Raw genomic sequence first — 57,671 nt, 5'->3', positions numbered from 1 at the left:
TTAGATGGTCCGCGATCTTGTTATCCATCCCCGCATCGGCCCGCCATTTAAGAAATGCAGCGTAAAAGATAGATGTACTTTCAGGTGGTTTTGGTTCCCACTTTATTTTTTCATGGTTATAGTCAACTACTAAAATTTTACCACCGGATTTAGTAGCAGCTACCATGCTCTTTAATGCTTTTATTGGATCGGACAACCATTGCACCACTCTTGCACACGTAACAATATCAAATTGATTATTTAATGTATGATCATAAATACTATCTACCTCAAAAGATAAGTTCGAGATATTTCCATATAATTCATTCGCCTTTTTAATAAGTGAAGGATTATTGTCTATTCCTACAACGTTTCCATTTTCACCAACGATCTTTGCAATATCTTTTGTAATGGCACCAGTTCCACATCCTATATCTAGAACAACCATTCCTTCTTCTAAGACTTCAGCTAACCTTTTATGAGATGAAAACAATGATCGAGCGTCTAGTACATTAATAGCCTCTCCATGAATTTCAGCTCTACGATTAGCTATGTCATTCTTCAAATGATCTCCCCCTTTAACTCCTAATTGAAATTTACCCATATAAAAATATTCATTATATTCGTTTCAATCCCTGCACAAAAAATAAAAAAGCACCAAAGCTTTAACAGCCATGGTACTTCACTACATAAATATACGGCCCGGAGGACGGGTTTAACCTCACTAGGCCCTCATTAGCGAGAATAGGTATAATTTCTAATTAGAAGGATAATTATTTCTAGCGTTGAATATAATTTAATAGAGAGTAAGTTAACCTTTATCTATGTCACTTCTTGAAAATAGAAAAGTATAATTAAGACTTAAACTTACAACTCATTAAAGAGAGGAAAGATTTTAATGATGTTTTTAGGACCATTACTTATTGCACTTATACCTGGTATAGTTATAGTTTTGGTTACGTGGTGGTTTAAGAAGAAGGGCTTTTCCATGTTTATACGTTTAATACCAGGGATTCTGGCAGTTATTTCTGCTTTTGTTCTCTTTTATATTGGCTTCGTAAATATTAGAGGTTTTGAAGGTGCAGCTTATGGGATTTTGGCACTCTTTTTGATTGTTTTTTCTATAGTGTCTCTAGTTATAGCGAGGGATAAGAAAACTGTTACGAACCAATATCATTAATATATTTTCTTTAAGCAAAGATATTCGACCACTAATCATTTTCTCAAAATTATCTTCCTCCTATTTTAAAAACCCAAATTTTTTGTATGATGGGAAGGATAAGTGAAGACTACTTTCGTTTGTCTAAACGGGTTGTTGTACCTTTATGTCTAACGATAAAAACAACAACAACAACAACAACAACAACAACAATAATAATCCAACGTTTCGAAGGAATGATGATGGAAATCTTAGAAATTATTTTTGACGATATTCTTTTTAACAATTTTCTATTTTGGTTTGTATGGTTACCTCTTATATATTCGATTTCCATAATTGTTGTTTTTAAAAAAGATAATAAAAAGTTTATAAGACCTTTGTTAATATTTTTAGCTGCCTATTATACTGCTAGAACAATATTTTATTATATTCTGTAGTATTTATTCCATTTAGAAAAAGACACGAGAGATTATTCTCGTGTCTTTATGAGGACTCTTTTAGTTACGACCTCAAACTGTCTAATATAATAATATTTAAATTCCAAAACATCTTAAATCGCCCCACACACCATATGCGAATATTTATCTTTTTTGAGATCTAAACGTTCGGACGATTAAATTACCAGTAAATTTATAAGGTTTATTCCTCGAAAGCTTTTGAACACTGAACAACTACCTTGCCCATTTTCATGTGCATAATCAGTTAACTCATAGCTTCGGACCCTTCTTTTAATTTTTAAAAAGTACATCGTTGACCATCATTTACGAAGATAAATAATTCTTTAACTGATAACAAGATTTAAAAGCTTTATTATCTACTACTTCATAATGTGTTAAGTCTTGGTCATCTAAGCTAACAAAAATCCCCGTATTAAAATCTGTAGCTATTTGTTTGAAAAAGATACCTTCTATACTGTTTTGTTTATCCCCTTTAGAAAATGTCAGTGCATATTCTTTTTGTGATGTTTTAAATAAATAGCCATGAACAGCGGTATCGTATTCGGTATTCTCTAGTTCAGATTTTTCAACAGTCACAAAGTGTAAATCAACGGAAGGTACTGTTCTTAATAGAAAATTTGATTTTGAGCCGTGTATAATTTCCTCCCATCTACTCATTACATCTTTTGCTAAGACAATTTGAGAAATATCTAAGTTCACACATATTTTTGTTAGTTCTTGAACTAAATCGTTGTCTGTCTGAAAAAACCTCACAAATAAATCATCTACTTCATACGTATTACAGGCTTTTTTACATTCGGATAATACATAATAGAAATCAAGATCCATTTCCAATTTATTACCTTTATTAGCTATCAGCAGAACTGAACACTTGGAATTCATTTGTTTTGCTAATTTCACACCTTTTTTTATTAAGTCCATACTATAGGTGTCAAAATCAATTAGAATCAATACATGTTCTCTTACACTAATTACGTTCATCTAATTTTACCTCAATCTAAAAGTTTTTAAGGTCATACTAAGGCAAATAGACACTATTCTTGCCTTAGTAAGTAGGGTTTACTTTTCAAATCTTATAAAGCGTTTTTTACCAATCTGTAAAACATCGTTGTTCATAATAACACGATCCAAATCATCTTCGGTTAGCTTTGAGCTATTAAAAGAAACTCCATCTTGTTTGACTAATCGTAAAAATTCGCTTTTACTTTTAACAAACTGATTCTTGATTAACAATGGAATAATATCTACAATTTTTTCTTGCCCAATTTCAACTAAGATCGTAGGAATATTCGATGGTATTAGCTTTTTTTGAAATGCAGTTTGAAAGTATTGTTTTGCTTCACCCATTTTCTTTTCTCCACAATATAGAACGGTAATAATCTCTGCTAATTCAAGTTTAATATCACGAGGATTCTCGCCTAGAGCTATCCTGTTTTGTATTTTTTCGATTTCTTTTGGGTGTTCATCCGTTGCTAATTCAAAGTATTTCACGATAAGTTCATCAGGAACTTCCATCACTTTCTTAAACATCACTTCTGCTTCTTCATTCACACCAATATAATTCTTAAGACTCTTACTCATTTTTTCAACACCATCTAAACCCTCTAGTAAAGGCATAAAGATCGCAATTTGTTTTTCAAGTCCTAATTGATTTTGAAGGGTGCGACCCATTAGTACATTAAATGTTTGATCTGTACCACCTAGTTCTATATCTGCTTTTAATTCTACAGAATCATGAGCTTGAATTAACGGGTAGAAAAACTCTTGAATCCCTATTGAAATGTTATTCTTATAGCGTTTTTGAAAATCATCTCTTTCTAACATTCTTGTTACAGAAGACGTTGCTGCTAACTTCATAACATCTTCAAAAGTCATTTTTGATAACCACTCACTATTAAATCGAACAGTTGTTTTTTCTTGATCTAATACTTTAAAGATCTGTTCATAGTATGTCTTTGCATTTTCTTTTACTTGTTCATCACTTAAAGCAGAACGACCCTTAGCTTTTCCTGTAGGATCTCCAATACGTCCTGTGAAGTCACCAATTAGAATAATCGCATGATGCCCTAAATCTTGCATTTGCTTTATTTTACGAAGAACAACCGCGTGTCCTAAGTGAATGTCAGGAGCAGACGGATCAAGACCTAATTTGATAATTAAAGGTTGTTGCTCATTATGTGAACGCTTGAGCTTTTCTAGTAATTCTCCTTCATCAATAATCGAGTGCGTTCCTTTTTTTAACATTTCTAATTGTTCTTTCGGTTCTTTAAACATGAAAACATCTCCATTCGTCTTAATAGGATCAAAGTATTTAAAAAACGCCCAATAGAGATTATCTCTAAAGGACGTGTAATTTCACGTGTTACCACCTTTGTTCAAAAGTTACTCACATAACTTTCCTCAACAAGTATAGCCGAAGCGATACTATGCAATGATAACGGGTGCAACTCCGGTGTAACCTACTATTAGTTCGGCCCACAGCTCCAAGATGTATTCACTATAACAACACTTGCGCCTCTCACCATCCGGCTACTCTCTGTCTGCATTCGTTATAGTTACTTGTTCTCTTCAACGCTTTTATCTTTATACTCATTTATTTTTAGACAATAACTTTTAACCCTACAGCAGAAAATAAAATTAATCCGATGCAGAATAGTCTCTTCCAATCCCTTGATTCATTAAAAATAATCATTCCCAATAGTGCAGATCCTACAGTTCCAATACCTGTCCATGTAGCATAAGCCATTCCCATAGGGATTTCATTCATTGCATATGATAATAAAAAGAAACTTAAACCAAAACTTAAGACCATATAGTAAAGAGCATTCTTTTTATTTTCTCCCAATCTCTTGACATTCAAAACACCAACTACTTCAAGACACCCTGCTATTAACAACGCCATCCATGACATGATTAAATTCCTTCCTTTACGTTCACCTTGGGATTTTTAGAACTACTTATCATCTTCAACCCCATGACTCCACTTAGGAGTATGACAATAAGAAGGATTTTATAAAGATTAAACGGTTCTCCAAAAATAATCATTTCCACAATGACAGTTCCAGCTGTACCGATTCCTGCAAATACAGCATATAAAGTTCCTATAGGTAATGTTTTTGAAGCGTAAGTTAACAAACAAAAGCTAGTAATAATCGCTACTATCGTTAATCCCCAAAGAACATAATTGTCCGCATGCTTTAACCCAGATACCCAAAAAATTTCTAAAAAACCTGCTAAAAAAACAAATAACCAATTTCGATTCATCATTACGCCCTTCTCAACAAGCAAGTATAGTTAACTTCCTACCCTTACGAACATTCGTAAGGCAAAAATCATATAATCATGCTGTGATAAAATTTATTTTTAATTACCTTGCTGTTAGTAACAATCAAAATTTGAATAACTTAATTCTTATTTGATCATCGATATTCCTTGCCAATAGATTTCCCACGAAACACGTAGCCTTGTTTCAAACTTACTACTGTTTGTATAAATCAATTCAACTAAAATTCCATCTAAAAAGTTTAAGAACGAAATCGTTCCTTCTTCAGCCGTAACACGGATATGTTCTGCTTTTGAGAAAGCTTCTTTTACATTGCGTTCTAATTCCTGGTTATATTTTTCAAATTGTTCCATTGCCGTATCCCGTAAATGATATGGTGGCATAAATGCCATACGTAATAAAAATTTGATGTTTTTATCATCTTCAAGCAAATATCTTTCTTTGTACCTTACTAATAATTTAAATAAGACCTCTTGAAGTTCGGCTTGTGAACGACTTTCAAAAAAATGATTAACAAAAGATATTTCCTTGTTCACTGCATCATTCATCACTTGAAGAAAAATGTCTTCTTTATTTTTAAAATGTGAATAGATAGACTGCTTTTTAATACCTATTCCTTCTACAATGTCATCTAAAGACGTTTCTTCATATCCTTTATTCACAAACTGCACTATAGCACTTTTTTTTATTTCATTAGCCTTCATGTAACACTCTCCCTTACGAACGTTCGTAAGTAATACTAAATGTATTTATTAACTTTGTCAACAATCTATATATTCTCTTTGTGTATATAAAATCGTCCATTTTCACGGAAAAGAATTGGTGAACATTAAATACTAATATTACTTAATTATTCTCCTTTTTATAAAAAAAAAGCATCAAAGCTCTAACACTTTGACACTTTTCACATGAGTTAGAAATAGAAATGTTCTCTAGATAAAGTGAATCTAAAACCGTTTTTGCCTAGATTTCTTCTCCGTTTGTATCAATCACATTTCTATACCAATAGAAGGATTTCTTCTTAATTCTTTTCAAAGTTCCTTCGCCATGATCGTCTTTATCTACATAGATAAACCCGTATCTTTTCTTCATAGTGCCACCTGAAAGACTAACTAAGTCTAAAGCACTCCATGGTGTATAAGCAATCACTTCTACGCCATCTTCAAGTGATTCTGAAATCTGTTTAATATGTTTTTGAAGATAATCGATGCGGTAATCATCATTAATTTCGCCATTCTCAACTACATCAGCAGTGCCCATTCCATTTTCTACAATCATTATTGGAAGTTGATATCTATCATATACGTTATTCAAAACCCATCTTAAGCCTAATGGATCAATTTGCCATCCCCACTCTGTAGCTTCTAAGTAGGGATTTTTCATTCCATATACAAGATTACCAGCTGTTTTTTCTTGGGTTTCATCAGTCCCAATGCAGTTTGTCATATAATAGCTTAATGAGTAGAAATCAACGGTTCCTTTTTTGAGAATCTCATCATCCTCAGGTAACATCTCAATTTTAATGTTATTGTCTTTAAAATAACGTTTAGCAAATCGAGGATATGCCCCTCTAACTTGTACATCTCCACTTAGCATATTCTTAATTTGATCTTCTTTTTGAGCCATTAATATATCTTCTGGTCTGCACGTTAGTGGGTAATTACACATATAAGCAATCATACAACCAATTTTATTATCTTTATCAATCTTATGACCTAGTTGTACAGCTAATGCACTTGCCACGAATTGATTATGCAAGGCCTGAAATCTAAGTTGATCTGTATTATCTTCTGATTTCAAATCCATATTCACGGTTCCTGCTGTTAATATACTAAACGGTACCAATAAACAATTAATTTCATTAAAAGTAATCCAGTTCCTTACTTTTCCTTTGTAGCGAGTAAATAGTGTCTCACAATACTTTACGTAAAAATCAATCATTTTGCGATTTGGCCAACCTCCAAACTCATTGGCTAAATTGAGCGGTGCATCATAGTGAAGGATCGTGACAATCGGTTCTATATTGTATTTAGCTAACTCATCAAATACATCGTCATAGAATTTTAGACCTTCTTCATTCGCAGTATGCTCAGTTCCATTAGGGAAAATACGAGTCCATGCGATAGACATTCTATAGGCTTTTAGCCCAAGCTCTGAAAACATTCGAATATCTTCTTTAAAATTATGATAAAAGTCAACGCCTACGTGACTAGGGTAAAAAACATCAGGCATAACTTCTTTCGTTTGGTTTCTAAACACACTACCATTAATGCTCCCGCCTAGTATGTCCATTACGCTGGCACCTTTGCCACCTTCATTCCAACCGCCTTCTATTTGGGCGGAAGATGTTGCAGCTCCCCATAAAAAGTTCTCAGGAAAATTCTTCTCCATCTTTCTATCTCCTATCCGTACTCATTATTTTATAATCGCTTCTCCAAAATCAATTTCTCCATTTTCAATCGTTAAATCACTATATTTATCTGAGTTTAGAATAACGATAGAAGTTGTTGTATCGTAACCAAGCTGCTGAATCTCTTTTAGATTAAAATCTAATAAGACGTCTCCCTTTTTCACATGGTTGCCCACTTCAACTCGAGTTTGAAAATGCTCACCTTTAAGTTCAACAGTATCAATTCCAACGTGGATAAGTAGCTCCATACCACTTTCGCTAACTAATCCTACGGCATGTTTTGTGTTACTAACCACCTGAACAGTTCCTTCAAAAGGAGCCACAACTTTGCCTTCTGACGGCATAATGGCAACACCTTTACCCATAGCACCAGAAGCAAATGTCTCGTCATTTACCTTTTCTAAAGAAACTGCTTCTCCTTTTAAAGGGCTAAATACCTTAATGTCAGACTCATGTACATGATCATTGGTATCCTCTGACTTTTCAGAGTTATTATCATCGATAGGATCTTTGAACCCCATAATCCAAACTAAAATAAAAGTTAAAATAAATGCACATAGCATAGCTACGATAGCCCAAACAAGTGAGATGAAGCCTTCAGGACCAATGAAGATTGGTAAAGTTAGGACACTCGGGCTTACGAAAGAATATGCTGTTACTCCTGCTAAACCTGCTACTACTCCAGCTAAAGCAGACCCAATCAGTACAGCAATAAAAGGACGTTTCAGTCTAAGATTGACTCCATACAAAGCTGGTTCTGTGATTCCAAATAATGCCGAAACCCCAGCAGATATTCCTGTACCACGCATAGCGAGACTTTTTGTTCTCATCGCTACAGAGAAAGCTGCTCCAGCTTGAGCGATGTTAACTAACAACCCACTAACAAGTAGAATAGGATCGTAACCGTTCGTTGCAAACATCGTTATTATTAATGGGATCATTGCATTATGCGTTCCTGTAATAACTAGAAAAGGAAATATAAGAGCATTGATACTTACTGCAATCCATCCCCATGTATTCATAACTTCTACAAATTGACCAAAGTAATCACCTAAAATAGCTCCCAAAGGACCAAATAGAATTAACATAACAGGTGCCACAATTAATATGGTTATCATAGGTCTTAAAAACACTTTAAAAACTGGAGGACTCATACGATTAGCAATCGGATCGACGTATGACATCAACCATATTGCCAAGATAACTGGTATCGCTTGTGCACTATAATTAAATAAATACAAAGGAATTTCTAAGAAACTAGTAAATGTAGCTCCTTCAGCTGATAATGCTACTAAGTTTGGATGAAGTAGTATAGCTGCCATAACCATTGCTGTAAAATGATCTACATTGAATTTCTTTGCTGCTGTAAAAGCTATAAAAAATGGAAGGAAATAAAATACACCATCTCCGAGAATAGCTAAAATACTGATAGTTGGGCTATCTTCTTTAAATACACCTGTAGTCAATAGAATTGTAATTAATACCTTAATCATCCCTGAACCAGCTATTACTGGAATTACAGGTGCAAAGCAACTAATAAGAACGTCTACAACCCGACTAAATATATTTTTCTTTTTTTGATTCCCTTCTTCTGTTTTTTTGCTAGATGAAGTACCCGAATTTCCTTCGTATATTTTTTCAAATTCTTTATATACTTCTTCTACTGCTGGTCCAATAATAATCTGATACTGGCCTCCACTATTCGTTGTACCGCTTACATTTTCCATATTCTTTATAGCTTCATCGTTTACTTTTGTCTTATCTTTTATAGAAAGTCTCAGCCTCGTTACACAATGCGTAGCTGATTCTACATTACTACTTCCACCCAAATTCTTAAGGATGCTTTGTGCTAATTTTTCATGCTGCATTTTTTCTCCCCCTCTTAATACCAATGATGATTACACCCTCATGATAGCGCTTTTATTTAGTGGTAAATACTCATTTTTAATCATAAATTACATTGAAATAATACTATCTTTCATCATAATTTTAGTTTACATTAATAATTCATAATGAATTCATGTTTAATGAACCAAGAAAAGCCTTCAGAGGAAATCTATGTACCCTGAAGGCTGAATCTACTCAGACAGTATTAGTACTGATAAGAAATTCTTACACTTTGAAATTCGTTTCTACCAATCGTTGTTTTAAGATCTAGTATTCCATTTTCGACTTTTATTTGTTTAATTTTAATTCTTGGCACTGTTATGTTTTTCAAGTACTGAATTTCACTATTACTAATATCTGCACCTAAATTCATATTGGTCCATTCTTTTTGCAAGTTTCCTGATTCTTCATTAACCGATTGAATTTTAACCTTATATATTCCATTCTTCACATTACTAATTTTATAACTATAGACTTTTTTCTCTTCTTCTTCAAAGATATCATCATACATTTTCAGATTATCCATTGTGTATTGATCCATAAAGTACTTGTAGTTAAGATGACCACAGTTATGGCAGACAATAAAATAATTATCAGAACCATCTGTTGTGACTAAACTATTATTGTTCCTTCCAAGAAAATATTTCCCCCTCCCAATATTGAGGAATACGTAAGCATGGTAAGAAGGCTTTTTTAAATTTTGCTTATTTAGAAGCCCTGGACTCCCATATAAAAGTTGTGGAGTGTTTGAACTAGGAGATATAGAATCTAATGCATACCAATAACCCATTGCATCAACAAGATCATAACAGTCTATTATATTTTTTATGACATAGGCTCCTTTATAACAACTGTCATTAAGAATGGTGTGATGAGATGGTGTGAAGTTCCAAATAGGGATCTGAATTTCTTCAATAAATAGCTCTTCTTCTTTTAATATACTTTTGGCTATTAATACTTGATTTCTAATATACTGCCCATCGAGAAGTTTTCTAATATCCTTATCATTAGAAAATTCATGGGAAACTTCTGGATTTGAATGAAAGCTTAGAAAATCTGGTTTTTGTTGTTGGCTAAACCAACTTTTCAAAAACATTCTGAGTTCATCGTTTTTAAAATTAATAGGAAGCCCGGATCCCCCTATTTTAAAATGATTTGAAAATTGATTTAGAATTTTTTTTATGCTGCTAAAGAAATAAAAGTAGTCATCACTCTGACCATATTCATTTTCAGACCCATTCGTAATTTCAAAACACCAATTTTCTACTTGTGAAAGTCCATATCGATTAGCAATGTGAGAGATAAATGCTTGGAAAACAGAAAGAAAATCATCTATTGTTTTTTGTTCATTATGATGATCAGTTAACCTCAAAAATTGCGTATCCACCTCAGCGTTTATAACAATATAAGGCTTAATATTTACATTCATAAGGAAATCAAAAATTCTTTCTATATTAAAAAAGTTGATTTCATCCAATCTCCCTGACTTAACAAGCTTCATTTCTTTCGAAAACACACCCCATACTCTTCCGTACTCAAAATCAAGGTCTTTCTTGATCTGAGTGATTTGTTCTTCTGAGTTATAATTCATTAATCTAGATGCTTCACTTAAATTAACTGTCTTACGCCAGTATCGATTAAATGGTTTCTTATTTTCTAGATTCAGATCCATTTTATATTCTTCTTGATCTATATCAAAATTCATTTGTTTTAATCGATTATCCTCAAGCAACTTTTCAATCTCTTCTGTGAAGGTATCTAGTAATACAGATTCTTGTTCATTTTGAGTCACAGTTTCTCTCAATCGATATTCATGTGGAGTTGTCCCAAATTCGTCTTTAAACCCTTTTATAAAGGAGCTTACATTAGGGAATCCAGTATTCATAGCAATTGAAGTAACAGAATAATTTGTGCTAGAAAGCTCATTAATTGCATGATTTAATCGCACTTTATTTAGATATTTTAAGAAGGTCATTCCAAATACTTCTTTAAAGTATTTAGATACGTATGTTGGTGAGAGATAAAAGTAATCGGCCAGATCTTTTAAACTTAATCCATTATAATAATTCGATTTAATATATTCTTCAATCTCCTTTTTTCGATTCTTATTTTTATGATCTAGAGATAACGGTTGATTGTAAGAGACAGAGAAATGTTGAACCAGATATTCTACCAACTGGTAAGATAATTTGTTAAGACTAACATCTTTATAATAACTATTTTCATAAGAGACCCTAAGATAAGAATCAATATAAGATTGAAGAGGGAGATAATTAGGTGTTTTCTCTATCGAAGAATTACATATAAATAAGATCTTTTTCTCATCCAATAACCCTGTAAGCATTTTATAATTTAAATGAAAGACCATATATAGTGTTTCTTCTTCTTTTGGAATTAAAGAATGTACTCCATTTGAATTTATGCTAATAATATCATTCTTCTCGAGTACATATTCTTCTTGATCCATATAGACGCTCATTTGTCCTTTTAATATATATATAATTTCTACGTTCTCATGTGAGTGATTGGGAGTATGACGTTCATTACTAATTTGATGTATAAGCAACTGATTATGACGTAAAAATAAACTTTTCAAAGTTATCTATACCTCCTTTATATTTAATAAAAGTCTACATTTTAAATTATGTATAACATTTTAGTTTAAGTAGAGCTACCTAATCATACATCATAACCATTTTTCATCTATAAAAAACGATGCGTTATTTTATCTTTATCTTATATAACAAACAACAAAAAAGCACTAAAGCTCTAAAAACCTTGGTGCTTCTCATTTATCTATATAAAACCCTTCATCTTTACATCTAATTCAGTTTAAATCGTATGGCTTGTTTAAACCGAATTCTACAAACGTTGTATAAACAATAAAAAGTCATCTCAACATAAATTGAAATGACAGCTCCTGTATAATCGTTAAAAATATTTAATGAAGATTTCAGATCAAGTTTCGAGTATTTAGTTCCACAATCACTTGTTATATAGTGCTTCCCTAATGTAACGATCATCATTAAGAAAACTTACTTACCGACTCTTTAAACTCACTAGTATTCTCTATTTTCCTACGTTGATAATTTTTTTAATCCATTCATCTTCGCTCGAAGCCGCTCTAACTAAACCATCAGCACAATCTGCAAATGGTAATTGTTGGAGTGGCGCGATACGAGCTTTCGGACCTGCAGTATACTTTAAACTTTTCAATCCGTACTTAAGCACAGAAGCACGAACAATCACCCATTGAAGATCAGATTGTATCACGGCCTTTTCAGCTATTTCTTTATCTTTAATTGCATTCGAAAAGATCGTTCTCATTATTTTAACCATGACTCTATTAGCTGCATTCAGTTCTTTTCCATCAGTTAAATTGATTCCACTTTGCATAACAAATCGTTTGACGCCAGCTTGTTTACAAGCTTTCACAATATTAGGTATTCCTTCTGACATAACTGTCCCTGGTGTGAAGTTTGCCCTCATAACCTTCATACCTGCTACGAAATTTTTTAAGCCATGTATAGAACTATTCTGAGAGTTGTTGCTTGGCGGACCTATGCAACTTATAACGGCATCCGCTCCTTCAATAGCATTTTGTATACTTTGCAGATCTAAGACATCTCCTTGTTTTATTGTAAGTCTAGAGTCATTAACAATTTTTTCTGGTCTGCGAGCCACGGCTATAACTTCATGATTTAATTCAAGAGCCCTATTTAACACTGCTTCCCCTGTGGCTCCTGTTGCTCCAATTACTGCTATCTTCAATACAAACTTCCCCCTAATTTTAAAATACCTATTTACTTTATATGTGATTATTCTTAGTAAATTTTATATAACAACCTTGTAAACTGGTCCATAACTGATTGCACTTTTATTTATTGCTCCGGCTGGTATTTTTACTTCTACCGATGATCCGGTTAATGGTATCGTAATATTACTTCTCTTTGTAAATTTCTAAGAAAGCTTCACAGGCATCTTTCAAATATTCCTTTATCTCTTCAGTTTGGAATGCTTCTTCATTCGCGTATAGGACTGCTGCAATGCCTTGCAAATATAAAAGGAGTTGAGTAAACATTTTCTCAGTATTTCTAAAACTTAAACTGTAATGTTCAGCTAGGTTGGTTACAAGATTATAGTTAGCTTTACAAACATCTAGGATGTTAATGTTATTTAAAGCACCTGACATAAAGATAAGTTGATAGAAATTCCTTTCCTTTTGGACAAAATCAATGAAAGCCAAACCAAAACTATATAATTGGTTGTAAGATGAAGTGGCATGTTCAAGGTATTCTAAGAAATAATACCCTGCTTGCTCAAAAACCTCTTGTTTTAGTTCTTCCATATTTTTAAATTCAGAAAAAACTGGCTGCGTAGAACAGCCGAGCCTCTTAGCTAAATTACGAGCATTTAAACTTTCTAATCCTTCACTTTTTATAAGCTGAAAAGCAACAGAAATTATGTCCTCTCTATTAATTCTCTTCTTAGGTGGCATGATTTCACCTCATTTTATATCGAATTTTAAATTTTATATTCATCTACTAACTAAGGTACCATCTTCCCATAATGAAGATGCCTAACTTTCAGCATCCAGTCGATCTGCCCCACGAGCATAACGGTAACAGAGGTCCTGTATTTTTACTTTGCAATAATTCTTTCTAAATCAGAGGGTAGACTTATAACTCCCTCTCCTTAAGTAATTGATTTCATAGTATGAGAATACTTTTGAGCTTCTCAATAGAAACGTCCTCACTCTACTTTTTCATAAAATATAGTAACCAACATATATAACAATTGTTATATAACATACGTTATTTATACTTCATGTATACTTAAAAGTCAATAATCATATATTAATATCTCATTTCATGATCATCTATCTCTAATTCTTTAATGTAATCTATTTCATTTTCTATTTTTAAGTTATTTCCGAACAACATAGTCTTTTGTAAAAAAATAAAAACGAAAAGAACCACACCTAAATCACCTATTAAACTCAAAAAAAAGTACCAAAGCTCTAAAAGCCTTGGTACTACTGGTATGCGGCCTAATGGAGTCGAACCTCCACGAGTTTAACCTCACTAAGCCCTCAATTTTGCGAAACGTTAGAAGTGTCTATGCTAACTAATCACAAATATCTATCTAAAAACCAGCACTCCAACACCTAAAAAATATGGGTTTTAAAAACACTTAATTGACAGCGTTTACTTTATTTGTTTACATTAGATGTGAATGAATAATAGAGAAGACAATGAATATAAATGTTAGTTGAGTTTAGAGGTGAGTAATTTCTTATACTTTTAATGACAGGTACATAAGGTCTATTAAAGAATTCCAAAGGAGTAACTTTAATGAAACACTTAATAAGTATAGTTATCCCAGTATATGATGTTGAAGATTATCTTACTGAATGTGTAAATTCTATTGTAAATCAAAGTTATTCAAATCTAGAAATCATATTGGTGAATGATAAATCAACTGATAATAGTGGAGTCATATGTGATACTCTAGCCAAACAAGATGCACGAATCAAAGTTTATCACAATACAATTAATAGTGGATTATCAGACACACGCAATTTAGGTACAAATAAAGCTAATGGTGATTATATAATTTATATTGATTCTGATGACTATATTTCATCCAATATGGTTGAAGTTCTTTACGATCTTTGTATTAAATATAAATGTTGTATAGCTCAATGTGCTTTTACCAGAGATGGAAATATGACAGAACCAATTGAAGATTTAAGAGATACACAAATTTACAGTGGAAAAGAAATGCACTTAGGCTTAATAGGAAAGGGAACATCCCGAACTATGGCGTGCGGGAAAATTTTTAAGCGATCGCTCTTTAAGGAAGTATCTTTCCCTTCAAAATTAATCCATGAGGATGAAGCTTTTATTCATAAGGTCTTATACCGCGCAGAACAAATGATAGTTACAAACGAGAAACTTTATTTTTATAGAAAAAACCCTGAAAGTATAATGAATAAAAAATTTAGTATTAAAAAATATGATATTTTAATTGCCTTACAAGATAGGATACTTTTCTATCAATCGTTAGATTGGCATGACCTTGCATTTGCTACATCCCAAAGGTATAGCGTTACCATCATTGAATTATATAGGAAAACGAATGAACTTATCACAGATGAGAAAACAGTCCACTTAGAATATCTAAGTAAACTTTACAAAGAAAATCTAGTTGAATTAAAAAAATCACCTTATTTAACAAGCGAAAAAAGAAGATTGCATGATGATTGGAAAGAAAACCCATTAGAAGGTGATACGTATAACTTCTTCGAGTATTTCAGCAATACGAAGATATAATTTTACATTTAACCACAAGTTTTATTTCCACTCGTTATGAATCAATTCATAAAAAAAGTCCCTAAGCTCTAAGGCTTTGGGACCGTCATAACAATTTTAAAACATATGCGGCCCGGAGGAGTCGAACCTCCACGAGTTTTATCTCACTGAGCCCTCAATTTTGCGAATCGTTAGAAATGACTACACTAACCTCATATACTTATATAAAACCCTTCATTTTTACACCTATTTCAGTTTAAATCATATGGCTATGGAAAGATTTTGGAAAGAATCACCCCAAAAAAACACGAACATTTTTAATTAATAATATATATTTATTCGCCTTAGTGTAAACATCAAAAAATATAAGTATTCTGAGAGAAATCTTCAATTACTTCCACTACCTCAATTTCACCATCAACTAGTATCTCAGGTAGCTCACTTTTTATATTCCCTTTCCAATATTCTTTAGCTTGATCAATTTTCCGAGCAAATGGAATTGCATCTTCTCTTGGTAAGAAGCTACTGTCACCCTCAAAATAATTACCTATAACTCGCAATTTAACTATTTGCAAAACCCTTCGATTATATGAATCAAATAACTCTTTCCATTTTAAAGATTCCTCATAACTTTTTGCTGCATATAGACATGATAACCTTGAAGGATATTCAGGATATTCTTGTAACCTCACCAATTCAACTACTACTTCTCTAATTGCTCGAATGGTTTGCCCAACATAATTTATTGCTACCTGTGCATTTTCATTGTTTAAATTTATTTCATTACCTGAGTAATTTTCATGTAGAATCTTAATAAAATCCTCACCATTAGAATTTAAGTTTTCTCTCTCAAAAAAGAAATGATATAATGCATTATAATGTTGCTTCTCAAAAATAAACTTCTGTCCCACTGTCATCCTTTTTCTTGTAACAATATGATAAACAAAATGCTCATTGCCCCCCAAAGAATGACCTCCCTGATTGATAAGTTTATTATTACCTCTTAACCATTCACCAAACTTATTCCATTACCTGCATTAAAGATATTGAATCAGGTTTATTCGCATATAAAAAAAAGGTATAAACTTCTACATTAAACAATTAAAAAAGTACCTAAGCTCTAAGGCTTGGGTACTATCAATTACTACGTTTTATATATTCCTCATCATACATGTATTTTCTTAAAGCTTTTGGAATATATATTGATCCATCTTCTTGTTGGTGATTTTCCATGAGAGGTATTAATATCCTTGGCGTAGCTACAGCCGTGTTATTTAAAGAATAACAATAGTGCGTTTTCCCTTCTTCATCTTTATAACGAATACTTGAACGTCTGGTTTGAAAGTCTAACACATTAGATGACGAATGAGTTTCGTTGTAGCTCTCTCGACTTGGCATCCATGTTTCTATATCATATTGTTTGTAGTTCTTTTGAGACAAATCACCCGTACATACAGATACCACTCTATAAGGCAGTTCTAGCAGATTTAAGATTTCTTTTGCATTATTAGTGATTTCTTCAAGTAAACGGTTTGATAAGTCCAAATCATTCTTACAGAGTATGACCTGTTCAACTTTAGCAAATTGGTGTACTCTGTATAAACCTCTTACATCTCTCCCACCAGAGCCCGCTTCACGCCTAAAGCAATTAGATACCGCTGCTAACTTTATAGGATATTTAACATCTATAACTTCATTACTATAATAACCAATCAAAGGTACTTCTGAAGTCCCCACTAGATATTTATCATCTTTTGTTAGATGATAAGTTTGATCTTCACCTGTAGGAAAAAAACCAGAAGTATACAATACATTTCGATTAGCCATTATAGGAACATCCATAAGAGTAAATCCTTTTGAATGTAAGACATCTAAGGCTAATTGTTGAACTGCTCTATGTAAGGTTAGTCCTTTATTCTTCAGAAAGTAATTTCGAGTCCCTGCAACTTTTACTCCTCTTGGTATATCAAACATATCGTGTATTTCTGCTAATTCCATGTGATCTTTTATTGCAAAATTAAATTCACGAACTTCACCAACTCTTTTTATTTCTACATTATCCTCATCAGACAATCCTATTGGTGTATCTTTAGAAACGATATTTGGAACTAAATTCATAAGACCATTATATGAATTCTGTACCTCATTTAGGTGTTTTTCATCTTCTTTAATTCGCTGATTTAATTCACGGACGTCCTCTTTTTTCGCTTCAATCGCTTTGTTCTTCTCCCTTGCTAAGACCGATATCCCTTTAGTTAAATTATTCCTAGTAGCTCGCATGTTTTCAATTTGTTGTATTAGTGTTCTTCTTTCTTCATATGTTTTAACTAGTGATTCAACAGAAAGCTTAATCCCTTTCTGATCGGCAACCGTCTGTATCTCATCAGTATGTGAAAGAATATATTGAATATCTAACAATGAAATCACTCCCTCTTATTTAAATACATTATTGCCAAATTGGGACAAAAGTTAGTCATTACATAAACATTCTCTAAATTATTTCCGGTACCTGCATAAAAATAAAAAAGCACCAAAGCTCCTATAGCTCTGGTACTAGCTTCATTGTATGCGGTTGAGAGGAGTCGAACCTCCACGAGTTTAACCTCACTAAGCCCTCAATGCCGTGGAAACGTGTTACCTCCTTCAAACACGCACACTACTTGCACTCATTTACACCCATTTCACATAAAATCATCCATTTTTAAATATCGTGGTGAAGAATTGGTGAAGCTAAAAATCCCTTATTTTTTGACACTTGTAGTCCTCGTGTACACCCTATCAAAATTTAAAAAACGAATATTCATTTATAATACTACGAAAACATTCGACTTTATTGTTTAACTTGAATTTATAAAGTTTTTCTTTATATTATGCGAAATTGAATATAAATATAAAATGACTACGTTCAACATAAAATGCATCGATAAAACACAAACGAATCTTTTTGATTCTAAAATTATCTAATAGAGTATAAGACTATATAAATTTTTTTCTGATTTTATTATACACCAACCAAAAAATGTAACCTATGAAAAAACTCACGTTATATAAAAATATATCTGATAAGTCAAAGACACCAACATCCATCTTGTATTGAAGGTATTCAATTATAAAGACGAAAACTTCGAAAAAAATAAAGATAAATAAGAAAGAACCTCTAAAATAATTTAGTTTAGCTAGAAGGAAGAACATAGGTACAAATATAATTAAATTTATCAGCATAATTATTAAAGAAAGCTTATCGCCTTTAATATCATTTAGAAAACCAAAAGGATTCAAGGCAATTGCACTTTCTCCAGAATAAATATTATCTGGCCTTAATAAGCCCAGAACCAATACAACTAAATAGAAAATAAAAATAATATACCGTTCGAGTGTAATCTCTACATTTAAAACCATTCTAATAAAGATAAAGATCGTTGTAATAACAATTACTAATGCCAGAATATTCTTTTCTATATTTTCCATATTAGAAAAAAACATAGGTAGAGTATCATAGAAAAAACTTACATACAAAAAAATCCCAAACACGATACTAAATAACCCCAGAAATGTGTTAAGGATTACTTTTCTATTAAATAGTCTTAAAACTGCGTTTATTATTTTCCACTCCTTAATCAACAAATTAACTAAATATTACCTAAGAAAGATCATACTATTTTTTACATTGTAAGTAAACTAACTGAGCTATTTCTCAGATATAAAAAAGCACCAAAGCTCTAATAGCCTTGATACTAATTGATGCGGTTGAGAGGAGTCGAACCTCCACGAGTTTAACCTCACTAAGCCCTCAATGCCGTGGAAACGTGTTATCTCCTTCAAACACGCACACTGCTTGCACTCATTTGCGCCCATTTCATATAAAACCGTACATTTTCAAATATCGTGGTGAAGATTTGGTGAATATAAATAACCCTCATTTTTCTATTTAGAGCTCCTTTATTAGAGGTACCCCCAAACATAAAAACCGAAAAATGAATGTGATTCAAGTATCAATATTCGTTATTTCATCCCTAGGTTTCACTCGTAAACTAACATGTATTAGCATCATAAGGTAGGATTTGTATTGTATTCTAATATAATAAAAAAGAACACAATTAATATGTGTTCTTTCTTATCTTGAATTAACCTAGATGATTAAGAGAATGACAGAGTATAACTTAAATAACGTTCAAATTAGTTTTTTCATTTTTTTCTTAATTGATAGGCAAGAGTGAAGCAAATAAACGTGAATGAGCCAATAACCCCATATCTAACAATATTCAGAATGACTTTTCCAACAGGATAGTGATCTAAAACACTGATATATGGATCACTTTGAACATTATCAATAAATACAGTTGGTATAAATAAGCTGATACCTACTCCAACAAAAAAACCTAATAAACCAAATTTAAGAATGCTACCCCAGTTCATTTATTTTACCCCGTATCTTATTTATAATTTTGAGACCACTCTACAAATGCTCCATTTTTAGCAGGTTGTGACCAACTACCAGTGTATTTCTTGCTTTTCTTGTTACTTTTATAAGCTGACCATGTGCCAGTGTCACGGAAAGGAGTTATATAGTATATAGTAGTATTATAACTTGATTTTTTATCTGGTCCAGTAAATTTTCTATTAACAGTAATTGTTTTACTTTTTGTACTTTCCATACCTGAAGTAATACTTCCACTAAGCCCTGAAGGCAATGAACCTCCACCAGTTAAAGAAACAGTTCTTTTATTGGTAATAGTATAACTAGAAGACAACGTCGTTGTTGCTCCTCTTGCCACGCTTATAATTTGTTGAGCACGTCCATTAACGTAAGAGCCAGTAACTTTTTTTGAAACATTCCAAGTAGCAGCTGCCATTAAATTAAAAGTATTATCGGTATCAATTTCATCGTTTTCATTTAAATATTCTTCATCGACTTCATTGACTTCATCGCCATCATCAATACTATGAATCGTAACACTATCGCTTTCATCGTTTAAATCCGCACTTTGATCAACGATAGTCTGCAACATTGAATCAGTAATTTGATCAATATCAATATCTTCTTCAAAATTTACTTCAATCTCATTATCATACTTATTAACTATAATTACTGAGTCATTCTCCTCAGCATTAGCATACCCCATAGGTATAGCTGCTACAAGTGCCACCAACAAAGCTCCTAGATACTTTTTCATTATTATCCTCCACAATATTCAATTTTATGTCAAATATTTCAACACATAAAATATATTAATATATAGTTATGTTTTAGTCTATAGTTTCTAGGATTTATTTATAAAAATTTTATAATTGAAACCAGACTGTGTATTAGCACTTATTTTCGATACTATATAACCTAGATCATTAAAAAAGTACCAAAGCCCTGAGAGCCTTGGTACTAATGATATGCGGTTGAGAGGAGTCGAACCTCCACGAGTTTAACCTCACTAAGCCCTCAATTTTGCGAAACGGTAGAAATGACTACATAGACCTCATTTGGCTATATAAAACCCCTCATTCATACACCTAGTTCAGTTTAAATCGTATGGCTATGGAAAGAATTTGGAAAGATTCATGCACAATAAAAACGAACAAAATGTCATTTGAAGTAACTAATGTTCGCTTAAATTCTAAGGTATTGATTCTGTAAAAACGAGTAACTACTTAGCTAACCTCTTGATAACTCTCGATAATGAGAGACCTGTTGAGAGCAACTTCTTAATATGAGAAAATGTACTCCTAACATTAAATTAGGAGGTACAGTATTGAAAAATAAAAGATTAAGCTTGATGATAGTTGTAACCACGATCACATTTTTTTGCTTATCCACATATTTATTTTTAAATGGAAATCCATACATCCATTATCAAATGAAGCAAAGTGTACAAGAACATTTTGATAAGGATGGAGCATCACGTATGCTAAATGTTCATATGAAATCTAAATATAATAGAGATGCCGAAGTTTACCCGTATTTTGTAGAAGTATACTTTGATATGAATGGTATTAAAGGTGACTATCATTATTATGTTTATGAAAATAATAAAGTTAAAGCTACCGTTGCTTTCTCAGAATCACGCGAATCCATTGACGGGCTAGAGCTATTTGCAGATTAAATCCACTCTTAGTCTACGTTATTATTTTCTCTAATACAAACCAAACTTACAATCACCCCAACTGATATAATTTCTTATTTTTTTGAATCTCCTCTTCAAGTAAGAGTTTAATTTTAGGGATATAGTTTGGATAAAATTCAATTCTTTCATCAGTAATACTATCTAGGGCTCTGATAATAATATGCACATGTGGTATAGAATTTTCTTCAATATGAAATATTCCTAACCAATCGTATTTTTCATCATTATGAACCTCTAATGTGTTAATTGCTTTAAGTATATGATTAAACATATGTCGTCTAGAGTATTGTTCATCATAAGTAATAATTAATCTAAAGCCAGGCACATTGCCTTTTGGTTGATGATTTAATTTTTTTATAAATTCCCTTGGATTAATCTCATTTGAATGGTCGTTGAAAAGATACGTTTTATATTTGTTTCTCTTTCCGATCATTTCTATATACTTTAGATGATTCTTTAATGACGTTAAAGGCATAACAGAATCTTGTTTAGCTTCATACATTTGTACTTTAATAATAAGAATCATCCTCTCCACATAAAAAACACAATAAAATTAAATACCTTTGTCCTCAAAACGTTAAGGGATTTCTATAATCACTTTGCTAATAATTAGAAATGTATTGTTGAATAGTATCTTGGACTTCTTCAATACCATCCCCAGTATAATAATCATCTCCTATTAAAAGCTCCTTTGAATTAATAAATCCACTGATTGTTTGGTTACTCTTTTGTTGATTTCTCTTTACAGCAATATCTAAGGAGTAGTCCTCTTTTATATCACCATTACCTATAGATGAGGTTAAAACAATTCCGGATATCTGCTTTTTAAATTGATCAATCGAATCTTCTCCAGTAATAACTACCACACTGTTTGTGGTAGTGTCTTCTAATCGAATGGATTCTATCCCATAATTAATTTCTATTAGATCAAATATCTTGCCTGTTGTTGTACTATTTTTATTTTCATTTATGACATGATGAAAGAAATTAATTCCTAATAGAACGATCAAGGCGACTCCCCAGTAAATCATCTTTTTCATGATATCCTCCGATTGATAAATAGAAGTATTTAGTTTATGTAAATTCAAAGTTAATAATAATGCCCTTTCTAAATGATTAAATTACAAATAAAAAAAGCCCATTACCAAATGGGCATATTTATCCCTTGGTGACAGGCTCCTCCAAAATAACGATTATCAAATTGTTTTCTCTTAAGTAGAGTTTATTATACATGAAAGAACTATTAAATACATCTTAATTTTCCTAAATACCAATAGTAATAAAATCCATCTCTATTTGCTTAACTTTACCCTCAATTTTCATTACTAAACATCATTTGAAAAGCAGAAGTTATAAACTCAGAACTAAAATTCGTATTCTCTAAATTATGTATTTATGCGAAGTTCTGAGGATGAGCCCTTAATTAATTGAGAATAATAAATACAGAATTAAATAATAGAAAAAATTATTGAGGTGATAACTTTTGATGAAATTTCTTATGGAACACCACAGTTTATTTGGAGTAATGACCGTAACTATTTTTTATTTTGCTGTTGGATGGAGTATTTATGCTGTTTCAAGATTAGGAAAAGAAAAAAAGAATGAAGAATAATATGGATTAAAAATAACCATTCTCGTATAGAAATAAATAATTTACTCCAATGAGTTCTCTTTTTATACTTTTCTAATTTATAAGTAAATAAACAAAAAAGCACCCTATTTTCTAGGTGCTAAATATTTTTATTTTAAATGCGGTTGAGAGGAGTCGAACCTCCACGAGTTTAACCTCACTAAGCCCTCAATTTTGCGAAACGTTAGAAATGGCTACACTAACCTCAAATACCTATATAAAACCCTTTATTCTTACACCTATTTCAGTTTAAATCGTATGGCTATGGAAAGAATTTGGAAAGAATTAAAGTTAAAAATAACGAACGATAGTGAATCCAAATCAGTTAACATTCGTTTTTAAAAATTGGATCTATAACACTTTCATTCTTAAGTAAATTAACTTCCTTAAACCTAAAACTTTGATACCACAAGATCAATTAATATATTTGTCATCTCTTCAGATACAGTGTATAAAGTATACGTATCATCGTCCTTCATTAGAGTACTCCTTTTGTTCGGTTCAGTCACCCATAAACATACTTGCTCAGTCTCTTCAGTTGCATAAGTTATATTCAAGCTATAGATAGGCTCTGCTATCTCAGTATTACCATTCATTTTTTCTGTATCATCAAAGACTTTTTGAAATTCTTTGACTAACTCCTGATCATCAACTTTAAAAGTCTCTTTATTTCCAATCAATTGCTGAATTTCAATACTCTCAATATCACCAGTTAAACCAATGTCATTCGCTCCAGAGTTATCATTACAACCAACTAATAATAAACTGACAAGCGCTAAATTCAGCAACACTTTTATTGAGATTCTCATTCTACATAACACCCCAAATACTTTATATTAATGATTTAATTAAATTGTATTTGTGTTTTCGTTTTATTACCCTTCTACCAATGCATAATAATAATGTGTTTCTCCATTATCTTCTACAATTAAAACATCATCTCTTTCTTTTGCTTCAAAGATTATAGAACCTACTGATAACTTATTTGCCATTTCATTTGAATAATCATAATTTCCTTCCGTAGCTTGTTCTTTTATTTCTCCCACTTGTTCGCCTTTCGTTAATGTTAATTCGTCTACCCAATCAAGGTTCGTTTTATATATAATTCCGTGGTACATCAAAATATCAGCTTCTGAATTCCCTTTAAGAATTTCTTCTGCTGTCAGATTTTTCTTCACTGTTAGAAACGGACGTTGGATCGTTATCATTAGAACATCCTACAAATGTTAGTACTAATCCAATACAAAAGATATACAATATTTTTTTCATGGAGCACCTCTCATAATTTTATTAACTACTCTGACTTTTTAAAATGAGTTTTGCAACATAATTAGCATCCTTATCTACACCATAAATCAAAGCAGAACTTCTTCGACTTTGCCAGCTTAGACCTATAAAGTAGAGTCCATTAACCACTGACTCACCGTATGAATGAACAGGCTTTCCTTCTGAATCAACGACTCCATCGATATGAATCCAATCATATCGGTTTCTAAAACCCGTTGCCCATATTATAGAGTTTATCTCTATTGGATGATCTTTTTGAAAATAGCTTTTCCCTCGTTCAATTTTTAATACTCTACTTACCCTCTTCACTTCTTTCTTTACACGTTTATAATCATTACTGATGATAGGGTCTCTTCTCTGTAGGTACTTTCCAATTAATGAATTGGGTTTCGCTTTGGATATGCCAAGTACGTCAAGCCACCAAAATAAACTCTTACCTACTATATGATTAGGAATGTTTTTAATCTTTTTACTACTAGACAGAATGACATCATGGGAATGGCTTAACTCTGCTGCAATTTGTACTCCTGTATTTCCAGCGCCTACAACTAATACCTTTCCCTCTGGGACTTGGTTAGAATTTTTATATTCTGATGAATGAATCATATAAGGAATTGTCTGGTCATGGATGTTAGGAATAAAAGGATCATGAAATGCTCCTGTAGCTACGACTACTTGATTAGTAATATAAGTATTTGAATTAGTCTCTAAACTGAATGTATTATTCTTGTTCTTTGTAACATTTATCACCTTTTCATTGTGTTTAATAGATAAGCCATTTTCCATCACGAACTTTTGCAAATATGAAGCAATCTCGTCTTTACTAGGGAACCCTTTCAGTTCTCCCTCTATATTATATTCGTACAAAGAGCTATAATTCCTTGGTGTAAATAAGGTTAATGAATCATATCTCTTCTCCCACGAAGTACCTGGTTTTTCATTTTCATCAAGTATAATGTAGTTAGTACTTTGTTGATTTAATGCGTAAGCCATTGCTAAGCCTGCTTGACCTCCACCAATTATAATTACTTCATATGTATCTATCATTTTAAACCTCCTTGTAAATAATATTCAAACATATGTTTTAATGTTAGAATGTATGATATGGATGAAAAAGTCAATATCTTAATATTAGGTTTTGATTTTATAATTATAAATAAAAAAGCACCAAAGCTCTAAAAGCCTTGGTACTAATAGGTATGCGGTTGAGAGGAGTCGAACCTCCACGAGTTTAACCTCACTAAGCCCTCAATGACGTGGAAACGTGTTATCTCCTCCAAACACGCACACCACTTACACGTATTTACGCCCATTTCATATAAAATCGTTCATTTTCAAATAACGTGGTGAAAAATTGGTGAAGCTAAAGAAACACTGATTCTCGCCAATTACAATCCATTTGCAAGTATACTACATTAACAAAAACCGAATATAAAACCTTTTTTTTATTATAAAGTTCGATTTTTAACTTCTAAGCTTTTATCTTTATTTTAATATTTAACAAAATACTAAGTTTCACTACCTTATATTCCTTATGTTAATTCACCTTTTCTTTCTCAGCTATGTACTAGTCTTTATAGATTGTAAGATTTTATCAACAGAAATTATGACCGAAATTATTATTAAATCAATGATTATTAGAAGCTGTAACAGCTTCTTTCCAACGAATACCGATACCTTCAGATAATTTTTCTGTAATTTCTGAATTGTGATTATTTCTTAGATACTTATCAAAGAACATAATATGATAATGAGAAAGGATATCTCGCAACAGTGCCTTTTTCCTTTTCCCCAATACTTTTAGAAATTTTAATTGTCTAGCGTAATAAATAAAATCAGTGAAATCCATATGTGTCGTATGATCAACAGTAATAAGATATGAGTCCGCTGAGTTCTTAAGAAAGGTAGTACGGGCCAGATACTCTATCATCTTACTTCCTATGACCATATAAGGTTTGTTTAAATTTTTATCCCAAAACTCACCATAGGTTGGAGCATCAATATTTATACCGCAAACAAATCTTGAGTCATCCAGGCAGACTTGGCTTGCAGCACATCCCCCGTACGAATGCCCAGTGATCCCAATACCATTACGTATATTTAACTTGCCTTCAAACTGAGAAGGAATAGATCCATCATCTAATTGCTCCATCATATCCGCTATGAAACGATTATCATCCGACCAAATTTTTACATGGTCCCATACTTTCGTATCTTTAAAATAATCAAAAAAATCAGCTGCAATAGGAAGTAGTTCTTCGTCAATGTAGTTATTCTTTTTCATTTCCTTAAATTTCTTATTTACATTGGAATCCATTGTACGTTTGAATTCTTCAATTATTGATTTGTTGGCTTTGACAATTTGACCATCAGTATATTTTAAAATGCTGGTCTCATATGGGTGTCCTACAGAAACAACAATGTACCCTTTACTAGCTAAGTCAGAGCAAAGAACTGAGTTTTGCATCATATGACAATTATAACCATGATTAAAAAAGATAATAGGATACTTGTTTTGTTTTGTTGAAATAGGTATATCACGATAGCAGTTCATTTTTATATATTGACTTTTTGAAGAAACTAAACCACGAGTAGCTTTATTAATGCTTTCGGCCTCTTCTTTAAACGTATAAAGTGCTTTAGTTTTTTCAAAGTTGTGATCAGCCGGATAAAATATAATAATAGGGATCTTTCTATCATTATTTTCTGATGATCCAAATAATTTTTTTCTATTTTTATCAATAAAATCCATCTCAGTTAAACCGACTACATAGTCTCCATATGGTTCGGGAAATTCCTTGTTATTTTGGAACAATATTTTCACCCTTTTCTATGTTAAACGCAAACCGAAGATTTCTTAGAGAGTCTTGTATGCAGACCACTCAAAACACGTTATTACTCATAATGATATCACTAGTAAGGTATTTTTCAAGGAAATGAGGTCATTAGATATAGCGCATTATGTATTTTCAAAGAAAACCCTTCCGCTCTTCGTACTCGCTCCGGCTACACTTAACTTTATGTATCAATATTAATGATTAACTATTGTATACTTGTAACAATCAGACTGAATGATTAGAATTAAGCATGGATAAATTCAGATCTACAGAATGGAAACTATTAAATTGGAGGCAAACACTGTGAATAAAAAAGATGATACGTATAATTTAATTCTCGATCAGTCGCTATTATTATTTAATACAAAAGGAATTCATCAAACATCCATTCAAGATATTATGGATATTACTTCATTACCTAAGGGAGCTATATATCGGAGATTTAAAAATAAAAACGATATTGCTCTAGCTGCTTATGAAAAAGCAGGGATGATTATTTGGTCGCATATGAAAGAAGCGATTAAAGGAAAAAGCACTGCAACGAAAAAGATAATTGCACTATCAGAAATTTACTTAGATGCCGTCCACAACCCCCCAATTGAAGGAGGTTGTCCATTGCTTAATACTGCAGTTGAAAGTGACTCCACTTTTCCTGAATTAAAACAAATCATGTCGATAGCCTTTCAAGAAATGATTCAATTCGTATCAGGAATTATTAGCGATGGAAAAGATAGTGGAGAATTTTCACAGGAAACAGACCCTGATTCACTAGCATCATACATTCTATCTTCAATGGAAGGGTCCATAATGACTAGCAGGTTAACGTTAAACAATGAACATATTTATTCAAACATAAAGTATTTGAAGGTCCTATTAAATGGTTTCACAAAAAAATAAAATGTATAAAAACATTGTATTTCCAGTAGTAGTATTGTTATAATCAAATCGGACCGGACGGTTCGGTCTAAAACTATCTACTAACGAGGTGCCATAATGAATATTCAAATTGTCTTGTTTGAAGGTGTAGATTTATTAGATGCCATTGCTCCCTACGAGGTTTTTAGTGCAGCTTCAATGTATACTTCCGAGGATATCACGGTTGAGTTTGTCGGAGCTGATGATAAAGAACACGTTTTAAGTGGAATTAACGATTATCCTCTCACTGTGAGCCATAAACTAGATTTTTCAAAAAAAGGTATCATTTTAATCCCTGGTGCTTCTGGGAGTGTAAATGAAAATGATCCAGATTCTGTTCCGATGAAATTAAAGAGAGCTTCTGAAACAGGACTGAGAAAACAAATAATCGAAGCCATTAATGATCCCGAAATGTTAGTGACATCTGTTTGTGGCGGTTCATTAATTATGGCTATGTCTGGAGTACTGGAAGGTCGTCATGTCGTTACCCATTATATGGGGATGGACTTATTATCTGCTACTGGAGCCATTCCAATAAATGCAAGAGTAGTAGATGATGGAGATATCATATCAGGAGCTGGGGTAACTTCCGGATTGGATTTAGCGATTTATGTAGTTGAACGAGAACTTGGCCCACGCATTGCACACGAAGTTGAACAGTTCTTTCAATACGAAAAAAGAGGTACTGTATGGAAAAATGAAGGAGTCGAACCAATTTTATCAGACATCGCAAAGGAAGAAAGTGTCTTTCATCAAGAAGAGAAAACCGAAAATCTAGATCAACACGATCTTTTAGGTGATTGGGAAGTGTCCATATCAACACCTGTCGGTAAAATGCAGCTTATCTATACATTTATAAATAAAGACGGAGTATTAACTGGTACAGCCACTGACCGTTCAGATAAAGCGAATGTATCACTTCTCGAAGAAGTTCAAGTAAGTGAAAAAAGTATAACTTGGACACAAAAAGTCAAAAAACCAATGTCGTTAAAACTAAAATTCGAGGTACATAAAGTAGAGAATCAATTAAAAGGAGTAGCGAAAGCCGGACTCATTTCTTCTAAGGTTATCGCAAAACGAGTTTAATGATTTGTTATAGATGGGATTTTCAAATATGAAGAGAAAAACAATCATTATTACCTTATCTGTTATATCTTTTATGTGGATTCTTCATACAGTGTCAAAAAACTTTCTAGTTGACCCAGAATTCACAACCTTTTTAGGAAATAAAGATGCTACATTGTCTAACGTGAACCTTTGGAAGATTATGATACAGATTCATATTATTTTAGCCGTCGTAGCGTTAATGACGGGCCCATTAGGATTATCAAAACGAATAAGAAACAAAAGGCCAACCATTCACCGTTGGAACGGCAGAATATATATTCTTTCTATACTCTTAAACATGATACCTGGATATTATGTATCTTTCTTTGCCAACGGTGGCTTCATAAGCACTATTGGCTTTCTTATCCTAAACACACTTTGGCTGATGACTACAATAAATGGGTATCTCTATATTATAAAGAAGCAAATCAGGCAACATAGAAATTGGATGATACGAAGCTTTATGTTAACTTACGCTAACTTGACAATATATATTGTCGTAGCTATTTGTCATAATGCGTTGGGATTTGATTACGGACATGCGTATACCCTCGCTGTATGGTTAGCATTTACAATTAACTTGATAATTGCAGAAATAATAATCAAAAAGACTAAAATATAAATAAGAATGAGACAATACTCAATGGACTTTTTCAGACCATCTTCATTTAATGTAGGAATTACACGTAAGTTCATAGATACTCATTGTGTTTCATTTCTCAATTCTTATATATTGTACTCCATGTATAAGTCTGTAAATAGATTGTCTAACACCATTTAAATTTTCAGTGTGAAAAACTTATTTTACTATCAAATTTTCTAATTAATAAAGAGTGGGTAAATATATTTTTTCAGACTAGAAAAAAGTACCAAAGCTGATTTAATAGCCTTGGTACTTTCTTAATTAGTTTAACTTAATGCGGTTGAGAGGAGTCGAACCTCCACGAGTTTAACCTCACTAAGCCCTCAACTTTGCGAAACGGTATAAATGACTATATTAACCTCATCCAGCTATATAAAACCCTTCATCCTTACACCTATTTCAGTTTAAATCAAATGGCTATGGAAAGATTTTGGAAAGAATTAACGTAAAAAAAGACGAATGTTATCCTTCTATTTAATGAGAACGTCTGTTTTACTATATTTACTGACTATCCCTGACTATCAAAGAACTCTTATTAGGCAATTGCATATACTGAAAAATAAAACTAAGGAGAGACGCCATGTACTATTATCAGAACAGTTTCTACCCCCGCCTACCTTTTCAACGCGATTTTAGATACTACCCAAATTATCAAACTCACTATATGAACAGAACAGTGCCATACCAACAACCAAAAACTGATTTTGGTAAGGAACCTTTTACTTTAAACATCGCACAAGCATCGAAAAATAACAACACGTATCGCACCGCCATTTGGACGGGCGAACATCTACAAGTAACTTTGATGAATATAAATATAGGTGACGATATTGGCTTAGAAATCCACCCTGACACGGATCAATTCTTACGTATAGAACAAGGTCAAGGGTTACTTCAAATGGGAGATAATCCAAACAATCCGAATAATTTAACGTTCCAAGCAAATGTATTTGAGGATAGTGCAATCATGGTTCCCGCTGGCACGTGGCATAATGTTATTAATACTGGTCCAATCCCTTTAAAAATTTATTCCATTTATGCACCTCCACACCATCCTTATGGAACTGTACAACAAACGAAAGCAGATGCAATGGAGTCTTGAAACCTGAAAATTTATGTTTTTTATCGTATGATCAAGCACCTAACATCCATTGCAAAAATATAATAAATAGTCCGGTTTGCCCTTCTTCCACACTCCTTGATGTTTTACATCAAGGATTTTTTTATCTCAAAATAAGATCGGTAGCCTAACAAAGCTCTTCCTATAATGAGTATATATCTGCAATAAGGGATCTTGCGCTTGCCAATTCAATTCTCACGTTTATGATATCCTCTTCCTTTACTCCTGCAATGATTTTTTGAATGCTTTCATTTAATCCCTCATACTCCCCTTCATCGCCAATTAACTGTAATTTCCATTTGTTAGTTTGATAAAGCTCTTTGAATTCATTCGCATGTATTTCAATTTGATCCCAATCTGATTGGTTTAATGCCTCTTCAAGCTGATTCACTTGCTTAAAGAAGTGACTGCTACCGACTGCATCACTACACCCAGTAAGCACGATCAATAGCATTATATAGAACACAATTGTCTTTATCATAAAAAGACCTCCTAAAAGTATGAATACGTATGAATACGACAATTATTATTACCCAATAATAAAGAAAGATTACATACTAAAAAGCATGAAATGGAGAAAAAAGATGCCTGAATTTGTTTTAATTTTAATCCGCTCGATTATATCGTTTCTTTTGTTAATGATAATGGCAAGAATAATGGGAAAAAAGCAAATCTCACAGCTTACCTTTTTTGATTATTGTGTAGGTATTACAATCGGATCAATAGCTGCAACTATGTCTGTCGACCAGAATGTCAAAATAACCAACGGTTTAATGGCGTTACTTATTTGGGGGATTTTCCCTATCATTTTAGCCTTCTTGAGTTTAAAGTCTATGTGGTTTACAAAAATGATTGATGGTAGCCCAACAATTTTGATTCAGAACGGTAAAGTTCTTGAAAAAAACATGAAAAAAAACATGCTATCCGCAGATGAACTCATGCTGTTACTAAGGGAGAAGGGTACTTTTAAAGTTTCAGATGTGGAGATGGCTATTTTAGAGACAAACGGACAGCTTAGTATTCTGTTGAAGTCTGATCAACAGCCCATTACACCTCATACGTCAGGTATTCCTATTCAACAGGAACATGGTCCGACGATCTTGATTATGGATGGTCAATTACTTAAAAAGGGCTTAAAAGAACGCGGTTATGCAGAAGAGTGGTTACTAAATGAGGTACAGAAGCAAGGGGCTAAAGATTTCAAAGATGTTTTTCTTGCCCAAATAGATTCTAAAGGAAATGTGTATGTGGATGTATACGAAGACAATGAGAAAAAGGAAGAAAGTTGAAATTACGTGACTTCTTCTTTGCCATGTTATCAGCTTCAAATTCATTGTTTATTAACTCTTATCATAATAAACTTTAAAACCCTAAAGATATTGAATAATTAACTGTAAATCCTTCATGTTATAAACAGAACTCGATTTCAGCACTTCTCCAGTAACTCATTATCATTAAGGAGAATATATTATAAGTATCATTTATTTACCTTGGGGGATTTTTCATGAAAAAAAGCAGTCAACCTCAACAATCATCTCCAGAAATCGACGATGATAACTTAGCTATGAGCCTAAGACTTGCGCTAATTGGAGGATTAATAACTACATTAGGTGATGCAATATCTACGTTCGCAGCTAAAACAGCTATTGAAGAGACACTCCAAGATAGCGCAACTCAAAATATGAAAGATTCAGCACAAGAAAAACGATTACAGTCTATGGAAGATCAAATTAAACTATTACACAAAAAACTTGATCAATTATTCTAACTAAATACATCTAGACAAAAAGTACCAACGCTACATAAGCATTGGTACTATAATTTTTATGCGGTTGAGAGGAGTCGAACCTCCACGAGTTTAACCTCACTAAGCCCTCAATGCCGTGGAAACGTGTTATCTCCTTCAAACATGCACACCACTTACATTCATTTGCGCCCATTTCATATAAAACCGTACATTTTCAACTATCGTGGTGAAGATTTGGTGAACCTAAAATACCCTTATTCTTTACCACTTGGAGACCCTTTGTACATTTTTAGAAACACCAATAAACGAACATTATGTATAATAATTATAAGTTCATTCGCTTTTTATTCAATCCCAAATTTTTGGTCTATCGATATTCATCGTACGCATATAATCTAATAATTGTCCTGTATGTACAGATTCATGATAAGCAATTCGTAACAACATATCCCCTAAAGTCCGAATATAACCTGCATCACTTCTGTCTATTTTTACTTCATCCAAATCCTCCTGATTAAGATCCCTTATGTAATTTATAAAATCCTCACGATAAGGTTTTGCAAATTCTAATTCTTCTTTAACGGAATTAAACTGTTTATCAGCAAATGGATTTCTAAATTCTCCAGAAAAATTAGCAGTACCCTTGGCTAGAAGAATCTGATGATATATGTGTTCGCTTTCTAATACATGTAAAATCATTTCTGAACAAGTCATTGCCTCTTCATCAGGTTTCCAATCAATATAATTTAACGGGATTTCATTCCACAATTTGATGCTCCGCCTTCTGACTTCATTAAAATTCATAATTATTAAGTCAATAGTATTCAATATTTCATCCTCCATTACTATATTATTTAGCAAATTATATTATACAATATTTGGTTATTCCCTCCCGTTATAACATCCAAATAAATTTCATGATATTTTTTTATAGGTTTATGAACATAACAAAAAGCACCTAAGCTCTAAAGAGCCTCGGTGCTCAAATGATACGGTAGAGAGGAGTCTAACTCATTGTTAGTAAAACTTAGATTATATTACTGATTTTTCTGATATATAGGCGCTCAATTGATCAAGCGTTTCAGGATTTTTTAGAAACTGCCTAATTTCTATTATAGAAACTCCCGACTCTAAAGCTTCCTTCATTAGGTTAATCCATTCAAGGTCTAATTCTTCTAATTCACCTTTATGTGGAGCCAAATTCATCCCTCCTAAAATATATACTATTTTAGGTAGCTCAGCCATCTTAGTATAAACCTTAGACCTGTAGCTTTGCGTCTCAATCTTTCGACTGATTTGCCTTTTTCTCATTAGTTAATTACCAACTGAATTGTAACCACTATCTTGAACTATTTACTTAATTATATATTTATAAGTTTCTTTTTCAAGATTTTTCATACACCAAAAACCGACAATAATCCAGTTTATTAGGTACTCGAAATCTGGGAGAGTTATAAGTAACTATACTTCTAAGAGAATTAAAAAAGTACCAAAGCTATAATCACCTTGGTACTACTGGTATGCGGTTGAGAGGAGTCGAACCTCCACGAGTTTAACCTCAGAGTAATAGATAGACTTTCTGGAAATAACAAGACCAGAAAGTCTTCAATTTTATTTTTTAACAACAATAACAGGTGTTGAACTATCTGTTATCTCATTTTCATTTACCTCTACAGAGGCGTAATCACTAGTGTTTGTAATAATGACAGGTGTAATTGTTGGATACCCTTCTTTATGAATACCTTCAATATTAAATTCTAAGAGTTTGTCACCCTTTTTTACTTTATCCCCTTTTTCAACAAAGGATTCAAAGTGTTTTCCATCTAATTTCACAGTGTCTAAACCAACATGAATTAAAACCTCTACTCCATTATCACTAGTAATTCCCACTGCATGTTTACTAGGCATAATAACTGTAATTGTTCCATCAACTGGTGATGTTACTTTTCCTTCATGTGGTTCAATGGCTATTCCTTTACCTAACATTTCTTGAGAGAACGTTGGGTCATCCACATTACTTAATGACGTAGTCTTACCAACAATTGGACTAAATATTGTTGTGTCTATCTTTTTATTATCAGTTGAGATATTAGTGGAACTGACATTTTCACTCTTATCTTTAGTAGATTCTTCATCAACTGTAATTCCCATAAAATAAGTTATGAGGATTGTTCCGAATAAAGCAATACCAAAACCAATAATTCCATAAAGAAACGTTTCACCAATTAGCATAGGGATACCTTGTAAACCACTCTTAACATAGGTATAAGCTTTTACATCAAAGAACATCATAAATCCACCGGCTATTCCATTACCTATCATTGCTGCAATAAACGGTTTTCTATATACTAAATTTATTCCGTACATGGCCGGTTCAGCTACACCGAATAAACCAGTGATACCAGAACTAAATGAAGTTGATCTTAAGTCTTTTTGATGTTTTTTCACGAGCAAGAATACGGCTAAAGCAGCAGCTCCTTGAGCTATATTGTTTGTAGCAAACATAGGTAACATATAGTCGCCACCTTCAGTAGCGATAGAATCTAAAATAATAGGTACAAGTGTATGCTGTGCACCGGTAATAACTAAGAATGGAGCTATCATACCAAAAATGATCCCCGCGAAAACGCCACCATAAGTGAATAGAAAATCAATAGCAACTGTAATACCACCACTTAGCATTGTACCAAAAGGACCAATTGCAATCAGAAATAGCGGAACTGTAATTAAAAGTACAATTGTTGGAACTAAAATAACAGCTATAGCTTTTGGTGCAACTTTTTTAATCCATTTTTCTATATACGAAGCTATAAATATCATTATAAACATAGGGATTACTTGAGATGCATATGAAGCTGGAACAACTGGTAAACTCAAGAAACTCACATTAATACCTTGTTCTTGTGCTTCCAACATATAAGTCGTAAAATTTGGGTATAAAACTGAACCAGCAATTGCTGCACCAAGGTATTGATTCAGACCAAATCGATTTGATGCACTTATTGCAATCAATATTGGAAGAAAATAAAACGCACCACTACTAATAGCAACAAATATTTGATAAGTACTACTTTCAAGTGATACCCACCCTCCTACTTCTAACACTGAGAGTAAGCCTTTTAGCATTCCCGCCGCAATAATTGCTGGCATAATTGGAACAAAAACGTCTGAAAAAATATTCATTATTTTTGTGAAAGTATTCTTCTTTTTTTCCTTATTAGATGAGTTTGTATTAGAAGTGATTTCCTCACCAGTAATCTTAATAATTTCTTTATAAACTGTATCAACATCAGTACCAATAATAACTTGAAATTGTTCTCCGTCAAACCTAGTACCAGCAACCCCTGATAATTTTTCGATTTCTTTAGGCTTTGCCAAGTTACTTTCTTTCAGATCGAAACGTAATCTTGTTATACAGTGCCTTAGAAAGCTAATATTTTCACTACCACCAACTAATCTAATGATATCTTGAGCTAATTTTTCCTTAGACATAGTGACCCCCATAATAACATTTAGAATATTCCAAATATTTATTGTTGAGGGATTGTGAGTCAATCCCTCTTTTTATTATTATTTTTTCGTTAACGCTTTATTTTTGTCCAATAAGAAAGGACGCATATAACCATTAATAGTAGATAGAGGCAATAGATCTGGACTAATGTTAATACCAAGATGGTTAATCATATATTCTCTTCGAGCTTGAATTCTATCCCATAGTTCTGGATAAGTAGTTGCGATTTCTTCTTGAAGATTTTTATCTGCAATTGCAACACCATCCTCTGCATTTACACCGTGGTATCCAGGGACGCTTGGAATAATGTCTACTTGAAACAACATCCCACTTCTAATTATTGTTTTACTGTCTTTATGAATAGGAGAGGACATCCACTCATCACTTGACGTGAAATGACCCGGATTTAACTTCCAACCAAATTCTGATTTTGGTAGAACAGAATCAATTAAATCGTACACTTCAGATCCAGTCATCCCTATTTTTACATTCTCATACCATGTAGCGATTGCTCCGAAATAAGGCTTAGCTACCTTATCTAAATAATCTCTTTCATCTGTTGGTAACTCATTTTCTTTTGAAACCACATAACCTGTACGGTTAGTCAAGCCGCCTCTAAAACCTAAAGTAGTTGTAAATTTGTCCCCAATTTTAACTTCTTTATAGCGTGGTGAGACAACTGCATTAGTAAACCTATCTCCTGTTGCACAAATCGTTGTAACGTTGTTAGGTTGTCCATATGCAGATAAAAGGTCGGCTAATTCCATTTCTGTTTTACCTACCTCAATAGTATCTAGTAAAGTTTTTACTTTTGATGAAGCTAACGAAGCTCCAAACTCATAATGAGCAATTTCATTACTATTGTTAATAACTCGTGCACCATATTCTGAGTTAATAAATAATGATGTACCATTAATAACTTTTCCATTCTCTCCAACTATGTTCTTTATAGCTGATACAATGAAATATGGTACTTCTAATAAGCTATCATTGTCATCATAAGACGATGTGAACATTTTCCATCCAGCTAAAGCAACTTTCATTCCCTTATGAATACCAGCTGTTTTAACAATGTCCTCAAAACTTCTGTTATTTTCCATCGGTTGATTTGGTAATGAAAAATGTGGAACATGAACGGTCTCACTCTTGATTCGACTGTATTGATTCATTCGTAGTGATTCATTACCTAAAAGAAGAAAGGAGTTTCCTTCTTTATTTAAAACTAAAGCAGCTTCTTCAAATCTAGGTTCAAAGCCAGTTAAATAGCCAAAATTTGCACCATGTTCTCTATCTGCATAAATAATAAGAATATCAGCTTCACTTGATTTTAACCTATCTAAAACCTTTAACTTATGCTCTTGCAACGTTTCGTCAGTTAGGTCTATTGGCATAATTGATTTCAAGTTAGATGGTTGTTGTACCTCTTTGTAATTAATTTCATCTAATAAATTTGTCATTGTTGATCTCCTTAATTAATACATTTCACAAATTTAATTTATTAATTTATATTTTTCCTTAAACTTATCAATGAATATTTTACTTGATCCAGTAAGTTCAGGAATTTCATTGTAAACAAGAGCAAATCTACTGTAAACCTGTGGTATCTCCAATGCTAGCTCAACTAACTCACCGTTATCTAATTGATCTTTAACAAAATTGCGTATTACAAAACCAATACCTATTCCCATTTTCGCAAAGTCAATTAGTAAATCCATGTTTGATACTTCTAACTTATTATTGATTTTAATTCCTCTTTTGTAGAAGGTATGATCTAAACTCTGTCTTAAAGGGTGGACCTTATTGAGCATCATGATCTTGCCTAATTCAAAATAATCTTCTAGACTTTTTGCATCCTTACCTTCCAAGCTGGCTAAATAGCTCGGTGTAGCTACAAAAATGAATTCGATCGACATAAAGAGATAATGCTTCAAATCTTTTTTTTCAAGTGGAGATGCAGTTACGATCCCAATGTCCAATTCATAACTTTCTAACATTTTATAAGTTTCAAAAGAAGATTGATTCAACAGTGAAATATCTAGATGTGGAAATTCTTCAATGAAATCTTTTAAAAATGGTCTAACAACATGGTGACACATTGTAGTACTTACACCTATACTTAATTTTTTAGAAGTAGATTCTTTCATTACTTCATTTGTTCCTTTTTCAAGGATGTGGAAAGCAGATTTTATATGGTTATAAAATGTTCTACCTTCATTCGTTAATTCAACACCTCTGCTTTTTCTCACAAATAATTTTGTTTTTAAAGTAGCTTCTAAATTATTAATAGCACTACTAACGGCTGGTTGGCTTAAATAGAGTTCTTTAGCTGCGTTAGTGAAGTTGCCAGTTTTAGCTACTTCATTAAATATTCTATATAGATATAAATGATTTCTTTCCATTAGAATCACGCTCTAACTTTTAGAGATTAGAGGGCTAATAGCCCTCTTAACGTTCTACTTATGCATCAAACATATCTTTATCATGCGGATAAATTGGTCTTACTAAGTGTCTAAATTCTAAAAATTCGACGTTCTGGTAGGTCATTCCTGGTGTTAAAGCCATGATATCTCTTCCTGCAACTTCTAATTCTTCTGTGTAAAGGTATCCTTGCTTAACAATAATGACATCAAAGTCTTCATAGTTTAATCCAGCTGCTTCAAATTGCTGAAATTCTCTAAAAGCAGTCAGATGATTTGCTATTACTACATAAACCTCTAAATCCTTAAGTTTAACAGTAACAGTTTCACCAATCTTTTGTGGAAAAGCATAAAAAGTATTTAGAATACCTTTTTTATAAATAGTACCCTCTAATTCGACAGGTGTAGATTCGTCATCAATATCCATTCCGAGAGAGAATTTCACTTCGTCTCCTTCATTGTTCTCTAGTAATTCTTTGCATACTTCCGGATGGTTAATTGAAGCAAACAAATATTTTTTGTTGTTTAGTTTGTCTTGTTCTAAGAATTTCTTAAGAAGGAAAGTGTTATATGCATATGATCCACCTGTAGCATTGTCACCAGCATCTGTAAGAAAAACTGGCCATTTCTCTGTTTCAATGGCTTCTTTAACTGCTTCATCAGTTTCAAGTGCATATCCAGTAAAGTGAAAGCGTTCTTTATTCTTCATAACAAAAACTGCAATCTCTTTTGCTTTTGCTGCTGCTAGAGATTGATACTCTGGTGTCTCTGGTACTACAATCACACCAGCACCACATAAAGCACTATCTGCATGACTGTATCCAATATGGTAAGACGCACTTAGGATACCTTTAATTTCTTCGGTTTCATTAAGCATTTTATTGATTGAAGCCATCGGTTCATCTGCCGAAACACTTCTTTGTCCTCCAACCAAGATAGGTACACGTACGTATTCAGGCTTTGATTCTCTCGGATTTTCTAAGAGATCAACAAATAATTTGGCTACGTGTCTGTGAGATTGCTCTCGATCCCAATGAGGAGACTCTCTGTAACATCTAATAATGTTAGCAAGTTCTGTGTACCTATTAGTTACGTTACCATGAGGATCCATTGTTATTACTATAGGTAGGTCATAACCTAAAATTTCTCTTAATCTCTCGAGAATATAAAGTTCTCCAGCATCTTCTTGGAGGCCTACAACATGACTTGCTCCATGCAGAAACATAAGTGCACCATCAAGTTCATCTTTATGTTTTTTTGCTGTTTCAATGATTTTATCTGCTATAAATAGAAAAGCATCTTTTTCAATATATCCAGCAGCACCACCATTTGCATAAATCGTTGGTATTGCTTCAATATCATTTTCCTCAAAGAGTTCTCTACAAAATACGTTATCAGTTACTTCTTCATCATAACCTAATCGAAATTGTTCTAGTTTTTGATTAAAGGGGTTCCAAGAATTTGATTCAGCTGTGAATGATGCTATAAGTACTTTCTTCATAAATATCCTCCTCGGTGTTGTGCTTTATTTCGTAATCATCATCACATGTAATATACTATTGTACAAATGTGTTTTTTTTATACAAGTTATAAGTATTATTTATATCACAAACGAGAGGCATAACAACAACTATGGTACTTAATGAATTCTTAATCAGCTATAACATGAAAACGATTCTAAATCCCATTATTTACTATATTCATTTTTAAACTAAGTCAACTCAATTGTTTCTTTATATCTATTTTAATGATTTTTAAACAAAAAAGTATCAAAGCCAACTAAGGCTTTAATACAACTGCTAAAGCTTATATGCGGTTTAGAGGAGTCGAACCTCCACAAGACAAACCTCACTAAGCCCTCAATGTCGTGGAAACATATTATCTCCTGCAAACACGCACACTACTTGCACTCATTTTCGCTCATTTCATGTAAAATCGTTCATTTTCAAATAACGTGGTGAAAAATTGGTGAAAATAAAATCCTCTTATTCTTCACCACATAGAGACCCTTTTCATATTTTATCAGATGGTTAAAAACGAACATTAATTTTAATTATTATAATTCATTCGCCTTTATAATTTTACCTTAATAAATGATTTTCTTACTCATAATAACACTACTATAACTTGTCATATCCCAATCGACATACTCCACAAATTTGTATCCTCGACTAGCCTTAAATAAGAAAAGAGCCAATAATGACTCTCCTCTTTTTCATAATATTATTTTTAAAACGTTCCTTACTATATTTAATATATTCTTCAGCTGATCGTACTTCAGTATTTTAAAACAGTGTTCGAAATTCTAAATACACTTAACCTGAACCTCATTGTTTGAATTGTGAGTATATCACCTAGATAAATGATAGTATGAAATCAGTAGATAACATGAGACAGCCACCAATAAGCTTGATAATCTATTTAATTCAATTTTCAACATTCCAGTTTATGAAGAATATAAAAAGATAATATATGTAAGGATGAAAAATATGAAAAAACAAGACCCTCGTATAAAACGTACAAGAAAATTGATTATTAACACCTTTTATGAACTGGCAAAACGAAAGAGCTTTGAAGAGGTATCAATAGCAGATATAACTAAGGAAGCAGAAATTAATCGCTCTACTTTTTATTATCATTTCGTAGACAAATATGATTTAATCGACGCCATTCAAAATGAGGTTATTACCAATGAAATATTTAAAGATCTTGAAAGTGAAGATAAGATTAATGAAAGAACTATCAATTATATAATGAAAGCCATAATTGATTCTCAAACTGGACTCTCATTACATTGTCAAAAAGCCTATGATACATTAAAACCCAAAATTGAAGAAGATATTAAAAAACACCTAACAACTTCTCTTTATAGATTGTTAAATAAAATTGACGGAGAAAATTCAAATCATTTAATCAAAGCGACTTTTTGGAGTTGGGGAATTTATGGAGTGACAATGACTTGTATAAAAGGAGATGAAACTATAGATTCTGCATTACCTAAGGTAATGAAAATAGTTAATCTTAAAATTTGATAGAAACCAAGATTCCCAACCTATACTATTTAGTCAACTTAACTACTTATACTTTTCCATTAGTATCCGATCTTTGTCGGATTTCCAACAAACTGATAAATTTGATGGTGTATTTGAATATAAATAGACACTAAACTAATCTTACAACAGTTTTACAACAGTTGTTGAAAAAATACTAAGAAGAAAAGTGGAGTGAAAAAATATGAGTCAAACAATCAATAGAAAAGAATTATTTAAACAAATTGTAAAAGAACGCAGATCAATTCGGAACTACGATACAAATGTAAAAATTACACATGAAGAATTAGAAGAAATGTTAACTTTAGCAACAAGAGCACCGTCTTCAACTAACTTACAACCTTGGAAATTTATTATTATCGATAGTGCTGAGGGAAAAGATAAACTACTGCCTTTAGCTGGTTTTAACAGCACACAAGTAACAACATCATCGGCAGTAGTCGCTGTTTTTGCAGATATTGAAAGTGTTGAAAACTTAGAAGAAATCTATTCTAAGTCAGTAGAATTAGGAATCATGCCTCAAGAAGTAAAAGAACGTCAAGTAGAGCAAATCTCAGCAGGATATAAAACTATTTCAAGAGAACAAAAATTGGAAGCCGCATTAATTGATAACGGTCTTGTCTCGATGTTATTTATGTTAACCGCCAAAGCGTATGGTTATGATACAAATCCAATTGGTGGGTACGATAGGGATAACATTGCACAAACATTTGGTTTAAATAAGGATAGATACCTTCCAGTTATGATTATTTCAGTCGGAAAAGCAGTAGAAGAAGGTTATCCATCTTATCGTTTACCTGTTTCTTCTGTTGCAGAATGGCACTAAGATTTAATAAAGCATAATGACTTGCTAAATAACTTAAATATTATGCTATAAAAAAAGACCAAAGTGTATATATATAAGCTTAGGTCTTTTTTTAATCCAAAGAAAAAAGCACCAAAGCTCCGAAAGCCTTGGTACTACTAGTATGCGGTTGAGAGGACTCGAACCTCCACGGGTTTAACCCCACTAGGCCCTCAACCTAGCGCGTCTGCCATTCCGCCACAACCGCTCGTTGCATAAAAAAAAGCACTTTGTGAAAAGTGCGGGTGAAGGGACTTGAACCCCCACGTCATAAGACACTAGATCCTAAATCTAGCGCGTCTGCCAATTCCGCCACACCCGCGTATTTAGATAAAAGATAATGGCGGTCCGGACGGGACTCGAACCCGCGACCTCCTGCGTGACAGGCAGGCATTCTAACCAACTGAACTACCGGACCATTATTTACTTCAAAAAAAAGATGGTGGAGGATGACGGGCTCGAACCGCCGACCCTCTGCTTGTAAGGCAGATGCTCTCCCAGCTGAGCTAATCCTCCACTTTGACTGCAGATAAGCTTCAAATTTCTTCGTCCATTTCATTATTCTCGTTCAGTCACGTACGATTGTACGTTCCTTCACTCGAAAACTCATGTCCTCGAACTCCTTGCTTCTCTTTGTCAATGCTGCGAATCTCTCGCTCAATATCAATTAAGATAGTGATGACCCGTACGGGAATCGAACCCGTGATACCGCCGTGAAAGGGCGGTGTCTTAACCGCTTGACCAACGGGCCTAAATTATTTTAGACAGATAAAAATGGCGGAGAAGGAGGGATTTGAACCCTCGCGCCGCTTACACGACCTACACCCTTAGCAGGGGCGCCCCTTCAGCCACTTGGGTACTTCTCCGTGGCTCCACAGGTAGGACTCGAACCTACGACCGATCGGTTAACAGCCGATTGCTCTACCACTGAGCTACTGTGGAATATGTAAAACGTTATAGTCGTTTTTGCGACTTCTATAATATATCACAGACATAAGCAGACAAGCAATATCTTTTTTATAATTTTTTTAGCTTTCCTTTACACTTCCCACAAACATACCTGGTGGTGTTGATTCTTCTTTTTCTGACGTAGGTTTGACTGCAAGCTGAGCAGATATATTTGTGCAGTTGTTTCGGTGTATTTTGCATGCCATCTATAACCTGACAGTGTCTTAGTCCTCCAACTTTTTGAAGTAAATACTTAAACTCAGGGTCTTGATGCTTGTACCCTCTCTTTTGAATATGGAGGTGATAATGGCAAAGCTCGTGCTTGATAATGCCTACTAACTCATCTTGTCCAAAAGCAGCTAACATTTTAGGGTTGATTTCAATGTCGTGTGATTGTAAGAAGTACCTGCCGCCCGTTGTACGGAGCCTTGGGTTAAATCGTGCTGTATGTACAAATGGTCGCTGAAAAAAGTCGTTAGACAGTTCTTCAACCAGTTGCTGCAGCTCCTGCTGAAGCATAAAAATCCACTCCTTCAAAAAAAAACAGAGGATGTCTTGGAAACACTGACAAACCGCTCTGCATATAGTAGTTAATATTATCATATGAGCGAAGGAGTTGGCGAGTCATGCCCAACTGGTTACAGAAGCAACTCAGACACGCATTCGCCGAGAAGAACAGGTATCAGCTCCGCGTTCTGAATCAGTGCTGGTTTTATTATCAGAAGACGTATTCAATTACTCGCAAGACAAAGTGAGTGAGTAGAGCATCGCCACTACACCCTTTTTATCCCCGAGTTAAGATTCCTAATCTACGACTGCTCACTTTATTCTCCCGCTCAACCATTCCCTTCTTGCCCTTAGCATATCGAGAAAAAACCGACCCCATACAGGGTCGGCTTTTCTTGTGATTCTTATGATGTAACGGTTTGGTTTTCTGGTTCAAGCATTGTTAAGGCAATGCGGCCTTTTTGGACCTCTACTGACGTTACCCATACGGTCACAATGTCCCCAACGGCTAATACGTCCATTGGGTTTTTCACAAAGCGTTTTGTGAGCTTCGAGATATGAACGAGCCCATCCTGCTTCACTCCAATATCAACAAATGCGCCAAAGTCGACAACGTTGCGAACGGTTCCCTCCAGCTGCATGCCAGGTTGGAGGTCTTCCATTTTGAGTACGTCTTGTTTTAATAATGGCTTGGCCACTTCATCACGTGGATCTCTCATCGGACGGATAAAGGCATCAATAATATCCTTTAGTGTTGGTAACCCAATGTTTAATTCATCTGCTAAGGACTGTGTATTCAGCGTTTGCAAGCGTTCCTTGGCAACAGGCGTTCCAATTTCTGCTGATGGGATCGATGCTTTATCAAGGATTGAAGCGGCTACTTTATAGCTTTCTGGGTGAATACCCGTTGCATCAAGTGGTTGCTTTCCATCAGGAATACGCAGAAATCCGATACATTGCTCATAGGTTTTTGCACCGAGACGCGGTATTTTCTTTAGTTCGCTACGGCTATTAAAGCGACCTTCCTCGTCTCGTTTTTTAATAATGTTATTTGCGACTGTTTTAGATAAACCGGCAACGTATTGTAGTAACGCTGAAGAGGCCGTATTTACATTTACTCCAACTCGGTTTACAACGGTTTCTACAACAAAGCCAAGAGAATCCGTTAATTTCTTTTGCGACACATCATGTTGGTATTGACCGACTCCCACTGACTTCGGATCAATTTTCACGAGCTCAGCAAGTGGATCTTGCAGTCTACGGGCAATGGAGATCGCGCTTCGTTCTTCCACTTGAAGGTCTGGGAATTCTTCACGTCCCATGTCTGATGCGGAGTACACACTAGCCCCGGCTTCATTAACAATGACATAAAAGATTTGTTCTGGTTGTTCTTTTATGATATCTGCAATAAATTGCTCTGATTCTCTGGAGGCTGTACCATTACCAATCGCAATGACCGTGATACCAAATTTCTTAATTAAGTCCTTTACAACCTTTGCTGATTGTTCAACCTGGCTCTTTGGAGGCGTTGGATAAATTACTCGTATATCTAGGACTTTTCCGGTGTGATCAACAACCGCTAGCTTGCAGCCTGTACGGTAAGCAGGGTCTAGTCCTAATACGACCTGATCCTTCATTGGTGGTTGAAGGAGTAGGTTACGAAGATTTTCAGAGAAAATATGAATCGCCTGCTCTTCTCCTAATTCATTTAGCTGATTACGAACCTCACGTTCAATAGAAGGTTGAATCAACCGTTTGTAGCTATCCGCGATCGCTTCTTCTACATAAGGTACAGCTTTTGATCCAAATGAGCGGATGACTTTTCTGACCAATTCGCTTGTCAGTTTGTCTGCAGGAGATGCAACGCTTACTCGAAGAATACCTTCCTTTTCCCCACGGTTCACTGCCAAGACGCGGTGAGGAGCAATTGATTTTAGTGGTTCACTATAGTCATAATACATTTCAAAAACAGCTTTTTCATCTTCTTCCTGGTTCTTTACTTCAGAGAGTAGTTTACCTTCTTTGATTGTTCGATTTCGGATCAGACTACGCAGGTCCGCATCATCGGCTACCCATTCTGCAATGATATCCTGGGCTCCTTCGATAGCTGCTTCTGCTGTTTCCACTTGATGCTCTTCAGATATGTATGTTTGGGCTTGTTCGAGTGGTTCACCTGATTTTGGCAATGAAAAGAGCCATTCCGCAAGAGGCTCCAACCCTTTTTCTTTCGCTGTTGTTGCACGGGTGCGTCGTTTTTGTTTGTAAGGGCGATACAGGTCTTCTACTAGCTGCAGTTTATCTGACCCTTCAATAGCTTGACGTAGTTCATCTGTCAGCTTATCTTGCGCATCAATTAAACGAATAACCTCTTCCTTTCGATCCGCTAATTGATTCACATAGCTCCAGCGCTCTGATAAATCTTTGAGCTGAACTTCATCCATTCCTCCCGTCATTTCTTTTCTATACCGAGCGATAAATGGGACTGTATTTCCTTCATCCATCATATCGATCACTTGCTTGGCATGCTTAGGTTGAATATTCAACTCTGCTGCGACTTGTTGGATCATTGCTTGCTTTTGTTCCTCCATCTTTATCCCCCTCATTCAAATACCTTCTCTTCATCATATCATACACAGATGCTCACAATAAAATAAGCTCTCCACCTGTTCATTCGGTGAAAAGCTTATCTTAATTTCCCTATCAGCAGGGTAATATCATCATTCTCTACATACCGCGCTTGATCGAAAATAGCATCGCTATTTTCTCTTAGCTCTGTGACATGCAAGAGCATTCTTTTAGGTGGTGGGCTTGCTACTCCATCTGAATAAAGAACAAAAATTGTCCCTTCATCATACTGGAACTGACTCTCTTTAATCTTCTCATTTCTACCACATAGATATCCTCGAGTTGGCAAAGGTTGCACAGTTGAGCCATTTGGATTATACATGGTGAACCCTATGTTCCCAAAGTTACTGTAGCTGATTTGACGATCTTTAAACACAAGCTTTACAACGGTTATTACTGCACCGCGCATGCTTAAGAGTGATCGATTGCACATCTCTACAATCGTTTTGACAGGTAGTTCATGATGCTCTTCTACCATACGAAGAGCGGCTTGAGCTGATTTGCTGGCTCCTTCGCCACTTCCTAATCCATCAATCACTGCGCAGACCACATACGTATCCGTTTTAATTACTGCATGTGCATCCCCGCAAAACTCTCCACTGTTTTTAGAACGTTGTAAAACGGCTACCTCAATGTTTTTATCTTCGGTATACATGACCATTATAAAATTTCAGACGGCTCGACACGTATGGATTCTCTTAGTTTTTCTAATGCACGTCTTTGTAGTCTCGACACATGCATCTGCGAGATCCCCAACCGTTCTCCAGCTTCTTTTTGACTATAGTTGTCATAATAAGTATATTGAAGAATCAATTTCTCACGATCATTTAATACTTGAAACGCTTTTTCTAATAGCATTTGTTGGTCGGTTTGTTCATACCCTTCGTCTTCTTTTCCGACCAAGTCTAGAAGAGTGACTTCTCCACCCTCTTGGTCTGCTTCAAGCGCTCGATTGACTGAGAGTGCCTGGTAACTTTTGCTCATCTCCATCGTTTCTAAGATTTCCTCTTCGGATACATTAAGGAATTCGGAAATCTCATTCACTAGAGGTGAGCGCTGTAATTCAGCTGTTAGCGTATCTACAGCTTTTTTGATCTTGGGACCAAGCTCTTTGATTCGTCTTGGCACGTGCACACTCCATGTTTTATCACGAATAAATCGCTTAATTTCACCGACTATGGTTGGCACGGCAAAAGACTCAAAGCTACGCCCAAATTCATTATCAAAACGCTGTAGTGCAGCAAGTAAACCTACCATACCTACTTGAAACAAGTCCTCATCATGTTCCCGTCCTTTTGAGAACTTACGTGACAGAGAACGAACTAAGGCTTCGTAGTGTTTCACTAACTTTAACTGGACATCATCATCTCGTGTTTCTTGGTATTCCTTAATCCAACCGTAAACCTTATCCTTGTTCTGACTGTAATGATGAGATTCCGTCGACATGTTCTTCCACCTCATTTTTCCGTAGGAACTTTGTCATCATCAGCACCACTCCGGCTTCATCATGAATTTGGACTTTATCCATAAGAGTACTAATTAGGAATAACCCAAGTCCACCTTCTTTCATGTCCCCAATTGGTTGCTTGGAATCAACAGGTCCTAATTTCCCCTGCAATTCTTTCACATCAAAGCTTTGTCCCTCATCAGCAATAATAATCTCAATACGATCTTCAAACAGGTCACAGGCAATCTTAACGTTCCCATCGTCTTCATATGCATGATTCACGGCATTCGTACATGCTTCTGCCACTGCAATCTTAATGTCTTCAATATCGTCATACGAAAAGCCCAACCGATTCGCAATTCCAGAAATGGTCAGGCGCACAACTCCAACGTATTCCGCTTTTGCAGGAATACTCATCTCTATATGGTCAACTTGTTGTTCAGTCATTTAGCTTCTTCCCTCCGATCCACGATGTTAATAACTTCATCAAGACCTGTAATCACAAAAAGCCGCTTGATTCGTTCAGACATCCCTGTAAGTGTTAAGGAGCTTCCGTTAGAATCAGAGGCTTTTAAAACTCCAACAAATATTCCTAGTCCTGTACTGTCTATATATTGAACTTCCGATAAGTCAACAATCACCTCAACACCACTTTGCTCCGTTAAAGGGATTAGTGACTCTCTTAGTTTAGGTGCTGTATAGGTATCAATTTCTCCTGAAAGAAAAACATTCTTTTGATTCTCTGCTTCCTCAATATGAATATCTAAATTCATGTAGCTTCCTCCTTGAGTTGGAACCGCGTCATTTTGTTTAGTGTTCTTTATATACCACCAATTGATCTAAATTAAACATTTCTACGCAAGATTATTAATGTTAAATCATCTCTTAATGAAAAATCCTGTAACTTACTTAACTCGCGATACACATTTTCCACGATTTCTTGCGCACTTAGATGAATAGACTTCCTGAGCATCGTGACAATTTCTTCTCTCTCAAAGAATTCATCTCCGACACGACATTCCGTGACCCCATCTGTTAAAAATACAATAAAATCTCCAACTGAAAGTTGCTTCACATATTCTCGATAAGTTGCTTTTCTAGACACACCTAAAACAAGGCCCTTTGCACTCAGGTCTTCAAATGAATCTTTCTGCGCACAATAAAAAAAGCCCGGTTCATGCCCTGCACCTGAATAGGTGAACTCATGCGATTTGGAATCATAATATCCGTACATCATCGTAACAAACATGCTATCATCAACGTTTTGTTCTACGACTCGATTCAGGCTTTCTAAGAGAGCACTTGGGTTAAGCTGCTGCTCTGGCAAACTATCCATTGCGTACTTAATCATGGACATACATAGAGCAGCCGGGACCCCTTTACCAATAATGTCAGAGATGGATAGGCCCACTCCACCAAACTGATCCGTGACATAATGATAATAATCTCCACTCATCTTTTTAGCAGGTACACTCACTACCCCTACATCTAAACCTTCAACCGAAAGCTCTTCTCTAGGTAGGAGAGTTTGTTGCATTTTAGCAGCAACATCAATCTCTGCTTCTAATTCCTGTTGCCGGTCTCTCAATATTTGATGCTCACGATAAGCCATTCCGTAGCCCATCATCGCTTCTAAGAGAAAATCAAACGAAGCCTGGATGTCTTCAGGTAAATCAGGATACAGTTGATCCATAATTGATCGATGTAAACTAACAAGTTCTTCTGGTGACGTCTGATGCTCCAGCAGCGTCCGAGTAAACTGCTGGGCTTCATATAGAACCTGTTCACTACCTGTATCTAAATAGGATTGTAGAATTTTCTTGTAGGATGTCTCAATATTGTTATCTGTATAGTTCATAGTGCATTGATGTCCTCCTTATCGGAGCCATTTAGTAGCAGTGATCGTGGTCCCTTTATCCACTTCTGATTCAATGTTAAAGTCGTCCATTAATCGTTTCACTCCAGGAAGTCCTGCACCAAGTCCACTTGATGTGGTAAAGCCATCAACCATCACTTGACGTAAATCTGGAATTCCCGGTCCTAAATCTGACGCCGTAATCTTAATCCCTTTTTTGATTCCAAACTTACTTTTATCTTCTACTATATCTAATATGATTTCACCGCGTTGTGCGTAAAGATATATATTACGCGCTAGCTCTGAAATAGCTGTTGTAATTCTAGCCTGGTCTACATTGCCAAAGCCTAGTTCTTTTGAAAGGGTTCTACCTGCCTGCCTTGCAGCAACAATTCCCCATTCATTTTTTACTTCAACAGAGGATTGGGTTTCCATCATTTAACCCTCCAATTCCTGTTGCAGTTTCTCTAAACCTTGCTCTAAATCAAGAGCTGTTGAGACATCTTCCAGTTTAATACCCATGTCTATAAGTGTAATGGCAACAGCTGGTCTAATACCAGTTAACACGACTTTAGCACCCATAAGACTAGACATATCTACCACATCGCCTAGTACTTTTGCAATAAATGAATCAATCATATCTACAGAAGTTAAATCAATGACCACACCGGAAGAACCTTCTTGATGGATCTTATTTAATAGATCCTCTTGAAATTGAAGAGCGGTTTGATCATCAAGCTCTGTCTGGATACTGATAAGTAAGTATTTGCCAAGTTTTAGAATTGGAATTCTCATCTTTATTTGTCTACCTCCATATTACAACTCAATCGTTTGTTGGTTGCACATCTCAAGGGCTTTTTGCATCCCTTTTTGTAGCGTACTCTTTGTCGGAAACTTCGTTAGATCAATGCCCAGATTAACGATTGTTTGTGCAATCTCTGGTCTGATGCCTACGAGAATGGATGTAGCACCAATCAGTCGCACAGCTTCTGAAGCTTCAATAATATGATGCGCAACCATTGTATCTACAATTGGCACACCAGTAATATCTATTAAGACCACTCTAGATCGATTCTTAATCACACCTTCTAACAGGTTCTCCATGATTAATTTCGCTCTCGTTGTATCAATGCTCCCAATTAGAGGCATGACCGTGATCCCTTCAAATACAGGAATAAGTGGTGCAGAAAGTTCAAGTAGTGACAGCTTCTGCATTTCTAGTGTGTCTTCCCATGACCCAATGTATTCTGTAACAAGCATGTTGCTCATGTTATCAATCCATTGATTAAGATCACTATATATGTCCAGAATATTCCCGTCTTCGGGTGATATTTCTCTAAGTTGGTTGTGAATGGCTCGTCTTAATCCTTGTAAAGCTTTGGTGAAGTAAGATAGAGAACGCCCGCTCTGAATATATTGTTCTGTGAACGCTTTTAGTCCCTCTAGTGAATCTTCTTCATTCCTTTTTGCGGTTTGTAAAATTAATGTCATATACTCTTGATTTGTGTGCTCTACAGCCTTTTCAAGAGATGCCTTAATTTCACTTTCATTACGCAATTCAGAAAGCTGTTGGTCCCATTGCTCTATAATTTGACTCTGGTATTGTTGTAAATAGGATAGTGCGCTCGATTGCATAGAATATCCTCCATATATAGTCTCTATAGCCATTATTCCATGAGTTGGCTTATGTTGCAAAGAGAAACTACTCAAAACGACACAAGTATACTGAGAATTCGCTTTCATCATAAAATACAAATGAAAAAATCCCCGTTATTCAAATCGGGGACGTTAATCAGTTATAAAAGGAACGTTAAAAATCAACTAAACCTAAACTTATAAATAATGCCTCATTTACAGAATTCATCATATTATCATCTAGGTGGGTAATCTTATCCGTTAACCGTTGTTTATCAATGGTTCGAACTTGCTCCAGTAAAATAACCGAATCACGATCAAATCCATACTTTTTTGCATTTATTTCAACATGAGTCGGTAATTTTGCCTTTTGAATCTGAGCTGTAATGGCCGCCACTATAACAGTAGGACTAAAACGATTGCCAATATCATTTTGAATGATTAGAACTGGTCTTACCCCGCCTTGCTCGGAACCTACCACCGGTGAGAGGTCCGCAAAATATACGTCTCCTCTTTTCACAATCAAATGCTACACCCCACTTACTAAACGAACAAGGGTTAGATCCGCTTCCTCCTCCGCAAGAAAAGCCTCTGATGCAATTGTGAGATTAATTTTTGCCATTTCCATGTAACCTTGCTGCATCGATTCGCGAATTTGGGATTGTTGTCTTTCCATAATATACGTTTTAGTTGCTTTAGAGATAAATTCACTTCTGTTAAGGTTTTCCTGTTCTAGCAATGCATCCACCTCGTTTAACAATTGTTGTGGTAACGTAACGATAACATCCTTAAGTTTCTTATCTTTCATTCACGTTTCAACCCCCACCATAAACGCCTTGTACAAATCATAGTACCGTTCAACAGTGACAAGATCAATCGTTATTTGCCTTTTTCTACTCACGTTTCATCATAGCATTCAGGTGTAAGGATTGCAAAGAGGTTTTGACACGATTTTCAATATATTCTTGTTAGAAATCGTTCCCTACTACGTTTTGATTATACATGTTCATTGAATAGGATTTTTAACGGAAGCTAGAATTCCATCACGATAATATAAGCGTGGCACTCTTTTGCTAATGACGCATGGTATTTCATAGTTTATCGTCTCAAGTCTTTTGGCTACATCATCCATCGTGATGCTACTTGATTGATCCACTCCAATTAACGTGACAACCGTTCCTTCATGTTTTTGTGCAGAGAGGCGAATCATACATTGATCCATACAGATTCTCCCGACAAAAGGAGCTTCTTCTCCATCTATAAGAACGGTTCCTCCATTTGTTGAATGAGATCTTATCCAGCCATCCGCATAACCAATAGGCAGTGTCCCAATCCATTCATCCTGTTTGGTTACATACGTCGCTCCATAACTAATAGCTTTTCCTTCAGGAAGCTTCTTCACTTGGGCAAGTGTTGTCTTAAGTGCAAAGGCTGGTTCTAACTTAAAAGGCAACAGCTCTTTTATCTCTGGTGAAGGAGATAAGCCGTACATCGAGATACCAAACCTGACCATCGAAAAAGCACGCTCTGGAAATCTAAGAGCTGCTGCGCTGTTTGCACAATGAACATATGGCACGGAGATCCCATGGTCCTCTAAGATTTTTGAGAGCTCTTTAAATTGCTGGAACTGCTCATCGTAGTACTCAATCTCAATTTCGTCTGCTGTTGCAAAATGTGTGTACAACCCTTCAAAATCAAAATGCTCCGACTGATGAATAAACAACGATACCGTCTCTATTTCAGCCTGATCGATAAGACCTAATCGTCCCATACCCGTATCACACTTCAAATGAACAGATAATGGCTCATTTGATTTTAAGACGGTCTCTGCTTCTTTTAACCATGTAAGGGAAAACACCGTGACAGCGATCTTCATGCTTGCTGCAAGCGCTGCATCGGTTGGCCTTGTTCGGCCAAGTACTAATATAGGTTCAGTTATGCCTTTTCTACGCAGCTCAATGGCTTCATCCAAAATGGCTACTCCTAAAAAGGTTGCTCCTCCAACAAGTGACGCCTGTGCAGCTTCATATGCACCATGGCCATATCCGTCCGCTTTGACAACAGCCATAACTTCTGTTCCTTTATCCTTGTATAACTCATATAACGAGCGAACATTCCGCTCGATTGCAGTAAGGTTAATTTCCACCCATGTGTCACGATAATAAGCATTCATAAGTTCAGATTGCACGATTGTCACTCTCCATCTATCTTGATTCCATCGTATTAATCTGATTATGAATGCCCCTTAACACCACTGTCAATTTCATCGTAAAGAGGTGGTCAATTTTTTCATATAAAACGGGAGTGCTTCTGCAATGTGAATAGGCCTTACCATATGTTGCAGCGCTGCTTTTTCACCGCCAATAAGAGAATGAAGATACACAGACGATAACAGCCCCTTCATCACATCCTCACTTTGAGCACATATGCCAGCTATACACCCTGTTAAACAGTCCCCCATGCCTCCTGTCGCCATGGCTGGCGCTCCTTTTTTATTTAGATATATTTCATCATGGCTATATACACGACTCTCATCACCTTTTAAGACAACCGTCGTTCCAAAATAATTCGCCCATTTTTGGTTCACTTTGTCCTTTTGCTCAGATGGTACAAGCCCAGTCAGACGCTGCCACTCTCCTGCATGTGGAGTCAAAATAACATGCTTCATTCGCAACTTGCTTTTCTCTCTCGCTAAAAGTGTTAAAGCATCTGCATCCAAGATGAGAACTTGATGATCTTCTACACCTGCTAAGACAAGACGAAAGATATTCGCCGCTCGCTCATCTACACCCAGTCCAGGTCCAATCGCTACCACCGTACTTTTCTTAATTTGCTCACTAATTCTGAATAAATCATTCAATGGTAAAGCCATGGCTTCTGGAACTCTTGAATGCAGCGCGCTATGATGACTCGATTCTGTCGCTACGGTTGTGAGCCCAGCTCCAGAGAGAACAGCTGCTTCAGCAGACATGATAATAGATCCCGCCATTCCTGCACTTCCCCCTATTAACAAAACCTGTCCATAATCTCTTTTATTTGTCCCTTGGTCAAACTCTCTATTTGGTAACCACTGTTGAATGTCTTCAAGTTCAAGCCTTTGCATCAACATTATCCCCTTCCTTATGATTAAATAACTGTTCTTCAATACCCTTACAACCCATCTATATAACGTGTTTTGAACACAAAAAAAGTGAGACAAGGTTGCCTCACTTTTAGATAGAAACTATTTATTTTTCAAGAGTCCCGTAAACCGACCGTGCAATGTTTGCCATTTCCTCTGCGTCAAGGTCCGTCGATGCAAGATAGAAGTCGATTCCGTTATGTGACCACATCGTAGCATCCTCTGTTTGTACCCCTATCGTAAATCCTAAATCAACGGGTTGACCTTCATTGATTGTTGTAGATGTTGTAGAAGCTGGGACCACATCTGTTTGTTTCTGAATGAGGGTGAAGGAATTTTCCCCTGTGTATTGCTGGACATAACTCGTGCCATCCTCTGTCTCTACTTCTTTTGATTCACCAGAACTCGTTCCATCTGGTACATAAAGCGGAACATAAATTTCCATCTCACCGGATGGCTCAGCTAAAGTCGGTTCTGATAACTGTGCCCCTGTCATGTTTTGCTCCATCTCAAAGTCAACATCATTAAACGACGCGTTCTTTTCAAATTCAGTAAAATTTAAAGTGACCAACGGAGACTGCTCAGCATCAAGAATCTCCACCCTAGCAGGAGTTAGATCTTTTTTGTTCAAGTAGATTTGCTGCTTATTTAGATTCTTATTTTGATAGTTCGTTGCGGTTTCAAATAAATAATGCTCTTCATCTTGGGAGAAAGTACGCTCTTGATCCGTTAAGATGTCGGCAACCAAGGACTCATACAGATAGCTTTGGCTAGTTGTTTTTGGCCAATCACTTTGGAAACGGAAGCTTTTATTCAGAGCAGGTGTCAGAACAAATACCCCATCATCATTTCTTAGAATGATCTGACTTTGATCCTTCTCTTTATTATTCAAAACAACCCGATAAAAGCCTTCTTTTTGATACCATACCTCCACATCGTATGTTTGAGGTTCATTCCCAGTCTCTAATTGCATCGTTGCTTTAGCCTTATAACCTGACAGATCCTCAAGAGTCGTTCCTAGGTCTTCCAGCACATCCTCCTGTGTCTTTTCACCACACCCTGCAAGCATTAGAATCATTAATATCCCCAACATGACGAACCAGCTTACTCGTTTCATACCCTCACCCCTTCGTCTCATTTGACGCTAATTAGAGAAATCTCTGTCCAATTGACGAGCTGTTCCCCATCGCATTACATCTATATGAGACAACCTAGGCGAATATGCAGACGAGTCCTCAAGCTTGATTCATACCTACTCGCCTTCTATAATTACTTGTGCAACAGCATAGTCTTGACTATGGGAAATGGATACATGAATGAGTCCATCTATAGGGCCTGTTAGCCTTGGTTTACCTTGCCCATCATTCAAAATTTCAATATCTAACCAAGATAAACGCTTCACACCCGAAGCTTTCACAAACGCCTCTTTTGCAGCAAATCGGCCTGCTAGAAACTCTATTTTTCTTGAAACTGAGTACTTTTGAGAAGCCATTCGTTCAGCCTCAGTTAAGATCCGTTCCTCAAATCGTGCATTTCGTTTAAGCGCTTTTTCAATACGCTCGAGCTCAATAATATCAATTCCTATACCATGAATCATGTACACACCTCGTTAGATCGTTTATTATTTAATTTGGTACGAAGGAGGTCAAAGATGTTTATACGTAATGAAAGTTTCTATTCATTCAGAAAAAATTATCCTGTTATCACTGTTTTAGTTGCGATTCACGTCATCTTATTTTTATGGATAAACTTATTCCCGTTTGGCGACGTCATACTCGATCGTGGTGTTGGAAGTAACATTCACGTAGCACTCGCTGGCGAATATTGGCGATTACTCACACCCATTTTTTTACACTACACCCTAATGCACATGGTGTTTAACTCATTCTCACTGATCATATTTGGACCTGCCGTCGAGAAAATATTAGGGACAGGTAAATTTATTTCCATCTACCTATTGGCAGGCGTTTTGGCAAACGTCGCCACGCTTCTCCTAGGAGATATGTACACCCGTCACCTCGGAGCGTCTGGTGCCATATTTGGCATATTTGGTGTCCTTGCTTACATGATCTGGGCTCGCCGCGACCTCATCGATCGCGCTAACTCACAATTGGTTGTAACCATCATTATTATTTCGCTAGTTATGACCTTTGTAAACCCAAACATTAATATCTTAGCCCATTTATTTGGCTTTATTGCAGGATTGGCCCTCGCTCCCCTGTTCTTAATGGGTGCAAAGCCATTTGTCCAACGCAGCCATCAGCGTCCCGTCCATGACCAAGAAGTACCAAGCTTTAACCCTGATCGCTGGGCAAACCACGAAAAAAAGAAACAAAAGAAAAAAATCATATGGATTACCGTAGGCATCATTGCCGTCATTCTAATCGGAATCCGTATGTTCGGCTAATACACGAGACAGGCAAAGACCTTAGGGGCTTTGCCTGTTTGCTGATTGTGTCGTCGCGTGCTGTCCCTCTTGGTACAATCGAACTCTTTCTTGATTAGATCACAGGAGCTCTTGGTATCGCGTCTCACTCCTTGATAAATTCCATTCTCTCTTGATTCGGAGCTGTTCGCTCTTGCTATCGACCTCTTCCTCTTGTTAATTCAGATTCTCACTTGCTTAGATCTCGTAGGCTCTTGGTATCGCACGCTGCTTCTTGATCAATCTCCACCCGTCTTGCTGGTTCATCCATTCCTCTTGATAACTCCCTCAAACTTCAAATGCCCTTCTAAAAATGAAATTTTTCTCCTTCTGTCACTTGAACTGCCCTTCGCTCTTGATAAAATCGATCTCTCTCTTGCTTAGGTCATGTATG

At 34.9% G+C, this 57,671-nt stretch carries 59 protein-coding genes, 7 tRNA genes, 1 riboswitch and 1 other annotated feature (1 of these 68 running past the window's edge); of the genes, 14 read left to right on the top strand and 52 right to left on the bottom strand.

Annotation, left to right across the window (positions count from 1 at the left end; all coding sequences use genetic code 11):
• Positions 1–544, bottom strand: the 5' portion of a protein-coding gene (locus J2S05_RS16760; RefSeq protein ID WP_306984822.1) for a class I SAM-dependent methyltransferase. The gene continues 263 nt to the left of window position 1, outside the view; the window shows 544 of its 807 coding nt (coding positions 1–544); it begins with the start codon at positions 542–544; its stop codon lies off the left edge, out of view.
• 333 nt (positions 545–877) lie between these two features.
• On the opposite strand from J2S05_RS16760, the gene J2S05_RS16755 reads away from it, so the two are divergent.
• The gene (locus J2S05_RS16755) at positions 878–1,159 is read left to right on the top strand and encodes a YesK family protein (RefSeq protein ID WP_306984820.1); all 282 of its coding nucleotides are present in this window, start codon (positions 878–880) and stop codon (positions 1,157–1,159) included.
• 740 nt (positions 1,160–1,899) lie between these two features.
• Here J2S05_RS16755 and J2S05_RS16750 read toward each other — a convergent pair.
• The 10 genes from J2S05_RS16750 to J2S05_RS16705 form a co-directional block, all read right to left on the bottom strand.
• Positions 1,900–2,577, bottom strand: coding sequence for an adenine nucleotide alpha hydrolase family protein (locus tag J2S05_RS16750; RefSeq protein WP_306984818.1), 678 nt, complete (start codon positions 2,575–2,577; stop codon positions 1,900–1,902).
• A gap of 78 nt (positions 2,578–2,655) precedes the next feature.
• Complete coding sequence (gene tyrS, locus J2S05_RS16745; protein WP_306984816.1) at positions 2,656–3,870, bottom strand: tyrosine--tRNA ligase; 1,215 nt, start codon at positions 3,868–3,870, stop codon at positions 2,656–2,658.
• 64 nt (positions 3,871–3,934) lie between these two features.
• Positions 3,935–4,177: a binding site (T-box leader), on the bottom strand.
• 18 nt (positions 4,178–4,195) lie between these two features.
• Positions 4,196–4,507, bottom strand: coding sequence for a DMT family transporter (locus tag J2S05_RS16740; RefSeq protein WP_306984815.1), 312 nt, complete (start codon positions 4,505–4,507; stop codon positions 4,196–4,198).
• A gap of 2 nt (positions 4,508–4,509) precedes the next feature.
• On the bottom strand, positions 4,510–4,860 hold the full coding sequence (locus J2S05_RS16735; RefSeq protein WP_306984813.1) for a DMT family transporter: 351 nt from the start codon (positions 4,858–4,860) through the stop codon (positions 4,510–4,512).
• A 147-nt stretch (positions 4,861–5,007) separates the two neighbouring features.
• Positions 5,008–5,583, bottom strand: a complete 576-nt coding sequence (locus J2S05_RS16730; protein ID WP_306984811.1) for a TetR/AcrR family transcriptional regulator — start codon at positions 5,581–5,583, stop codon at positions 5,008–5,010.
• A 259-nt stretch (positions 5,584–5,842) separates the two neighbouring features.
• A complete protein-coding gene (locus J2S05_RS16725; protein ID WP_306984809.1) occupies positions 5,843–7,270 on the bottom strand; it encodes a glycoside hydrolase family 1 protein in 1,428 nt (475 codons plus the stop codon).
• A 24-nt stretch (positions 7,271–7,294) separates the two neighbouring features.
• Positions 7,295–9,157: a beta-glucoside-specific PTS transporter subunit IIABC gene (locus tag J2S05_RS16720; RefSeq protein WP_306984806.1), complete on the bottom strand. Its 1,863-nt coding sequence runs from the start codon at positions 9,155–9,157 to the stop codon at positions 7,295–7,297.
• A 224-nt stretch (positions 9,158–9,381) separates the two neighbouring features.
• Positions 9,382–11,772, bottom strand: a complete 2,391-nt coding sequence (locus tag J2S05_RS16715) for a GH39 family glycosyl hydrolase (RefSeq protein ID WP_306984804.1) — start codon at positions 11,770–11,772, stop codon at positions 9,382–9,384.
• Positions 11,773–12,245: 473 nt separating this feature from the next.
• Positions 12,246–12,947 carry an NAD(P)-dependent oxidoreductase gene (locus tag J2S05_RS16710; protein WP_306984802.1) on the bottom strand — a complete coding sequence of 234 codons (702 nt, stop codon included), beginning with the start codon at positions 12,945–12,947 and terminating at the stop codon, positions 12,246–12,248.
• Between the two features lie 169 nt (positions 12,948–13,116).
• Entirely contained in the window at positions 13,117–13,674 is a 558-nt protein-coding gene (locus J2S05_RS16705) for a TetR/AcrR family transcriptional regulator (RefSeq protein ID WP_306984799.1), read from the bottom strand.
• An 856-nt stretch (positions 13,675–14,530) separates the two neighbouring features.
• Here J2S05_RS16705 and J2S05_RS16700 point away from each other — a divergent pair.
• Complete coding sequence (locus J2S05_RS16700; protein ID WP_306984797.1) at positions 14,531–15,511, top strand: glycosyltransferase family 2 protein; 981 nt, start codon at positions 14,531–14,533, stop codon at positions 15,509–15,511.
• A gap of 335 nt (positions 15,512–15,846) precedes the next feature.
• On the opposite strand, the gene J2S05_RS16695 is transcribed toward J2S05_RS16700, so the two are convergent.
• From J2S05_RS16695 to J2S05_RS16675, 5 genes are all read right to left on the bottom strand, one after another.
• The gene (locus tag J2S05_RS16695) at positions 15,847–16,455 is read right to left on the bottom strand and encodes a DUF2441 domain-containing protein (protein ID WP_306984795.1); all 609 of its coding nucleotides are present in this window, start codon (positions 16,453–16,455) and stop codon (positions 15,847–15,849) included.
• A gap of 172 nt (positions 16,456–16,627) precedes the next feature.
• Positions 16,628–17,908 carry a serine--tRNA ligase gene (gene serS / locus J2S05_RS16690; RefSeq protein WP_306984793.1) on the bottom strand — a complete coding sequence of 427 codons (1,281 nt, stop codon included), beginning with the start codon at positions 17,906–17,908 and terminating at the stop codon, positions 16,628–16,630.
• Positions 17,909–18,466: 558 nt separating this feature from the next.
• Positions 18,467–19,021 (bottom strand): hypothetical protein, encoded by a 555-nt coding sequence (locus J2S05_RS16685; protein ID WP_306984791.1) that lies wholly within the window; start codon positions 19,019–19,021, stop codon positions 18,467–18,469.
• Positions 19,022–19,675: 654 nt separating this feature from the next.
• Positions 19,676–19,906, bottom strand: a complete 231-nt coding sequence (locus J2S05_RS16680; protein WP_306984789.1) for a hypothetical protein — start codon at positions 19,904–19,906, stop codon at positions 19,676–19,678.
• Between the two features lie 17 nt (positions 19,907–19,923).
• Positions 19,924–20,664 (bottom strand): hypothetical protein, encoded by a 741-nt coding sequence (locus J2S05_RS16675; protein ID WP_306984786.1) that lies wholly within the window; start codon positions 20,662–20,664, stop codon positions 19,924–19,926.
• 570 nt (positions 20,665–21,234) lie between these two features.
• On the opposite strand from J2S05_RS16675, the gene J2S05_RS16670 reads away from it, so the two are divergent.
• Complete coding sequence (locus tag J2S05_RS16670; protein WP_306984784.1) at positions 21,235–21,585, top strand: hypothetical protein; 351 nt, start codon at positions 21,235–21,237, stop codon at positions 21,583–21,585.
• 52 nt (positions 21,586–21,637) lie between these two features.
• Here J2S05_RS16670 and J2S05_RS16665 read toward each other — a convergent pair whose 3' ends face one another.
• Both J2S05_RS16665 and J2S05_RS16660 read right to left on the bottom strand, forming a co-directional pair.
• Positions 21,638–22,132, bottom strand: a complete 495-nt coding sequence (locus J2S05_RS16665) for a hypothetical protein (RefSeq protein WP_306984782.1) — start codon at positions 22,130–22,132, stop codon at positions 21,638–21,640.
• A 76-nt stretch (positions 22,133–22,208) separates the two neighbouring features.
• Positions 22,209–22,646, bottom strand: coding sequence for a hypothetical protein (locus J2S05_RS16660; protein WP_306984780.1), 438 nt, complete (start codon positions 22,644–22,646; stop codon positions 22,209–22,211).
• Between the two features lie 443 nt (positions 22,647–23,089).
• Between J2S05_RS16660 and J2S05_RS16655 the strand changes: the two genes are divergently transcribed.
• Positions 23,090–23,218 carry a hypothetical protein gene (locus tag J2S05_RS16655; protein WP_306984778.1) on the top strand — a complete coding sequence of 43 codons (129 nt, stop codon included), beginning with the start codon at positions 23,090–23,092 and terminating at the stop codon, positions 23,216–23,218.
• A 410-nt stretch (positions 23,219–23,628) separates the two neighbouring features.
• Here J2S05_RS16655 and J2S05_RS16650 read toward each other — a convergent pair whose 3' ends face one another.
• The 4 genes from J2S05_RS16650 to J2S05_RS16635 form a co-directional block, all read right to left on the bottom strand.
• Complete coding sequence (locus J2S05_RS16650) at positions 23,629–24,045, bottom strand: hypothetical protein (protein WP_306984776.1); 417 nt, start codon at positions 24,043–24,045, stop codon at positions 23,629–23,631.
• Between the two features lie 66 nt (positions 24,046–24,111).
• Positions 24,112–24,444, bottom strand: a complete 333-nt coding sequence (locus J2S05_RS16645) for a hypothetical protein (protein ID WP_306984774.1) — start codon at positions 24,442–24,444, stop codon at positions 24,112–24,114.
• An 82-nt stretch (positions 24,445–24,526) separates the two neighbouring features.
• The gene (locus J2S05_RS16640) at positions 24,527–25,570 is read right to left on the bottom strand and encodes a flavin-containing monooxygenase (protein ID WP_306984772.1); all 1,044 of its coding nucleotides are present in this window, start codon (positions 25,568–25,570) and stop codon (positions 24,527–24,529) included.
• A gap of 580 nt (positions 25,571–26,150) precedes the next feature.
• Positions 26,151–27,338 (bottom strand): alpha/beta hydrolase, encoded by a 1,188-nt coding sequence (locus tag J2S05_RS16635; protein WP_306984770.1) that lies wholly within the window; start codon positions 27,336–27,338, stop codon positions 26,151–26,153.
• A gap of 325 nt (positions 27,339–27,663) precedes the next feature.
• On the opposite strand from J2S05_RS16635, the gene J2S05_RS16630 reads away from it, so the two are divergent.
• The 4 genes from J2S05_RS16630 (at position 27,664) to J2S05_RS16615 (ending at position 31,127) form a co-directional block, all read left to right on the top strand.
• Complete coding sequence (locus J2S05_RS16630; RefSeq protein WP_306984769.1) at positions 27,664–28,257, top strand: TetR/AcrR family transcriptional regulator; 594 nt, start codon at positions 27,664–27,666, stop codon at positions 28,255–28,257.
• Positions 28,258–28,353: 96 nt separating this feature from the next.
• A complete protein-coding gene (locus tag J2S05_RS16625) occupies positions 28,354–29,361 on the top strand; it encodes a DJ-1/PfpI family protein (protein WP_306984766.1) in 1,008 nt (335 codons plus the stop codon).
• Positions 29,362–29,389: 28 nt separating this feature from the next.
• Complete coding sequence (locus tag J2S05_RS16620; protein WP_306984763.1) at positions 29,390–30,004, top strand: DUF2306 domain-containing protein; 615 nt, start codon at positions 29,390–29,392, stop codon at positions 30,002–30,004.
• A 601-nt stretch (positions 30,005–30,605) separates the two neighbouring features.
• On the top strand, positions 30,606–31,127 hold the full coding sequence (locus tag J2S05_RS16615; RefSeq protein ID WP_306984762.1) for a cupin domain-containing protein: 522 nt from the start codon (positions 30,606–30,608) through the stop codon (positions 31,125–31,127).
• Positions 31,128–31,287: 160 nt separating this feature from the next.
• On the opposite strand, the gene J2S05_RS16610 is transcribed toward J2S05_RS16615, so the two are convergent.
• Positions 31,288–31,626: a DUF4363 family protein gene (locus tag J2S05_RS16610; RefSeq protein WP_306984760.1), complete on the bottom strand. Its 339-nt coding sequence runs from the start codon at positions 31,624–31,626 to the stop codon at positions 31,288–31,290.
• Positions 31,627–31,729: 103 nt separating this feature from the next.
• Between J2S05_RS16610 and J2S05_RS16605 the strand changes: the two genes are divergently transcribed.
• Positions 31,730–32,434, top strand: a complete 705-nt coding sequence (locus J2S05_RS16605; protein ID WP_306984758.1) for a DUF421 domain-containing protein — start codon at positions 31,730–31,732, stop codon at positions 32,432–32,434.
• A 215-nt stretch (positions 32,435–32,649) separates the two neighbouring features.
• Positions 32,650–32,913, top strand: a complete 264-nt coding sequence (locus J2S05_RS16600) for a hypothetical protein (protein WP_306984755.1) — start codon at positions 32,650–32,652, stop codon at positions 32,911–32,913.
• A 327-nt stretch (positions 32,914–33,240) separates the two neighbouring features.
• Here J2S05_RS16600 and J2S05_RS16595 read toward each other — a convergent pair whose 3' ends face one another.
• From J2S05_RS16595 to J2S05_RS16570, 6 genes are all read right to left on the bottom strand, one after another.
• On the bottom strand, positions 33,241–33,720 hold the full coding sequence (locus J2S05_RS16595; protein ID WP_306984753.1) for a DinB family protein: 480 nt from the start codon (positions 33,718–33,720) through the stop codon (positions 33,241–33,243).
• A 204-nt stretch (positions 33,721–33,924) separates the two neighbouring features.
• A complete protein-coding gene (locus J2S05_RS16590) occupies positions 33,925–34,137 on the bottom strand; it encodes an anti-repressor SinI family protein (RefSeq protein WP_306984751.1) in 213 nt (70 codons plus the stop codon).
• Positions 34,121–34,203, bottom strand: a riboswitch (cyclic di-GMP riboswitch). (Overlaps the previous gene by 17 nt.)
• 300 nt (positions 34,204–34,503) lie before the next feature.
• Positions 34,504–36,384 (bottom strand): beta-glucoside-specific PTS transporter subunit IIABC, encoded by a 1,881-nt coding sequence (locus J2S05_RS16585; protein ID WP_306984749.1) that lies wholly within the window; start codon positions 36,382–36,384, stop codon positions 34,504–34,506.
• 78 nt (positions 36,385–36,462) lie between these two features.
• Positions 36,463–37,860, bottom strand: a complete 1,398-nt coding sequence (locus tag J2S05_RS16580; RefSeq protein WP_306984747.1) for a M24 family metallopeptidase — start codon at positions 37,858–37,860, stop codon at positions 36,463–36,465.
• Between the two features lie 33 nt (positions 37,861–37,893).
• Entirely contained in the window at positions 37,894–38,802 is a 909-nt protein-coding gene (locus tag J2S05_RS16575; RefSeq protein WP_306984745.1) for a LysR family transcriptional regulator, read from the bottom strand.
• Positions 38,803–38,860: 58 nt separating this feature from the next.
• The gene (locus tag J2S05_RS16570) at positions 38,861–40,321 is read right to left on the bottom strand and encodes a M81 family metallopeptidase (RefSeq protein ID WP_306984744.1); all 1,461 of its coding nucleotides are present in this window, start codon (positions 40,319–40,321) and stop codon (positions 38,861–38,863) included.
• A 988-nt stretch (positions 40,322–41,309) separates the two neighbouring features.
• Here J2S05_RS16570 and J2S05_RS16565 point away from each other — a divergent pair.
• On the top strand, positions 41,310–41,852 hold the full coding sequence (locus J2S05_RS16565; RefSeq protein WP_306984742.1) for a TetR/AcrR family transcriptional regulator: 543 nt from the start codon (positions 41,310–41,312) through the stop codon (positions 41,850–41,852).
• 202 nt (positions 41,853–42,054) lie between these two features.
• Positions 42,055–42,696: a nitroreductase family protein gene (locus tag J2S05_RS16560; protein WP_306984740.1), complete on the top strand. Its 642-nt coding sequence runs from the start codon at positions 42,055–42,057 to the stop codon at positions 42,694–42,696.
• Positions 42,697–42,839: 143 nt separating this feature from the next.
• Here J2S05_RS16560 and J2S05_RS16555 read toward each other — a convergent pair.
• From J2S05_RS16555 to J2S05_RS16520, 8 genes are all read right to left on the bottom strand, one after another.
• Positions 42,840–42,922, bottom strand: a tRNA-Leu gene (locus J2S05_RS16555).
• A 32-nt stretch (positions 42,923–42,954) separates the two neighbouring features.
• Positions 42,955–43,036, bottom strand: a tRNA-Leu gene (locus J2S05_RS16550).
• Between the two features lie 19 nt (positions 43,037–43,055).
• Positions 43,056–43,132 (bottom strand) — tRNA-Asp (locus J2S05_RS16545).
• Between the two features lie 22 nt (positions 43,133–43,154).
• Positions 43,155–43,230, bottom strand: a tRNA-Val gene (locus tag J2S05_RS16540).
• A gap of 163 nt (positions 43,231–43,393) precedes the next feature.
• Positions 43,394–43,465, bottom strand: a tRNA-Glu gene (locus tag J2S05_RS16535).
• A 24-nt stretch (positions 43,466–43,489) separates the two neighbouring features.
• A tRNA-Ser gene (locus J2S05_RS16530) sits at positions 43,490–43,580 on the bottom strand.
• A 1-nt stretch (position 43,581) separates the two neighbouring features.
• Positions 43,582–43,656, bottom strand: a tRNA-Asn gene (locus J2S05_RS16525).
• Positions 43,657–43,731: 75 nt separating this feature from the next.
• A complete protein-coding gene (locus J2S05_RS16520; RefSeq protein WP_306984738.1) occupies positions 43,732–44,181 on the bottom strand; it encodes a SprT family protein in 450 nt (149 codons plus the stop codon).
• A 107-nt stretch (positions 44,182–44,288) separates the two neighbouring features.
• Here J2S05_RS16520 and cmpA point away from each other — a divergent pair, with 107 nt between their 5' ends.
• Complete coding sequence (gene cmpA, locus J2S05_RS16515) at positions 44,289–44,417, top strand: cortex morphogenetic protein CmpA (protein ID WP_306984736.1); 129 nt, start codon at positions 44,289–44,291, stop codon at positions 44,415–44,417.
• 156 nt (positions 44,418–44,573) lie between these two features.
• Here cmpA and J2S05_RS16510 read toward each other — a convergent pair whose 3' ends face one another.
• The 15 genes from J2S05_RS16510 to acpS all read right to left on the bottom strand — a co-directional run bounded on the left by J2S05_RS16510 (position 44,574) and on the right by acpS (position 56,449).
• Entirely contained in the window at positions 44,574–46,757 is a 2,184-nt protein-coding gene (locus J2S05_RS16510; RefSeq protein WP_306984734.1) for a Tex family protein, read from the bottom strand.
• A 95-nt stretch (positions 46,758–46,852) separates the two neighbouring features.
• On the bottom strand, positions 46,853–47,455 hold the full coding sequence (locus J2S05_RS16505; RefSeq protein ID WP_306984733.1) for a SpoIIE family protein phosphatase: 603 nt from the start codon (positions 47,453–47,455) through the stop codon (positions 46,853–46,855).
• Positions 47,455–48,240: an RNA polymerase sigma factor SigB gene (sigB, locus tag J2S05_RS16500; RefSeq protein WP_306984731.1), complete on the bottom strand. Its 786-nt coding sequence runs from the start codon at positions 48,238–48,240 to the stop codon at positions 47,455–47,457. The genes J2S05_RS16505 and sigB overlap by 1 nt, the downstream gene beginning before the upstream one ends.
• On the bottom strand, positions 48,200–48,688 hold the full coding sequence (rsbW, locus tag J2S05_RS16495; RefSeq protein ID WP_306984727.1) for an anti-sigma B factor RsbW: 489 nt from the start codon (positions 48,686–48,688) through the stop codon (positions 48,200–48,202). Before rsbW ends, sigB begins: the two co-directional genes overlap by 41 nt.
• On the bottom strand, positions 48,685–49,014 hold the full coding sequence (locus tag J2S05_RS16490; RefSeq protein WP_306984725.1) for an STAS domain-containing protein: 330 nt from the start codon (positions 49,012–49,014) through the stop codon (positions 48,685–48,687). Before J2S05_RS16490 ends, rsbW begins: the two co-directional genes overlap by 4 nt.
• Before the next feature lie 71 nt (positions 49,015–49,085).
• Positions 49,086–50,099: a PP2C family protein-serine/threonine phosphatase gene (locus J2S05_RS16485; RefSeq protein ID WP_306984723.1), complete on the bottom strand. Its 1,014-nt coding sequence runs from the start codon at positions 50,097–50,099 to the stop codon at positions 49,086–49,088.
• An 18-nt stretch (positions 50,100–50,117) separates the two neighbouring features.
• Complete coding sequence (locus J2S05_RS16480) at positions 50,118–50,531, bottom strand: anti-sigma regulatory factor (RefSeq protein ID WP_306985216.1); 414 nt, start codon at positions 50,529–50,531, stop codon at positions 50,118–50,120.
• A gap of 3 nt (positions 50,532–50,534) precedes the next feature.
• Entirely contained in the window at positions 50,535–50,891 is a 357-nt protein-coding gene (locus tag J2S05_RS16475; RefSeq protein WP_251610429.1) for an STAS domain-containing protein, read from the bottom strand.
• Positions 50,892–50,912: 21 nt separating this feature from the next.
• Positions 50,913–51,731, bottom strand: a complete 819-nt coding sequence (locus J2S05_RS16470; protein WP_306984720.1) for an STAS domain-containing protein — start codon at positions 51,729–51,731, stop codon at positions 50,913–50,915.
• A 175-nt stretch (positions 51,732–51,906) separates the two neighbouring features.
• Positions 51,907–52,257, bottom strand: a complete 351-nt coding sequence (locus J2S05_RS16465; protein ID WP_306984718.1) for a type II toxin-antitoxin system PemK/MazF family toxin — start codon at positions 52,255–52,257, stop codon at positions 51,907–51,909.
• A 3-nt stretch (positions 52,258–52,260) separates the two neighbouring features.
• Entirely contained in the window at positions 52,261–52,539 is a 279-nt protein-coding gene (locus J2S05_RS16460; RefSeq protein WP_306984716.1) for a CopG family ribbon-helix-helix protein, read from the bottom strand.
• 198 nt (positions 52,540–52,737) lie between these two features.
• Entirely contained in the window at positions 52,738–53,904 is a 1,167-nt protein-coding gene (gene alr, locus J2S05_RS16455; protein WP_306985214.1) for an alanine racemase, read from the bottom strand.
• 90 nt (positions 53,905–53,994) lie between these two features.
• Entirely contained in the window at positions 53,995–54,834 is an 840-nt protein-coding gene (locus J2S05_RS16450) for an NAD(P)H-hydrate dehydratase (protein ID WP_306984714.1), read from the bottom strand.
• A 124-nt stretch (positions 54,835–54,958) separates the two neighbouring features.
• Positions 54,959–55,969 (bottom strand): outer membrane lipoprotein-sorting protein, encoded by a 1,011-nt coding sequence (locus tag J2S05_RS16445; protein WP_306984713.1) that lies wholly within the window; start codon positions 55,967–55,969, stop codon positions 54,959–54,961.
• Between the two features lie 135 nt (positions 55,970–56,104).
• Positions 56,105–56,449, bottom strand: coding sequence for a holo-ACP synthase (gene acpS / locus J2S05_RS16440; RefSeq protein ID WP_306984711.1), 345 nt, complete (start codon positions 56,447–56,449; stop codon positions 56,105–56,107).
• Positions 56,450–56,503: 54 nt separating this feature from the next.
• Between acpS and J2S05_RS16435 the strand changes: the two genes are divergently transcribed.
• A complete protein-coding gene (locus J2S05_RS16435) occupies positions 56,504–57,259 on the top strand; it encodes a rhomboid family intramembrane serine protease (protein WP_306984709.1) in 756 nt (251 codons plus the stop codon).
• Positions 57,260–57,671 lie beyond the last annotated feature (412 nt).

Origin of the sequence: Alkalicoccobacillus murimartini, assembly GCF_030813245.1 — a bacterium.
Lineage (GTDB): Bacteria > Bacillota > Bacilli > Bacillales > Bacillaceae_D > Alkalicoccobacillus > Alkalicoccobacillus murimartini.
This window is presented reverse-complemented; position numbering and strand designations above follow the sequence as displayed.

Coding starts and splice junctions, on each gene's coding strand:
- J2S05_RS16730 (WP_306984811.1), bottom strand. CDS start 5,583: ATGAAGGCTAATGAAATAAAAAAAAGTGCTATAGTGCAGTTTGTGAAT.
- J2S05_RS16470 (WP_306984720.1), bottom strand. CDS start 51,731: ATGCAATCGAGCGCACTATCCTATTTACAACAATACCAGAGTCAAATT.
- J2S05_RS16490 (WP_306984725.1), bottom strand. CDS start 49,014: ATGAATTTAGATATTCATATTGAGGAAGCAGAGAATCAAAAGAATGTT.
- J2S05_RS16570 (WP_306984744.1), bottom strand. CDS start 40,321: ATGAAGAAAGTACTTATAGCATCATTCACAGCTGAATCAAATTCTTGG.
- J2S05_RS16660 (WP_306984780.1), bottom strand. CDS start 22,646: ATGAAAAAGATGATTTACTGGGGAGTCGCCTTGATCGTTCTATTAGGA.
- J2S05_RS16725 (WP_306984809.1), bottom strand. CDS start 7,270: ATGGAGAAGAATTTTCCTGAGAACTTTTTATGGGGAGCTGCAACATCT.
- J2S05_RS16705 (WP_306984799.1), bottom strand. CDS start 13,674: ATGCCACCTAAGAAGAGAATTAATAGAGAGGACATAATTTCTGTTGCT.
- cmpA (WP_306984736.1), top strand. CDS start 44,289: ATGCCCAACTGGTTACAGAAGCAACTCAGACACGCATTCGCCGAGAAG.
- J2S05_RS16640 (WP_306984772.1), bottom strand. CDS start 25,570: ATGATAGATACATATGAAGTAATTATAATTGGTGGAGGTCAAGCAGGC.
- J2S05_RS16680 (WP_306984789.1), bottom strand. CDS start 19,906: ATGAACTGGGGTAGCATTCTTAAATTTGGTTTATTAGGTTTTTTTGTT.
- J2S05_RS16620 (WP_306984763.1), top strand. CDS start 29,390: ATGAAGAGAAAAACAATCATTATTACCTTATCTGTTATATCTTTTATG.
- J2S05_RS16645 (WP_306984774.1), bottom strand. CDS start 24,444: ATGATAACGATCCAACGTCCGTTTCTAACAGTGAAGAAAAATCTGACA.
- J2S05_RS16485 (WP_306984723.1), bottom strand. CDS start 50,099: ATGAACTATACAGATAACAATATTGAGACATCCTACAAGAAAATTCTA.
- J2S05_RS16700 (WP_306984797.1), top strand. CDS start 14,531: ATGAAACACTTAATAAGTATAGTTATCCCAGTATATGATGTTGAAGAT.
- J2S05_RS16750 (WP_306984818.1), bottom strand. CDS start 2,577: ATGAACGTAATTAGTGTAAGAGAACATGTATTGATTCTAATTGATTTT.
- tyrS (WP_306984816.1), bottom strand. CDS start 3,870: ATGTTTAAAGAACCGAAAGAACAATTAGAAATGTTAAAAAAAGGAACG.
- J2S05_RS16605 (WP_306984758.1), top strand. CDS start 31,730: ATGCCTGAATTTGTTTTAATTTTAATCCGCTCGATTATATCGTTTCTT.
- J2S05_RS16615 (WP_306984762.1), top strand. CDS start 30,606: ATGTACTATTATCAGAACAGTTTCTACCCCCGCCTACCTTTTCAACGC.
- J2S05_RS16450 (WP_306984714.1), bottom strand. CDS start 54,834: ATGCAAAGGCTTGAACTTGAAGACATTCAACAGTGGTTACCAAATAGA.
- J2S05_RS16445 (WP_306984713.1), bottom strand. CDS start 55,969: ATGAAACGAGTAAGCTGGTTCGTCATGTTGGGGATATTAATGATTCTA.
- rsbW (WP_306984727.1), bottom strand. CDS start 48,688: ATGACTGAACAACAAGTTGACCATATAGAGATGAGTATTCCTGCAAAA.
- J2S05_RS16740 (WP_306984815.1), bottom strand. CDS start 4,507: ATGTCATGGATGGCGTTGTTAATAGCAGGGTGTCTTGAAGTAGTTGGT.
- sigB (WP_306984731.1), bottom strand. CDS start 48,240: ATGTCGACGGAATCTCATCATTACAGTCAGAACAAGGATAAGGTTTAC.
- J2S05_RS16435 (WP_306984709.1), top strand. CDS start 56,504: ATGTTTATACGTAATGAAAGTTTCTATTCATTCAGAAAAAATTATCCT.
- J2S05_RS16735 (WP_306984813.1), bottom strand. CDS start 4,860: ATGAATCGAAATTGGTTATTTGTTTTTTTAGCAGGTTTTTTAGAAATT.
- J2S05_RS16590 (WP_306984751.1), bottom strand. CDS start 34,137: ATGGCTGAGCTACCTAAAATAGTATATATTTTAGGAGGGATGAATTTG.
- J2S05_RS16585 (WP_306984749.1), bottom strand. CDS start 36,384: ATGTCTAAGGAAAAATTAGCTCAAGATATCATTAGATTAGTTGGTGGT.
- J2S05_RS16565 (WP_306984742.1), top strand. CDS start 41,310: ATGAAAAAACAAGACCCTCGTATAAAACGTACAAGAAAATTGATTATT.
- J2S05_RS16510 (WP_306984734.1), bottom strand. CDS start 46,757: ATGGAGGAACAAAAGCAAGCAATGATCCAACAAGTCGCAGCAGAGTTG.
- J2S05_RS16600 (WP_306984755.1), top strand. CDS start 32,650: ATGAAAAAAAGCAGTCAACCTCAACAATCATCTCCAGAAATCGACGAT.
- J2S05_RS16665 (WP_306984782.1), bottom strand. CDS start 22,132: ATGATTCTTATTATTAAAGTACAAATGTATGAAGCTAAACAAGATTCT.
- J2S05_RS16475 (WP_251610429.1), bottom strand. CDS start 50,891: ATGAGAATTCCAATTCTAAAACTTGGCAAATACTTACTTATCAGTATC.
- J2S05_RS16480 (WP_306985216.1), bottom strand. CDS start 50,531: ATGGAAACCCAATCCTCTGTTGAAGTAAAAAATGAATGGGGAATTGTT.
- J2S05_RS16560 (WP_306984740.1), top strand. CDS start 42,055: ATGAGTCAAACAATCAATAGAAAAGAATTATTTAAACAAATTGTAAAA.
- J2S05_RS16650 (WP_306984776.1), bottom strand. CDS start 24,045: ATGAGAATCTCAATAAAAGTGTTGCTGAATTTAGCGCTTGTCAGTTTA.
- J2S05_RS16625 (WP_306984766.1), top strand. CDS start 28,354: ATGAATATTCAAATTGTCTTGTTTGAAGGTGTAGATTTATTAGATGCC.
- J2S05_RS16755 (WP_306984820.1), top strand. CDS start 878: ATGATGTTTTTAGGACCATTACTTATTGCACTTATACCTGGTATAGTT.
- J2S05_RS16505 (WP_306984733.1), bottom strand. CDS start 47,455: ATGGTCATGTATACCGAAGATAAAAACATTGAGGTAGCCGTTTTACAA.
- J2S05_RS16675 (WP_306984786.1), bottom strand. CDS start 20,664: ATGAAAAAGTATCTAGGAGCTTTGTTGGTGGCACTTGTAGCAGCTATA.
- J2S05_RS16575 (WP_306984745.1), bottom strand. CDS start 38,802: ATGGAAAGAAATCATTTATATCTATATAGAATATTTAATGAAGTAGCT.
- acpS (WP_306984711.1), bottom strand. CDS start 56,449: ATGATTCATGGTATAGGAATTGATATTATTGAGCTCGAGCGTATTGAA.
- J2S05_RS16460 (WP_306984716.1), bottom strand. CDS start 52,539: ATGAAAGATAAGAAACTTAAGGATGTTATCGTTACGTTACCACAACAA.
- J2S05_RS16720 (WP_306984806.1), bottom strand. CDS start 9,157: ATGCAGCATGAAAAATTAGCACAAAGCATCCTTAAGAATTTGGGTGGA.
- J2S05_RS16580 (WP_306984747.1), bottom strand. CDS start 37,860: ATGACAAATTTATTAGATGAAATTAATTACAAAGAGGTACAACAACCA.
- J2S05_RS16520 (WP_306984738.1), bottom strand. CDS start 44,181: ATGCTTCAGCAGGAGCTGCAGCAACTGGTTGAAGAACTGTCTAACGAC.
- alr (WP_306985214.1), bottom strand. CDS start 53,904: ATGAATGCTTATTATCGTGACACATGGGTGGAAATTAACCTTACTGCA.
- J2S05_RS16610 (WP_306984760.1), bottom strand. CDS start 31,626: ATGATAAAGACAATTGTGTTCTATATAATGCTATTGATCGTGCTTACT.